This is a genomic window from Rhizobium ecuadorense (assembly GCF_001187535.1).
Classification (GTDB): Bacteria; Pseudomonadota; Alphaproteobacteria; order Rhizobiales; family Rhizobiaceae; genus Rhizobium; species Rhizobium ecuadorense.
In genome coordinates, this window is the sequence record NZ_LFIO01000270.1 from 1 (window position 1) to 56,405 (window position 56,405).

Consider the following 56,405-nt stretch of genomic DNA (forward strand, 5'->3'; position numbering starts at 1 on the left):
ACAAGGGCTTCGACATGATGCACAAGGGTGAAAGCATCCGCGGCGTGGTGGTCTATTGAGACCAATCGTCGGACTGCGACGAGAGGTTTTCATTGGTTCGGCCTCGGTCGGACCGAAACCAAGCGTCGCGTGGGATCAGTGACTTTCAACATTTAAGGGAGGGATACGTGCTGATAGGGTCGCCTCGAGAGAGGCTGGAAGGAGAGGCGCGCGTCGCGATGACGCCTGACAGCGCCACACAGCTTCAGAAACTTGGATATCAATGTGCCATCGAAACTGGCGCCGGCAAACTTGCGGGCTTCCCTGACGATGCGTACCGGGCCGCCGGGGTGACGGTGGTCGACAGCGCCGAAACACTCTTTGCAAACGCCGACGTGATCGCCAAGGTGCGCCCGCCGGAGTCAAGTGAAGTGGCGAGGCTCTCGAGCGGCAAGACGCTGATCTCGTTCTTCTATCCGGCACAGAACAAGGATCTCCTCGACCAGGCGAAAGCAACTGGCGCCAACGTGATCGCCATGGATATGGTGCCGCGCATCTCGCGCGCCCAGAAGATGGACGCGCTCTCCTCCATGGCCAATATTGCCGGCTACCGCGCCGTGATCGAGGCCGGAAATAATTTCGGTCGATTTTTTACGGGCCAGATGACGGCTGCCGGAAAGATCCCGCCAGCCAAGGTCCTGGTCATCGGCGCAGGCGTCGCCGGCCTTGCGGCGGTCGGCACCAGCGTTTCGCTCGGCGCCATCACCTATGCTTTCGACGTGCGCCCGGAAGTTGCCGAGCAGATCGAATCCATGGGCGCTGAATTCGTCTTTCTCGACTTCGAGGAACAGCAGCAGGACGGAGCTGCGACGGGTGGTTATGCGGCCCCCTCCTCGCCCGAATTCCGCGAAGCGCAGCTGAAGAAGTTCCGCGAAATCGCGCCTGACATCGACATTGTCATTACGACGGCGTTGATCCCCGGTCGCGACGCGCCAAAGCTCTGGCTTGCCGACATGGTGGCCACGATGAAGCCCGGCTCGGTCATCGTCGATCTTGCCGCCGAGCGCGGCGGCAATTGCGACCTGACCGTTCCGGACCAGAAGATTGTCTCCGACAACGGCGTCACTGTCATCGGCTACACCGACTTCCCGAGCCGCATGGCCACCCAGGCGTCAACGCTCTATTCGACCAACATCCGCCACATAATGACCGATCTGACCCCAAAGAAGGATGGCGTCATCGTCCACAACATGGAAGACGACGTAATCCGGGGCGCGACTATCGCCTACCAGGGCGAAATCACCTATCCGCCGCCGCCGCCGAAGATCCGGGCGATTGCCGCGCAGAAGCCAAAGGAAAAGGCCAGGGAGCTGACGCCTGAGGAAAAGCGCGCCGCAGAGGCCGCCGCCTTCAAATCTGCGACACGCAACCAGGTCGGCCTTCTCATCGTTGGCGGTCTGCTCATGCTCCTCATCGGTGCTTTTGCACCCCCGGTATTCATGGGCCATTTCATCGTTTTCGCACTCGCCTGCTTCGTCGGCTTCCAGGTGATCTGGGGCGTTTCGCACTCGCTGCATACGCCGCTCATGGCCGTCACCAACGCCATCTCGGGCATCATCATTATCGGCGCACTCCTGCAGATCACCGCGGGCGGCTGGCTGGTGACCGGGCTCGCAGCCATTTCCGTGGCAATCGCGACGATCAACATCGTCGGCGGCTTCATGGTGACGCGCCGCATGCTGAACATGTTCCAGAAGTCCTGATCGGGTTGCGGGGGATTTAACAATGTCTATCGGTATCCAGACCGCCGCCTATATCGCGGCTTCGGTTCTCTTTATCCTCGCGCTTGGCGGGCTTTCGGGCCAGGAAAGCGCCAAGCGCGCCGTATGGTACGGCATCATCGGCATGGCGATCGCCGCCATTGCGACGGTCTTCGGGCCGGGTGTCGGCCTTTCGGCGGTGCTCATCGGCATGATCGTCTTCGGTGCGGTCGTCGGAGCGGGCATGGCGCGGCGTGTCGAAATGACCGGCATGCCGCAGCTCGTGGCGGCCCTTCACTCCCTGGTCGGCCTGGCCGCCGTCCTTATCGGCCTCAACTCCGATATGACGGCGCATGAATTCGCCAGCCATGCCGAGCAGATCATCCACGAGGTGGAAATCTTCCTCGGAGTCTCCATCGGTGCCGTGACCTTCACCGGTTCGATCATCGCCTATGGGAAGCTTTCAGGCCGCATCGGCGGGAAGGCGCTGATCCTGCCTGGCCGCCACGCCTTCAACCTCGCGATGGTCGCCGGTGCCTTCGTCCTCATGCTGCTCTACATGAACGGCGCGGGCTCATGGACGCTCTACCTCATGACGCTGGTGGCATTCGTCATCGGCGCGCATCTCGTCATGGCGATCGGCGGGGCCGACATGCCGGTGGTCGTTTCCATGCTGAACTCTTATTCGGGTTGGGCGGCTGCAGCGACCGGCTTCCTGCTTGGAAACGACCTTCTGATCGTCACCGGCGCTTTGGTCGGCTCCTCCGGCGCAATCCTCTCCTACATCATGTGCAAGGCAATGAACCGGCAGTTCCTGTCCGTGATCCTCGGCGGTTTCGGCAATGCCTCGGGACCGGCGATGGCCGTCGAGGGTGAACAGGTCGCGATCGACGCCGAAGGCGCCGCTGCTGCACTCAACGATGCGGACTCGGTCATTATCGTGCCCGGCTACGGCATGGCGGTTGCTCAGGCGCAGAGTGCCGTCTCCGAGCTCACCCGCAAGCTGCGTGCAACCGGCAAGGACGTGCGCTTCGCCATTCATCCCGTTGCCGGCCGCCTACCCGGTCACATGAACGTGCTACTGGCCGAGGCAAAAGTGCCCTACGACATCGTCCTGGAGATGGACGAAATCAACGACGATTTTGCGAATACGGACGTCGTCATCGTCATCGGTTCCAACGACATCGTTAATCCGGCCGCACAGGAAGATCCAAACTCGCCGATATCAGGCATGCCGGTCCTGGAGGTTTGGAAGGCCAAGCAGGTCTTTGTTTCCAAGCGCGGCCAGGGCACCGGTTACTCGGGCATCGAGAACCCGCTGTTTTACAAAGAAAATACCCGAATGTATTACGGCGACGCCAAGGACTCGATCAACAAGCTGCTGCCAATTCTCAACTGAGCCCCATTTTGGCTCTGTTGAGGACGCGATGGCTCACCTATCTGGCGACTTCCTTCTCGAAGCACTGCGCGGGGATGGCGGTCGCCGCCCTCGCGGCAACTATCAGGTTGTCGAGGTTTTTGCACCGTATCGGGAATAGCTCCTCCTCCGGGCAAAATCCGGAGACATCCGGCGCGCGGTCGTTACAACCTCCCCGCGCAAGCGCTGAGGCTGCCCAAAACGTCACCGCCCTGCTCGACCGGTTCGATTATCATCTTGAGACGGAGTTGAACGCGGTAAGTCAGACCCGGTCCGCTCCCGGGTTGCGAGATCTCGGAATCGATCCTGTTGATGCCGCAGCATTTAAGGACCCGCCCACAGGACGAGCAGCGGCTGTTGGTGCTGACGTTCCGACGATTGGAACTCGCATCTTCGGACGAGAGTGCAGCGCCGTATTGCGGCGCTATCAAAACTGCCGGCGATTTTCCTGACGCGGGCTACGGCGGCGGCTGCAAGAGCGATGTAAATAGCGCCCATCGCATTGCTTTCGAGTCGATCCGCTCACCTAACGCGGCAACACGGGATCGGCGCTCTTCTACGCAAGCACCGCAGAGCACGATAAAAGGCGGCCCTTTCAACATGCGGAGATTGTCGGAGTATAGGGCTCAGTACATTTGAGCCGACCGAAACGAGGCATGATGGGTCGTTAGGTTTGCCCGGGCGCGGATGTTTCGCCCGGGAATATTTAGAGAGACGTCTCGTGTCCGCAAATCGTCCAAAAGGATTTCATTCTAGTCTTCGGGAGCAATTCCGATCACGATGCCGCTGAGTGTCTCATCGAACGGTATCTGACAGGAAAGCCGGGAGTTCACCTGGCGGTAGTCGGATCCCTCGAGCAGCTCGGTCTCGTCGATTGAGGAAACCGGCAGATTGGCGCTCGCCGGAAGCTCCTCGACATAGACGTGGCAGGTGGCGCAGGACAGACAGCCGCCGCACATCGCCAAGAGTTCATCAAACCCAGCGTTCCGGATATTCTCCATCAGCGAGGCGCCTATCCGTCCGTCGAAGCTATGGAGCTCTCCGTCCCGGGTCCGTACTGAAATGATAGCCATTTTTCCTCCACTTTTTCTGCGCCTTGGTCGCCTCACGACGTGACAAGCTCGATTTCCTTGAGTTGTTTCGATGTGTCGGCCAAAGCTTCGCGATCGATCCTGACCGCGCTGTCGACAAGTTTCCGCCCCTGCACGTAATCGCGAGGCGAGTTGATGCAATCGAGAGCTAAAACCGCTCCGTTCCTCAGATAGATGACACTGAAGCTTCGGGAGGCGGGATTTCCTCTCGTGACGACACTGTCGAAACCGTAATTGAGGCCGACCGTCTGCATTTTCAGGTCGTACTGATTGGACCAGAACCATGGCGTTGCATCATATGCCTTGAACTCACCGCAGATCGCTTTGGCAGCGGTGGTCGCCTGATCGGTCGCGTTCTGCACAGATTCAATGCGGATGCCGGGACCATTTTCCAGGCGGGCGCCGTCGCCGACGCAATAGATGTCGGGCAAGGACGTACGGCAAAAATCATCGACATCGATACCGTTTGTGCCCTTGGCACCGGCGGCGATCAGGGGACCGACCGACGGGACAATGCCAATACCGACGACGACGATGTCGGCTGCAATCGCCTCGCCGGTTTCAAGAACGACACTCGATACGCGACCGTTCGTCCCCTTCAAAGAGGCGACACTGCTGTTGAGACGGATGTCCACACCGCGCGCCCGATGCTCGTTTTCGTAAAAGCGTGATATCGGTTCCCCCGCCACGCGTGCCAGGACACGGTCGAGAGCCTCGACCAAGGTCACGTGCTTGCCGATCTCCCGGAACACTGCGGCGGCTTCCAGGCCGACGTACCCGCCGCCGATGATCGCGATCCTTTGCGCATCCGGAAGAACATCGATCAGTGCGTCGCAATCCGCCTTGCTGCGGATGTAGAAAACTCCTGCCAGGTCGCCGCCGGGACAGGAAAGCTTCCGGGGATCGCCGCCGGCGGCCCAAACCAGCTGGCCGTAGGAAAACTGTTCGCCATGATCGGTCATCACGGTGCGAGCGCTGGCATCGACCCCGATCACATGCCGGCCAAGCAATAATTCCACCTCACGCGATCCCCAGAAATCCTGAGACCGCAGATGCATCCTGTCGAACGTCTTCTTGCCCGCCAGATAGTCCTTCGAGAGCGAAGGGCGGTCGTAGGGAATTTCCGGTTCAGCGCCGATCAGCGCGATACTTCCCGTAAAGCCAGACTGCCTGAGTGCGGCCGCTGTCTGCGAACCGCCGTGTCCGCCGCCGACGATCACGCAGTCGAAAGATTGGCTGACGTTGCCCGGCTTCATCTCACGATCCTCTTTCGGCGCCGATGAGGACGAAGCACAACGTGGCAGGCTTGTCGCCCTTGTTGCGCCAGGCATGGCGCGTACCGCACTGGACCACGACGTCGCCCTGCTTCAGCAAGGTTTCAGCGCCGTCGTCGAGCTCGAGCCAGATCTCGCCGTCGAGCACAATGTCGTAGTCGACCGTATCGGTGGTGTGCATGCCCGGCGCGTCAGGCTCGAATGCCTGGATCAGGCCGGGAATGTGGATGGCCTGCTCCTCGAACGCCGCCTGGTGGTCTATGGCGGCGAATACCGAATCCGGCGGGAAGACGACGATCATGAGTTTCGTCGCTCCCGGTTCAGGCGTGATCATTATTTGCGGCGGCGCCTGCTCCGCATGATCCTGCGGAAGGACGGGTTTGGCGGCGGTGGCGTAAACAACCGACGTCAAATGCCCCGGCACAGACGCGTAGACATGAGCGTTCGCTGTTGGGCCATCACTGACGAATACAGACTTGCCGTCCTTGATGCCGGTGACGACGCGCCGGGGGATGCGAACTTCAGTCGCCCTATTCATAGATCAGGCCTTTCGCTTCGAGCTGCGGACGCATGTTGTTGATGTCGAGGCTGAGCTTGCCGGCTTCGTAGAGGCCGCGCTTTTCGTCTTCCATCTGCTGCCGCTTGAGGGCCTTTTCGAGCACCCGAGCTGCCTCATCGCGCTTGACCACGCAGACCCCGTCGTCATCGGCGATGATGACGTCACCCGGTTCGATATAGGCGCCGGCACAGACCACTGGCACCTGCACGTTCGCCAGCGTTTCCTTGACGGTGCCCTGCGCTGATATGGCCTTCGCCCATACCGGGAACTTCATCGCGCGCAGGTCGGCCACATCTCGGACGCCGGCGTCGGTCACCAGACCTAGAATTCCTCGTGCCTTGCAAGACGTGGCGAGCAGGTCGCCGAAATAGCCGTCGGTGCATGGTGAGGTCGGTGCGACAACCAGGATGTCCCCCGGTTGGGCCATCTCGAGCGCTACATGGATCATCCAGTTGTCGCCGGGCGGAACCTCGCAGGTCAGGGCCGTGCCACCGATGCGCGCGCCGTCGATGACCGGACGCAGATGCGGCGCCAGCAACCCTTTCCGTCCCTGAGCTTCATGGACCGTGGCGACGCCGAGCTTACCCAGCGCTTCGCATATTTCGCGGTCCGTCCGCGGGGTTTTTGTCATTACTTTCATCGAAAATCTCCTGGCGTAACGCGCCTCAGTGGTCGTTCAGCGGAATGCAGCTTCGAGCAGGCCGCGATCGAACACGCCGCCCGCCACAGGTCTGGCGGCTTCGTCAAGCAAGTTCGCGCCGATCATAAGGTCGATGGTGGTGTCCATCGCTGCCTGCGGAATGGATAGGTCGGCCGGCCACATACCCATGTTGCGTATGTAGCGAAGGCCACGTGACGCGAGATCGGCGTCGTCTTTCGTTGTGATCCGCTGGAAAATTGGAAGCGTGATATCTTCCCGACTGGGGTCGTTGGTGATCGCATAGGCATCGATGAGCGCCCGCAGGAAGCGGACAGCCATTTCGTGATTGCCGTCCAGCCAGCTCTTGCGGCCGATGACGGCGGCGAAGACGATTTCAGGGATGACGTCGTTGATCTCGCCGATCAGGTTGAAGCCGTCCCGCTCGGCGAGGAAATTCCAGGGGGCCGGCTGCGGCGCGCAGTCGATCTCGCCTGACTGGAGCGCTTCCCAGCGCTTGGTGTGGATGCCGGCGACTTCGAATTCATAGTCGCCCGGATAATGCAGCCCATCCTTGGAGAGCAGCATCTGGGTATAAATCGCGGTGCCTTCGGTGAGGGACGACGTGCCGACCTTCTTGCCCTTCAAGTCCCGGGTCGATTTGATCGAAGGCTGGGCGACGAGCGACATCGGCAGACGGTTCGAGTTCGAAGCGATCACACGCAATTCGCCGCCCTTGACGAAGTTGGAGACCGCGCCTTCCGGCGGCGTGATGGCCAGGTCCGCTTCACCTTCGAGTACGGCGCTGGTCGCTTTGTCGACAGTACCCATCTTTTTGTATTCGATGGACAGCCCATGCCTGGCGAAGATGCCGAGTTCTTCGGCCACGAAGACCGGTAGCCAGTTGAACCCTTGCGCCCCGCCTGCGAGGCTCAGATGTTGGCTCGAAGCCATTTGATTTCTCCCTGGTAGTTGCGAGCCTTTAAAGGCCGCGCTCGCGTAGTCTCTTGTCCAACAGCGGGTAGACCCGCCGGGCGTTTCCTTCGAAGACTGCATGTCTCTGGTTGTCGCCGAGCGGGAGGCGATCGATGTATCTCTTGGTATCGTCGAAGGGATGGCCCGTCTCGGGATCGATCGCCTTGACCGCGCCGAGCAACTCCGAGCCGAAGAGGATGTTCTTGACGTCGACCACCTTGAACAGCGTGTCGATGCCTGCCTGATGGTAGACGCAGGTGTCGAAGAACAGGTTGTTCATCAGGTGCGTGTCGAGGCTCGGCTTTTCGAGCATGATCGACAGGCCGCGGTAACGCCCCCAATGGTAAGGGGCGGCCCCGCCGCCATGCGGTATGATCAGCTTGAGTTCCGGGTGACGCTCGAACAGATCTCCCTGGATGAGCTGCATGAATACCGCGGTGTCGGCGTTGATGTAGTGCGCTCCCGTCATGTGAAGGCAGCGTTCGCAGGAGCTTGACACGTGGATCATCGCGGGAACCTGGAGGGCGACCATGGCCTCCCACATCGGGTCCCACCACGGATCGTAGATCGGCGGGGCGCTCCACCGTCCGCCCGAGGGATCGGGATTGAGATTACAACCGACGAAGCCGTTCCCAACGCAGCGCTCCAACTCGTCGACGACCGCAGAAAGGTCGCCGTCGACGGTCTGCGGAAGCTGGCAGACGGCAGCAAAGTTGTCGGGGAACATATCGACGATGCGGCCGACATTGTCGTTCGACAGACGCGACCACTCCTTGGCCACTGCCAGGCCTGGAACGTGGTGGCCCATGCCGGAGGCACGCGGGCTTAGGAGCGTCACATGCGAACCGCGCTCGCGCTGTATCTTCAGTTGGTTTTCTTCGATGATGTCATGGAGCTGCTTGTCCGGAATGCCGGGATAAATGGGCTGCTCGGCCGCCTTGCCTTCCGCATAGGCGACCTGTGCCGTCCGGAAGGCGTGGTGCTCCGGTGGTTCCGTTGTGAAGTGGCCGTGGCAGTCGATGATGAGCGACATCAGGCGTTCCACTTCGCGGGCAGATCGGAGATGCCGCGGAACCGCCATCCCTTGCCCTTCATCTCGCGCGTGGGGTCGAGCCGGAGTTCAGGCAATTGCCGGAATACCTCCGCGAGCGCAATCTCGCCCATTGCCCTCGAAAGGAAGTGGCCGGAACAGAAGTGCGGGCGGAAGCCGAACGACAGGTGCTGCTTCTTCTTGCGGAACATGTCGAATGTATCGGCATTTTCGAAGCGGGATTCGTCGCGGTTGGCGGAGCCCATGACGATCGCCACAGAGGCTCCTTGCGGAATGACAGTTCCCGCTATCTCGAAATCCTCCCGGGCGACGCGCGGCGTCACACCGATCGGCGCGATCCAGCGGAGGCCCTCGTCGAAGGCGCGCATGGCATTTTCCTGCGGCTGCTCTGCCATGAGCTTTGCCTGGTCGGCATTTGTAAGAAGACCCGCGCAGGCGTTCGCTGCCGCGTGGCCTGGCTCCTGCAGGCCACCAAGGATGATGACTCGCATCGTCGGCGAAATTTCTTCCCAGCTGCGGACCTCGCCCTTTTGCATTCCGCCATACATGACGTGGCTCAGAAGCGAGTTGTTGGGCTTGGAAAGGCAGGTCTGATAAAGATCGCCCATCTGCCTGTCGATGTCGGCAAGCGCATCATCGAGCCGCTTCCAGACTGCCGCGTCGTTGCTGACATTCTGCAGGCCGAGCGCCATCGCGTGGAACCACTCGACGAGCGTCTCATTGGGGGTTTCCGTCAGGCCGATAACGTCGCCGATACAACGCACCGAGATCGGCTCGAAGAGTTCGGTCGTAAGGTTCGCTTCTCCCTTCTTCTTGACGGAGTCGATATAGCGCTGCACGACCGGGCGCGTCAGACCCTCGACAAACGAGCGTACGCGCTCCTGCGTAAGGTTCTGATCAATGCCCTCACGAAGGCATTGGTGGTCCTCGCCGGACATGGTCAGGACGTTTGGCATGCCCATCACACGGGCCTCGGGGCGGTCGGCCGATCCGGATGGTCCGAAGATCTTGTCGTTGCCCCCGATGGTCCGGCAATCATCGAACCGGGTGATGAAATATTCCTTCGTTCCTTCGAAGAAAGCCACGGGCTGCTCTGAGCGCAAGCGCGCGTAAACGGGATACGGATCCCGGTAGAGGTTTTCGCCCGTCAGTTCGGTGTGTGATCCCGTCATCGATTTCCTCCCAGAACTCCCGCTTGGGGAGTTGTCGCCAATCTAGCCGCCGGTCTCCAGCCGGGGCACGCATCTCTGGACGTTTCGGGGAAGCAATCGAATGAGATTGAGACTTGACATACCGAAACGTCTTCAGATACGAATTGGTATCCAAAGCGGGATTGGCTGTCAACAACAGAAATTGACGGACAGAGGAGAAGCCGCTTCAGGAGGGAGGAATAAAGTGAACGACAGCAGCATCGAAGAGGTGCGCCCGGTGCTCGAGGCGCGGGGTGTTTCCGTGCAGTTTGGCGGTGTAAGAGCGCTGACAGACGTGTCGCTTTACGTCAGGCGAGGTGAAATCTGTGGCCTCATCGGGCCGAACGGCGCCGGAAAATCAACCTTTCTCAACGCGGCGACCCGTCTCGTGAATTACGCAAGCGGATCGATCATGCTCGACGGCCAGCCGCTCGAAGGCGTGGAAACGCGCGACATGATTGGAATGGGCGTCGCGCGGACGTTTCAGAATCTGGGCATTTATGCATCGATGACGGTTCTCGAGAACGTCATGCTGGGTGCCCATCACCGGCTTGGCGGAAGATTCGGAAAAGCGATCTTCGCCCCATTCCAGGCGAAAGTCTTAGAGCGGTCCACGCGCGAAAAAGCGATGGCGGTGCTCGAGGAGGTCGGCATGGCGGATCTGGTCTCCCGCGCGGCCGGCTCGCTCCCCTATCCCTTGCAGAAACGGATGGAAATCGCCCGGGCGCTCGCCGCGGAGCCGAAGATCCTCCTGCTCGACGAACCTGCCGGCGGGCTGACCCACGGCGAGGTCCACGAATTCGGCGCGCTCGTCGACGGGATAAGGCGCAGACACAATCTCTCCATCCTCCTTATCGAGCATCACATGGGTTTGGTGATGAGCCTTTGCGACCGGATCGTCGTCTTTCACCTGGGCCGCAACCTGGCCGAGGGAACTCCTGCCGAAATCAAGTCAAACGATGCGGTGATCGCCGCTTACCTCGGGAAAGCGGCATGACCCTTTTGGATATCAAAGAACTGTCCGTTTTCTACGGCAAGACGCAGGCACTGTTCGACTGTTCGTTCTCAGTTGATGAAGGCGAGTTCGTCGCCCTGCTCGGCGCAAACGGCGCCGGCAAGACGACGCTGCTGCGCGCAATCTCGGGCCTCCTGTCCTTCAAGGGTTCGGTTTCCTATGCCGGCAAAGCGCTCGACAAGATCTCTGCCCAGACGCGCCTTGCCCTTGGTGTTGCGCACATCCCGCAAGGTCGCGGCACATTCACAGAGTTTACGGTGGAAGAAAATTTGTCGCTCGGCGCCACGATCGTGGCCAGCCGCTCCCAAGTGAGACAAGACAAGGAACGCTGGTACGAAACGTTTCCGAGATTGCGGGAACGGCGCAACCAACTCGCCGGAAACTTGAGCGGCGGCGAACAGCAGATGCTCGCCGTGGCTCGCGCGCTGATGTCCAGGCCGAAGCTGCTCATGTGCGATGAACCATCTCTCGGACTGGCGCCGTCGATCACGCAGGAAATCCTGGCGATCTTCAAGTCCCTGAACAAAGAGGCCGGCATGACTTTGCTCGTGGTCGAACAGAACGTCGACATCACCCTTCAATACGCCGACAAGGCCTTTGTCATCGAAGCTGGCCAGATCGTCGCGAGCGGCGCGGCAAGCGAGCTGATCGGCAACGAAGACATCAAGAAATCATATCTGGGAGTCGCCTGATGAGTTTTTTCTTCCAGCTCGTCGTCAGCGGCTTGACCACGGGCGCCATCTACGCGGCGCTGGCGCTGGCGCTCGTCCTGATTTTCAGGGCGACGAATGTCGTCAATTTCGGCCAAGGCGAAATGGCGACATTCTCGGCCTATGGCGCCTGGCAACTGATGCAGTGGGGCGTGCCGCTCTGGCTCGCCGTCCTCGCGAGCCTCGTAGCGGCATTCGCCATCGGGATCGTGACATTCCGCCTGATCATCCGACCGATGATGGACGCTCCCGTGGAAGCGACCGTCGTCATCACGCTAGGCATCCTCGTGCTATTCCAGGCCGCCTGCATGTGGATTTGGGGGGCGGAACAGCTCTCCTTCTCAAGCCTTTTTCCGGGTGGCGGTTTTAGTATCGGCGACATCCGCGTGCTCGCCTCTGCCGTCGGGACACTGGCAATCCTCCTGGCGATTGCCTTGGCGATGGGTTTTGTCTTCCGCTTCACCAAGCTCGGCCTGTCGATGCGCGCAGCTGCCTTCGATCGTACACGCAGCGTTCTCGTTGGTGTCGATGTCGAACGAATGCTGATGCTCGGCTGGGGCTTCGCTGCCGTCATCGGGGCACTCGCCGCGATCCTGATTGCGCCCCGCCTGTTCCTTAGCCCGACGATGATGACACCGATCCTGTTCTATGCCCTGGCGGCTGCAACGCTCGGTGGCTGGGATAGTCCGCTTGGCGCCATTGTCGGCGGTCTCGCGGTCGGTGTCGCCGAAAGCCTGGGGGCAAGCTACCTCCCGTTCATCGGAGCCGACATGCGTATCGCGGTCCCGATCGCGCTGACATTGACCATCCTGCTCGTGAAGCCCGTCGGCCTGTTCGGCTCCTACAAGGTTACAAAGCTATGAGAGATCTTTCCCTCTCAACCACCATCAAACTTGGGGTCTTCGCGATTGTCGCGGTATCGATCCCGGTCTTCGCCCCGGCCTATGCACTCCAGCAAGTGGCCATAGCGATCGCCTATGCCATTGCGATTCTCGGTCTGAATCTGCTGATGGGATATGCCGGGCAGATTTGCCTTGCCCAAGGGACGCTGTTCGGTGTTGGCGCCTATGTCACCGCGATCCTGAACGCGACCTACGGCATTTCGCCCTTGGCCACACTTCCGGTCGCGGCTGCGGTCGCCGCCGCAGTCGGCCTGGTGATCGGCCTTCCGGCGCTCAGGCTTCAAGGTCTGCAGTTGGCCATCGTCACTTTCGGTATCGCGGCGGCATTCCCGCAGTTGCTCCTGAAGATGGGAAGCGTGACCGGTGGCGTATCCGGGCTTCCCGTCGACGCTCCCGAAACGCCTGGCTTCATGGCGGATGTTCCGGAGCTTTGGCTTTACCTGATCTCGCTCACCTGTGCCGGCGTCGGTGCATTGTTCGTCTCCCGAATGCTGGTCGGCGACGCCGGTCGCGCTCTGAGGGCACAGCGCGACAACCCTCAGATTGCCCAGGCACTCGGTGTGAACCTGACGCGTGCTCGACTGTGGGCATTCGCGGTCAGCTCGGCGCTCGCGGGACTGGGCGGTGGAGCATTTGCCATCGTTAGCGGCTTCATCAGCCCGGAATCCTTCCTGGCAATCCTGTCCATCAACATCGTGATCGGAAGCATCGTCGGAGGCGTGACCAGCATCGTCGGCGCCTTCGTCGGCGGCCTGTTCATGGTGTTTGTGCCGAGCTGGGCATCTGACATCAACCTGAGCCTCGGCAACTTGATTTACGGCCTCGCACTGATCCTCATCATGATGGTCGCGCGCAATGGGGTCACTGGCTTCATCGAAAAATGGCTTTCGATGATGTTTCGGAGGTCGGCTGGCTGAGATGCCCGCCATCAAACTGGGAGGAACTAAAATGAGACTGATCTCTATAATGAAGGGATGCACGATGCAGCTGGCCGCGGCCGCGCTGCTCGCCGCCTCCCACGCCAGCGCCGCGGAACCGTCGCCGGGCATCACCGACAATACGATTAAGATCGGTGTGACGGGACCTTTGACCGGTCCGGTCGCTGTCGTTGGCGGCGTCGCAGAGGGCATCAGGGCACGTATCGAGCAGGCCAACGCCGAAGGTGGCGTCAAGATGGGCGACGGCAAGACCCGTAAGATCGAACTCGTTATCGAGGACGACGGTCTTGACCCGCAACGCACCCTGGCGAATGTCCGGAAAATGGTCGAGAAGGACGAAATCTTCGCGTTGGTTGGCACCGCCGCCACGCCGAACAACCTCGCGATCGGACGCTACATCACCCAGAAGAAGGTTCCGAACGTCTTCATGTATTCCGGGGTTATCTCCCTGAATGCACCAAAGTGGGAAGTCGGCTTCGTTCCGTCCTTCTCAACCGAAGCCGATGCCTTCGCAGCATATCTCAACTCGACCAAGCCTGAGGCCAAGGTAGCCTTTCTATATCTGAACACGGAAACCGGCCAAACCTTCATGAAGGCGTTCGACCGCGCCATCGAGGGCTCCTCGATCAAAGTGATCGAACGCCAGCCCGTGACATCCCAGGACCCCACGGTCGAGACGCAGCTAAACACGCTGAAGGCATCCGGCGCCGACACCCTGGTCATCATTGCCGCTCCGCGGCAGGGTGGCGAGGCGATCCGCTTCCAATCCGAAAGCGGCTGGAAACCGTTGACCTTGGTCACAAACTTGTCGTCGGCTTACCCTGTCCTTCAGTCCGTCGGCCTGGAAAATGCCAAGGGCATCATCACCTCGGACTTTCTAAAGCCGATCATCAGCGACCAGAAGTCGGGTGACGAAGGCGTCGACCGCTATCTCGATGCTATCAAGGCGGCGAAAGTCAACTTTGTCTTCGCCAATACTATCGGCCAGACCGGATACGCCATCGGCGACGCCCTCGTTCAGTCTCTTGAAAAGCTCAAGGAGCCGACCCGCGAGGACCTGATGAAGGTCGTCCATAACATGGACGGCTGGAAGAACCCCCTGCTCCCCGACGACATCAAGATAACGACCAAGGGGGACACCGACATCTACCCTGTCGAAGCGCTCCAGCTCTATCAGTTTGATGGTCAGGCGTACGTTCCTATTGGTGGTGTTCTGGACTTTGAAGGAGCGACACACGAGTAGCCTGCGATCTTCGCCAAGGGTGCTGTTTAACCTCGGCGCCCTTTCCCTCTGAGTTGCTGAAGCTTCTCCATTGTGGTCGCCGTTGGTCCTAGTAGAAGCTCGACTGGCGTATCCGCAAATTGCCTCGCCTTGATGGGACGAAAAACTGAGACCTCGTCAATTCTCCATCGGATGCAGTTGAAAGGATTGAACTAACGGCTGGTCTTAATCCGCTAAAATAGCCGCCATCCTGACTAAATCAGCAACCGACGATGCGCGCATTTTGCGCATCATGTGACCGCGGTGAAGCTTTACGGTGGCTTCCGCCAGTTGGACCTCAGCCGCAATCTGCTTGTTCAGTTTGCCGGCGACAACAAGGGCCATGATCTGCCGCTCACGCGCGGTGAGTTTGGAATATCTTTGGCGCAATGCAGCCGTTTGATCGGCCTCTTCGCGTCGAGCATTATCACTCGCTAAGGCACGGTTGACCGCTTCGAGCAAATCCTGCTCCCGCACCGGCTTGGTAAGAACATCGATCGCACCTGCTTTCATCGCGCGGACAGCCATCGCGACGTCGACATGGGCGCTGATCAGCACCACCGACCTTGGATGCCTGCTTTTCGCCAGCGCCTCCTGAAATTCCAGGCCGCTCTGGCCCGGCAGACGGATATCGAGAACAATACAACCTGCCTGATGCGGATCATCCCCAGCAAGGAACTCCGACACCGAGCCATGCGTTGCGGTGGCCAGACCAACGGATTCGAACAATCCCTTCAAAGCTTCGCGGACGCTTTCGTCGTCATCGATGATGATGACGGTCGGCGGGCCTCTTTTTCGATCATCGGTCATCTGCGGCTGTAACCTCCGCAATCGGCAGCGTAAAAGTGAACACTGCACCAACCTGACTGTCTGCCGCCGAAGCCCAGATCCGGCCGCCATGGGCTTCGACAATGGAACGGCATATTGAAAGCCCCATCCCGATGCCATCTTCCTTCGTGCTGTAGAATGTTTCGAAAACCCGATCCAACGCGTCGGAAGAAATGCCGCGCCCCGTATCCGAGACACTGACTTTCACGAATTGGTGCTCGTCCTCGGCGCATCTGATGGCGATACGCCGGTCTCCTGAAGACGCGGCCATCGCTTCGGCGCTGTTCATGACCAGATTCAGCACGACTTGCTGCAACTGGGTTCGGTCCGCAATGACCTCAAGAGACCGTTGCGGAAGATCGAGATCGAGTTCGATATCTCGGTGACGAAGTTCCCCTCTCAAAAGATCCAGCACGTGATGCAAAGCGCCCTTCAAATCCGTTTGCTCCATCCGGGCCGGTGACTTCTGAGCCATTGCCCGGATGCTCGCGATGATGTCGCCGGCGCGATGACCATCCTTGACGATCCTCTCGGCCGCGAGCCGGGCCTGGTCGATATCGGTGTGTCCCGGCTGCAGCCAGCGCAGGCACGTGCCGGCATTGGTGACGATTGCCATGAGTGGCTGGTTGACCTCATGGGCGATCGAAACGGCAAGCTCACCCGTGGCTGTCATCCGCGTCACATGCGCCAGGTTGCTCTGGCTTTGTCTCAAGGACTCTTCCGCCCGCTTGCGATCCTCGATATCGACGACGACGCCGTACCACCGCACGACATTCCCATCCTTGTCCAGAAGCGGGCTTTGCCGGAGGTTGAACCATCGATATTCGCCATCCGCTCGTCTGATGCGCGCGTCCACCGGGCGACTTTTTTTCGTGACGACGATATCGTCCCAGGCGGCCCGCATCGGCTCGACATCATCGGGGTGAAACATGCGATAAAAGCCGAACCCGACGATTTCCTCGACGGGCAAGCCGACATAATCGATCAGGTTTCGATTAAAGTATTCTAGCCGTCCATCTGGAGTGCAGGACCAGGCCATCGCCGGTATTGTGTTGATGATGAGACTGAGCTTGTGTTCGCTCTCCCTGAGCGCGGTTTCGCTTTCTCTCAGCGCATTCTCTGCAGCTTGCAGATCTTCGATATCGATATTGCAGCCGAACCAACGCACGACGCCGTTGGCATCGATCAGCTTGCGGCCCGAGAAATAGAACCAGCGGTAGTTGCCGTCCGCTCCGCGAATACGACCCTTCAGAACGGTATGGTCGGAATGTTCGAGATCTCGCTTCCAGATGGCGACCATGCCTGGAATATCATCCGGGTGGTAAAGGTCGAGGAAGCCCCATTCGAGGATCTGGTCGGCGGGACGGCCTGCATAATCCAACCAGCTTTGATTGACGAAATCGGCGCTGCCATCCGGTCGCGCCGACCATACGAGTACAGGCAACGAATTGATGATGAGGCTTAGATTCTCTTCGCTGGCGGCAAGCGCCGTTTTCGTCTCTTTCAGCGCATTTTCGGCCTGCTTGCGGTCTTCGATATCAAGCACCACGCCATACCATCTGGCGACATTTCCGTCGGGATCGAACCGAGGCTTTTGACGAAGCGTGCACCAGCGATAGTGGCCGTCCGCGCGCCTGAGCCTTCCCTCGACCTCCCTCGCATTTTTGGAAGCCATGATTTCATGCCATTCGGAAGCGAGACGCGACGTATCGTCGGGATGGAATATTCCATAGAATCTCTCTCCGGAGATTTGCTCGAGCGGCGCCCCGATAAAGTCGAGAAAGTGCTGGTTGGCGAAATCCAGCATGCCATCCGATGTCGCCGACCACACCATGGCGGGGATCAGATCGATGATGGGATCGGTTTCCGGCTCTCTATCCACAACACTCTCCGTGCAGAGTTTGAGACGGCGCCCACAGGCCGAGCCTCATTATCGTCCGCGGAAAATAGTTACGGGATTTCTGTGGGTTGCGTAAGCACAAATCGATATACCAACGTCTACGTCGGCAATGCCATCGTCTAGGCGCGCGGGACCTAGATCGCAATTGAGGGAGAGCGCGAACCCGCTTACTCCTAACCATCGAAGTCCCTGATGAAACGCGACGTCGGCTCTTCCAACGTCGCGTCCAAACTGGGCATTTACGCGCAGCGAAATTGCATTTGCCGCAACCCCGGCCTGGGTGACGGGCCGGACACCGCCTATCGCGTCAACTGATGTGCGGCCTGATTGGCCGGATCAGCCGCCACTCGGCGCCAAATCTTATTCATCTCGATCATTGGGAGACCATCATGCGTCGTTTGATCATATGTCTGATGTTGGCTGCCGCCAGCATGACTGCCACGACAATCGCAAGCGCGGTTCCCGCGCACGCCACGGCCGAAGATCGCCAAGCTCCGGCTCCCGTCCACTACCGCACCGCAAAAATCGACGGCCTCGACATCTTCTACCGGGAAGCCGGTCCGGCCGACGCACCCGTCGTGCTGTTGCTCCACGGCTTTCCGACGTCCTCCCATATGTTCCGAAATCTGATCCCGCTTCTTGCGGACCGGTACCATGTCATCGCACCCGATTATCCGGGATACGGGCAGAGCGCCGCTCCCGAGCGCGGCACCTACGCCTATACGTTTGCCGGGGCTGCCGACATCGTCGATAAGCTGATGCTTCATCTGGAGGCCAAGAGCTACGCGATGTACGTCATGGATTACGGCGCGCCTGTCGGCTATCGCCTGGCGCTGAAACATCCGGAACGGGTCAGCGGCCTGATCATCCAGAACGGCAACGCCTATGAAGAAGGGCTGAAGGAGTTCTGGGATCCGATCAAGACCTACTGGTCCGACGGATCAGACAAGAGCCGCGCGGCGCTGTCCGGCCTCGTCACCCTTGAAACGACCAAATTCCAGTATACCGACGGCATGGAAGACGTGTCGCGCATCAGTCCCGACAACTGGGTTCATGACCAGGCTCTCCTGGACCGCCCGGGCAACAAGGACATACAGCTCGACATGTTGTATGACTACCGCACCAATGTGCCGCTCTACCCTGACTTTCAAAGCTTCTTTCGCGAGCACAAACCGCCCACGCTGATCGTCTGGGGCAAGAACGACTATATCTTTCCTGAGGCCGGCGCTCATCCTTATCTCAAGGATCTTCCGAATGCAGAGATTCACATCCTGAACTCGGGTCACTTCCTTCTCGAGGAAAAGCTCGACGTCGCTGCTCCGCTCATCGATGATTTTCTTGATCGCAACGTCGCAAAGAAGTGACCATCATCATGGTTGCCGGCGGTGCGACCGAGGTTCCGCCAAGCCGAGGTCGCACCGCAGTAGAGCGAGACCACTGTTCCGATTTTTGGAGATCACCATGCCCTACCACTTTCTGGACGTTGCAATCACCCCGAATGTACGGCTGGCACAGGCGGAAATGGGTGCAGATCAGATCTGGTTGGGTGCTCACCATCGCGAGTCGGATAGTTTCACCGAGAGCGAGCTTGCCTTCATTGCCGCAAGGGACAGTTTCTACATTGCCTCTGTGTCGGAAACCGGTTGGCCTTATGTGCAGCACCGCGGTGGGCCTGCAGGCTTTTTAAAAGCCGTCGACCGGAAAACCCTGGTGTTCGCCGATTACAGGGGGAACCGTCAGTACATCAGCACCGGAAACTTTGCCGCAAACGACCGGGCCTGCCTCTTCCTGGTCGATTATCCCCGCAGAGCGCGTCTCAAGATCTACATGCATGTCGAGAAGCTGACACTCGATGCCGATCCCTCGCTGACAGATCTTGTTTTCGACGCCGGCTACCGCGCAAAGGCGGAGCGGATTTTCCGGCTGAGGCTGGAGGCGTTCGACTGGAATTGTCCTCAGCACATCACGCCTCGCTACACCGAACAGGAAGTTGAGACGGCGGTAACGCCGTTGCGAGAGCGCTTGGCCAAACTGGAAGCAGAGAATGCAGAACTGCGAGCTCGGCTGAAGGCACTCGGAAAGTGATTATGGACATCATGCAGTTTCCAAGTTCGTTCGCCTTGAAGGGAATCGAACCAAAGTCCACCGCCTCCGATACACTAATCTAATTTGCTGTATCTTTTATGCTCAGCGTGAAAAGATTCGTTCGCGACACATAGGTTCCATTATCGCTTTACGGCAACACATTTCACTTCAGCGAGGAGTCCTGGGTGTGCGAGCTCAGAGACACCTATCCGAGTCCAAGCGTAGGTTCCCTTCGAAAACACCTCGTTTTTAACCGTCCGAAACACGTCCATGTGCTTGGACATTTTCACGTGATAGCTTGTCATTTCCACGATGTCATCGAACGTGCAATGAGCGGCTTCGAGGACGATTCGTAGGTTGTCCCACATAGCCCTGAATTGCTCTGACGGATCGTGAATAACCTTGAGATCCTTTGTCCGTCCAACTTGGCCAACGACGTAAATTGTGTCTCCGACTTTAACCGCGGGAGCATAGCCTGCGCGGCTGACGATCTCCTGCATCTCGTCGGGTATGATGATCTCTCGATCCATAGTGGTCCTCGTAATCTCTGGTCTGCTTGCTAGCGGCGCTGGAACATGCGTCGCGAGAAAATCTCAAGAGCCCGCTGGGTAAGTCAGTACGAATGGCCAGCGATGTCAGATAATCTTTCACTTCGCCCGCCGGGATGACATTTGCATATTTGCAGTTGAAGTCGAAGAGGTTCATCACGCGGCTCAAAACGGTGACGAACCTCACAAGGTGTCAGGCCAACTTGGCCGATGACGCTCTTCTTCGTTAAGCCAGAGACGGCTGCGTTTTGGAAGGCTCTTCCCAAGCTCCAGGTACATGTCTCAAAATCGCTGAGTCACGTTCCCAGACGGGACGCCGCTAGCAAGTTTATCGAGACAAGCGCCTTATGCAGAATGCTATGCCGCAGCTACTTAGCAGCTTTGGCTGCTTCCTCGATAACCTTTGCGACTGTAGCGGCCTGCGAGATGTAGATAGCGTGGCTGCCCTCGATCTCGGTGACGGTTGAACCAGAGCGCTTGTACATCCAGCGCTCGAGGTCCGGATTGATCGTCTTGTCGTTCTTGGCGACTATTCCGAAGCTGGGTTTGTCGTGCCAAGCGGCAACAGAAACCTGCGCACTGGTGGCAGCAACGGCGACGGGCATCTGAGACCGGGCCATGAACTCGGCTTGTTCCTTGGGCAGATCCGCGCCGAAGTCAGCCGCGAACTTTGCCGGGTCGATAAGCAGGGAGCCATCTTTGGTCGGCTTGATATCATTGGTCGGTGAGGGCATCGACTGGAGCAGTTGTGCGGTGCTTTCTCCCTGTTCCGGTTGAAGCGCTGCGACATAGACAAGTGCCTTGACCTTGGGATCAGCACCTGCTGCCGTGATGATCGTGCCACCATAGCTGTGACCCACGATAACGACGTTGCCGTCCTGCTGATCAAGCACGCTTTTCGTGGCTGCGACGTCCTGATCCAGGCTTGTCAGTGGCTGCTGGACAATGCTGACATTGTAGCCGTCGCGGGTCAGAACGTCATAAACACCCCGCCAGCCCGCACCATCCACGAGCGCACCATGGACCAGCACGATATTGCGCGCGTCGGCTAAGGCTGGCGCTGTCACGGTGGCAGACGATAAGAACACGGCCGTAAGGCCAACAGCTGCTTTATCTAAAATGGACATGGTCAATTCTTCCTTGAGTTTTCTGTTTCGGATGTGTCAGGTCTGATCTCGCCTGATAGACTTATCGCGACCCTGAGAGGGAGAGGCGAAGGTGATGCTCACTGTTTGACGACGATCGGCGCCTTAATCGGCACGCGCTCGTAGAGGTCGATAATGTCCTGGTTCATCAGGCGCACGCAGCCGGCCGAACGGCCTTGCCGATCGAGCGCCATTCCGGATTACCGTGCAAACGGTAGAGCGTGTCTTGGCCGCCTGAGAAGATGTAGAGTGCACGGGCGCCGAGTGGGTTCTTCAGGCCCGGCTCCATGCCGCCATTCTCGATTGAATACTTCGCCAGTTCCGGCTGACGCGCTACCATCTCGTTCGGCGGCTTCCAGCGCGGCCACTTCTGACGCGATTGAATGACGCCGTCGCCCTGCCAGGCAAAGCCCTCGCGGCCGATGCCTACACCATAGCGCATCGCGGTTCCGCCTGGCTGGACGAGATAGAGGAAGCGCGAAGGGGTGTCGACGACAATGGTGCCCGGCGCCTCGCCAGTCGGGTCGAGGACCTGCTGGCGATAGTAGCGTGGATCGATCTGCTTGTAGGGAACCGCCGGGATCAGAAAGCCGCCATCCTGGATCGGGCCATACATGACGGCCAGTTCGGCGTCTGTCGGCGCAGGTGCGATGTGGACAGGGCCGATCGGATCCGGGAGCGGCGTCGACTGTTGCCCCACCATCCAGCCGGTGCCAGCGGTGGAGGCGCACCCTGCCAGGGCGGAGGCCGCAGCCATCGCCGAAAGCGACAGGAGGCTGCGGTGGGATAACGTGGTGTGAAAGCTCACGCTCATTCCTCGTCCTGCCACCTGCGCAGATCCGTTTGGTCGTGATAGGCCATGCGGTCGGGCGTTGTGATAAACTCAATCATCGTGCCCCACGGCGTGCGGCAATAGCAGACCTTGTTTCCATTCCCTTTTTCGGTTGCATAGGGAATATCGCGTGGCGCCGTAAGGGCTGTTCCGCCGGCCTTCTCAAAGCGCTCAACCGAAGCGTAAATGTCGTCGGTGTAGACACCGAAGTGCGTAATGCCGAAGTCGCTCGGTGTAACCGGCTGCGCTTGTTTAGGGCCATGCATTTCGAAAAGCTCGACGTCGGGTCCGGTTCCGATCTTGACCATCGCCTGGGCACGCACGACCGTTCCCGGGAAAGCGCCAGTGGCCAGCTCGAACTCGGGTCCCTGCCGAGGCGGATCCTGCGGCCCGAACGATTGGTAGATCACCTGGCCGCCGAATGCTTCCACCAGGAACGATTTTGCTGCCTCGATGTCGGGCACCGTGATGCCGATATGGTTGACGCCGCGAATGGCAGGTGCAGTCATGACAGTTTTTCCTTTCGTGTTGAATCGATGAGCGCAAACGGGCGCAATTCACCCGGATCGCAGAGTTTCACTTGGGCTTGAGGAAATCGATGAGAGCAGCGGCCACTTCATCCGGGCGCTCGTCCGCCACATAGTGACTGCAGCGGGCAATCGAGCCGCCGGTTACATTTATGGCGAATTCTTGAAGCATCGGAACCATATGCGCGCCAAAGCGCTGCTCCCCGCCGAGACCTAGAACGGGTATCTCGAGCGGTTGTTTTTTGTACTCGAGTGCGGCCGCATGGTCAGCGGTCAAGATGCGATACCATTCCATGCCACCACGAGTGCGCCCGGGAAGTGCCATTGCCTTCGCGTAGATCTCAATGTCTTCAGGATCGAAGGTGCTGTGATCGTAGAACCGTTCAGCCATGAAGGCCGAGATATAGTCATACTCACGGCCATGGATCAGGCGCTCCGGCAGGTCGCGGTTCATGTGGAAGGCGAAGTGCCAGATCTTGGCGGTTGTCGCCTCCCACTGGCTCCATCCGGGAAGCGGGACATCGAGGACGGCTAGGTGAGTAACCACGTCCCGATAGATGGCCGCCTGCGGCAATGCCACCATGCCGCCAATGTCATGGCCGCATACGGCGTAGCGTTGATGTCCGAGGGCAAGCATGACCTCGTGCGCGTCTCCCGCCATCGTCGCCTTGTCGTAGCCGTCAAGCGGGCAGTCGGAGAAACCCGCACCGCGTAGATCAATCGCCACCACGCTGAATTGCTCGGCCAGCAGCGGCATCACATGGTGCCATTCCCACCAGGTTTCCGGCCAGCCGTGAAGCAGAAGGATCGGTGGGCCAGAGCCGCCCGTAACGGCGTTGATCCTGATGCCATTCACCGGCACCATTTGTTGGGTAAAACCTTTCAACTTCGCGATCATAATGACCTTTCCAGTCGATGTTGCGTTCAAACAGAGCTGACGGCCAGCGCTTAGGGCTGGTCGAAATCGGTGGCGATCGAGATGTCGCGCCAGGTATCGATATCGCTGCGGAAGGAAGCCAGCTTTCGCTCAGCGATCGAATGCGCGACCGGACCGAGCGGCAGATGAAGCGGGGCTTCATCGGCGTCAACCGCCTGCAGGATCACAGCAACCGCCTTGTCGGGATCACCCGCTTGATTGCCGTTGTTGGTTTCGCGATAGTGCCTGCGCGAGGTCGCGGCATACTCCGGCATCTCGTTGGCTGCCATCGTGATCGAACGGCCAAGGAAATCGGTGCGAAACGGCCCAGGCTCGACGATCAGCACGCGGATGCCGAACGGCTTCAGCTCGCCGCAGAGCGCTTCGGAAACCCCTTCAACTGCAAACTTGGCTGCATTGTAATATGCTGCGCCGCCGCTCCCCGCGATCCCTGCGCCAGACGACATGTTGACGATCACTCCGCCCGAACTTCGCAGGGCAGGCAAGGCTGCCCTGGTGGTTTCGATAAGACCAAAAACGTTCACCTCGAACATCGGTCGATATTCTTCGGGCGTGCCTTCCTCGAGCGAGCCAAACAGTCCGTAGCCGGCATTGTTCACCAGCACGTCAAAACCTCCAAATGTCTCGACCGCCTTTGCGACCGCGGCATTGGCCGCCGCCGCATCCGTCACGTCGAGCGGCAACGTGATCATGCGCCCCTCGAATGGCTGAGCCATTTCTTCGATCGTTTTGACATTGCGGGCCGTTGCGATGACCCGATCGCCGCGCTGTGCTGCAGCGATCGCGAGCCGTTGTCCGAAGCCGCTCGAGCAGCCTGTGATGAACCATGTTTTCATGACGTTTCTCAGCTTGTTTTCAGATGATCACTTGAATCTAGACGTTTATATTTGTACTTGAAGTGACAGAATTGTAATTTCGATGTTCATTTTTGTAAGGGTGGGGCCGTGGAATGGAGTGACGTGAAAATCTTCCTTGCTATTGCGCGATCTGGTACGCTCGGCGGCGCTGCGCGCTCTCTTCAGACGAGCCATCCGACCGTCGGCAGACGGCTGCGTGCCCTTGAGGAGGCGATCGGCCACACACTCTTCCAGCGGACCGCGGACGGTCTTGTCCTGACCGAAGAGGGCCATGGAATCATCGCGTTGGCAGAGCAGATGGAAGAAGGCGCGCTGGCCATGGAGCGCAGGCTTGCGGGGCAGGAGCAAAACCTCAAAGGCAATCTGCGCATCTCATCAGCCGACTGGTTCGGGGCCTATGTCCTGCCGCCCATCCTTGCAGATTTTTCGAGCGCGTACCCCAATGTCGACGTCGAGATCCTGACCGGTACACGTCAGTTCAACTTGGCCCAGCGTGAGGCCGACATCGCGTTTCGTATCGTTCCCTTCAACACTGCGGATGTGGTTCAGCGGCGGCTTTTCAAGCTCGAATACGGCGTCTACATCGCCGAGGAGTCGCCTGATCCGAAATATGGCGACGGGACTGGTTTCCGGCTGATCACCCACGATACATCGACCGGGCAGTTCCCCGATATCGCCTGGCTCATCGAGAGTTTCCCCAACGCGAGGCCCGTCCTGCGATCAAACAACCGCAACGTCCAGGGGCGCATGTGTCGGCAAGGCGTCGGGATCGCCGTCCTTCCCCGCGTGGTCGGCAGTCAGATCGCGGGTATCCGCAGGCTGGAACTGCCGACGCCGCCGCCGGCCCGAGACATCTGGATGGGATATCACCGGGACCTAAGACGTCTTCAGCGTCTTCGTGCGTTCATCTCGACCGTATCTGACCATGTCGCGAATGCCCCCGCATAGTAAGCCGCCCGAGAATATTTAATTTTCCCTGCCGGGCGACTGCATTCAAAAGCTGCGGTAGGAGACAGGCTCGGCATACACTTCACTTCTTGGCCGCAATTTCCCTGTGCCGCTCCACCACAGCACCCACGATCATTTTCATCAGCCCCTCGACAAAGTGCTGACTGAGGCCAACATCAATGGCGATGTTCCTCAGTCGATCCAATTGGCGTCGCTCCCGCTCATTGTCGATCGCCGGCATCGCCTGCTCGGCTTTCAAGCGGCCGACTTGCTCGGTACAGCGAAAGCGCTCAGCCAGTATACAGAGGAGAGCTGAATCCAGATTGTCGATGGTCCTCCGATAGGAAGCGAGTTGCTCTGCTGTATCATGTGTCGTCATTTGAATATCTTCCAAGCGGTTTCGTTGGCGCGAGGCGGAGCTTACGAGATGGGATGCATACTGCGACGCAACAGTGCGATCGTCAGCCATATTGCCGAAACCAGGAAATAGAATGCCCCGACGCCAGCGTACCCCGCGACCGTGGAGATAGAAGGCTCCTGCGGCATCTGCGCTTGAAAGATGAAGAGCGCGCCGGCCACAGCAGATTGGCCACCGCTCAAAATCATCGCCCACTGACCGCCACTCGTTGTCCAACGCCGCACAGCAGTCCCAAGCTGCAACAGCCCTGAAAAGATTGCCCACAGGCCGAAAGCGCCGAGAACACAGTTCATGTTCATTGTCAGCGCCATGATCACGGCGATCGTCATGACCGAGCTCGCGGCGACGTTGATCGCCTGGCTCCGGTTGGCCGCAAGGCCACCGCTCCTGGCCGCATCGACAACGTTTGCGAGTGCATCCCAAGCCGGATAGACGATCAGCTGGGTGGCAGCAACGGCAAACGAATGCCGTCCGGCGGTCAATGCAGCCGCGACCCACAACACTGAGAAGGCCGCTCTTGTAAAGTAATACTGCTTGAGCCATTGGTCGTTGGTGCTCGCGGCACGGGAGATCTGGTTGTTCGACATTGTTTTCTTCCACTTCCTTGATTGATGAAATTGCTCACGCGGATTCTGTCACAAGAAGCCGACATGCTTGCCAAAGGGGGTATTCTCGTCCCACTCATGTCGGCCGATCCGATCGCTTTCGCCGGAGAGTTTCCCGACCGGCTCGTCGGAAATCTCGATGTCTTGTGAGCTATCGCGAGACGGAACCTTGGATCCCCCGGCCTCATTGCTCTCCAAGCGCATGCGTTTCTCGAACGCCTCGTTGATCGCCCCTTGCCGCCTCGCGACCCGTCGGCCGTCAGGATCCGAGAGGATCGAATTTGTTTGGCTGATCTCGACCTGTCGGGAAGACGCGGTCGCTGAAATCGGCATGACTTTCTGGATTTTGCGTCTGCGCATGAACTGTCATCCCATGGTTCACCATTTGATGGCCTTAGATGCCGGCGTACCATTCGTACCCGCGGTCTTCCCAATAACCGCCGTTCCCGCCCCACAGGCCGGCGAAGCTGTCGACCAATTCAATGCGCATGATGTACTTTGCCTGCTTGTAGCCGAGCTGCCGCTCGACCCTGAGACGCAAGGGAGCGCCATGGCCGACGCTGAGGTCCTGGCCGTCCATCTGGTAGGCAAGGATGGTTTGGGGATGAACCGCATCAACGAGATCGATGCTCTCATAATAACGGCCACTCCCATCGAGTGTCTTTTCGAGCTCGTCGGCGCAATGCAGCACGACAAAACGCGCTGTCGGCTTGAGCCCAGTCAGACGCAGCAGGCTGGCGAGCGGTACGCCCGTCCATTTGCCGATGGCGCTCCAGCCTTCGACGCAGTCATGGCGGGTGATCTGGGTGCGGGAAGGAAGCGCCTTCAGATCGGCGAGCGAAAGCTCTCTAGGCCGATCGACAAGACCGTCGATTTTCAATCGCCAGTTCTCGAACTTGCCTTCCAACAGCTCAGCATATTCCTCGCTGTCGGGCGCACTCGTTCCATTGACGCGGAAGGAGGGAGAAATGTCCTTTTCGCCAAACTCACGCGCCAAGGCATCGCGACCTTGAAGTAGTCTCTGGGCCTTCATGGTCAGGTGCTCGGCTGAGCGCAGGACATTGGCGACGTTTGCGTTCTGATCCAGCAGATCGCAGCCCGACAGGGTCAGGGCGCTGGCGCCAAGGGTACCGCCGATCAGAAAGCTGCGTCGGGTGAGAAGCTTGCTCATGATTGTGGGCCTTTTTCCTGGATCGCGTAGCGTCCGGTGATCATCGAGCGCATGTTGTTCCAGGTCCCAGACAGGACCACCATTGCCACATGGACGATGACGAAGATGATAAGCGCCGACGCGGTAATGAAATGGATGGTCCGCGCGGATTGGCGTCCGCCGAAGATGTCGACGAGGGCGGGGAAAGCGGCGTCAACCCCGGGTGACATCGTCAGGCCTGTCAGAACCATCATAGGCAGCAGAATGACAATGACCGCCAGATAGGTGAGCTTTTGAAGTGCATTGTAATGTTTGGCCTCCTTCCCTTCCGGAAAGCGTAACCGAGCGTGGTCGAGGATTTCACGGCCGAGGTGGCCCGGCGAAAGCTCATGGTGCTTTGGTGCCAAGTCTTTGCGGAAATGTCCGCTAAGCAGGCTGAAGCCAAGGTAGAAAATGCCATTGATCACAAAGAGCCAGGCGAAGAAGAAATGCCAGCGACGTCCAGCCGCAAGATCCTGAAACGATGGGATGGTTGCCCAGGACGGGAAAGCTCGCGCGGTCGGTTCCCCATCAACATTGGAAACCCCGAAGACGCCGGTCGTTGGTACCTGCAGCCCCGCGAAATGCACGAAGCCACTTGGCTTGCCGCCTTCGTCCTTAGAGCCGACCGTGAGCACCACAGGATCGCCGTCCGCGCCATAATTGCCCCAGTAGAGCTCGGGGTGGGCATTGAATATCTGCAATCCGCTCAAGAGAAGGAAGCTCAGGCAGAGCACGTTCAGCCAGTGCGTCAGCCGGGTCACGACGGAGTGGCGGCGGATGAAGATCGTGCGAGGATATTGAACATTGTGATTGGAGGCGTTTTCGCTCATCTCAGCGTCTCTGGTCTGTGACATCTCACGGCTGCAGATCAAGCAGCATCGATCTTGATTTGCTGGCCGAAGCAGTGGGGCGGCTGCTCCGACCAGTGACGACGTGGCTTACATGGGCGGAACCACGCCATTCTGGCCGACGACGACCTGATGGGCGATGGGGCCCGTCGCCGCCTTTTCGGCAGTGATGAAGACAACAGCACCGGGAACGAGATCGTCCTTGGTTGCACCAGCGATGGTCACGACGGGTGTCCCATCCGGAATGGCGATCTTCTTTTCCTTGCCATGATAGGTCACGGTTACGGTCCGGCCATCGACGCCCTTGACCGCATCTGCGACCGTCGCATTGGTCATGCTGCTGTCGGGCTTCAGATCCCAGCCGTAGCTGCCTTCGCCGAGGCCCTTCATCGCCGGCGGGAAGATCAAGACTTCGAGCGCGCCATCGCCACCCCCGGCGTTCGGCAAGGATGCAATGCCGACGAAATCACCCGGCTTGATGTCGGTTACCTTGGCATCTGCGACGCTTGCGACCTTCCAGTCATCGGCAAGTGCGACATCCACCGTCTCGCCCTCGCGAGTCTTCACCTTGAGCGTGGATCCGGCATAGGTGACGATGCTGCCGCGGACGTGGATTGGCGCTGCTTTCTTTTCTTCGGCACGGGCGGGCGCCGCAACGGTTGATACGGAAAGGATAGTCGTCAGGCCAAAAGCCAGGACAGGGAAAAAGCTCTTCATTTTCGTCTTCCTACTAGTTGGTAGTTTCGCTGAATGAAATTTACCTGAGTAGCCTAGCCACCGCAGGATTAGTGAGAGGCGATCGGAGTCAGTCGGTCAAGAGCTGGTGCCAGTATCGTCCCAAACACCTCCGGTTTCCCGTAGGCTCTCGCCGATAGCATTGCTCCATACACCGTCGCCAGAAATGCTTCGGCTTCAACATGAGGATCGCTGGAAAGGTTCAGAGCGCCTTGCCTGGAGCCACGCTCCATCACCCTCGTAAGCCACGACGAAATGAAGCGAAAGAATGCCGTCACCTCCTTTGCGACTTCCGGCGGCAGAGACGGCAACTCGCTCGCAAGCATAGCGCACACGCAATACGGTCTGCTCGCATCCTCGATGCATTTGGCCCAGTGGTTTGCATAGACCCTGAGGATGTCCAGCGCATCTGGAACGCTCTGTTCAAGGGCCGCTATACTCGCCTGGCCGTCTTCGCGATAGCGTTTGACCAGTTCACGCACCAGATCGATCTTGCTGGGGAAATGGTGGTGGATGCTGGCTTTGCGGATTCCGACCACTTCCGAGATGTCGGCATAGCTGAAGCCGTTATAGCCTCCACAGATGATCAGGTTTCGGGCGGAGGCCAGGATTTCGTCGGAGGTGGTTGAAAGATTGCTCATGAAGCCTGTCTACCTTCTAGTAGGCAGAACGTCAATAGCAAAATTTCTTGAATTCTCCCTCGTCGAAATTGTGATGGCTTTTCGCGGCTTGCTTTCCCTGCAGAAGGTCGCTCCGACCGCGCATGCCGACTGTATCCTCCTGCCGTGCTTGTCGGATCGAATTGAAGAGAGCATCGCCGTCGGCAATCGCGCTTTCGGTCCTTACCATCGAGCGGCCGGCCCAACGACGCGAAACAAGCCACGTGAATAGCGCCGCGGTGGCGTAAACGCCGGGCTGCGCCAGGTTTGACCATAGCTCCGGCGCGTTCTCGTAAGCCGATCGCACAGTCAGGATGGGCAGCGAGTCATTGCAAAGCGGCTTGAAGGGCGGCTTTGCAATGAACCAGGGTCGTATCGAAGACTTGAACGCCCACATTATCCTGGTTCAGCAGCATGCCCACCTCCGTACAACCAAGGATAAGGCAGTCGCAGCCTCTATCGATCAGTCGCCGCGCAATCAGTTCATAGGTCAAGCGACTTTCCTCGCGAACAACATCGCGACACAGTTCGTCATAGATGATGCGATGGGTTTCCGCTCGATGGGGTCAGAACAAGAGCAGTCCGAAATCGTACGCGGCCTTTATCAACCAAAGACAGCAAAGTCCTTGTAGTATAGCATCTTCCGTGCGATTCTCCGGTCCGCTCCGGAGGTGACGATTATGTCTGAAATGATAGTGGCAACGCTTTCCAATATTCGAACAGTTGAAGACATGATTGCCGCATTCCGAGACGAAGAGCATTGCCGTCGTTTGCTGGAGAGCATGGTGTGGCCGAATGGTAGGATCTGCCCGGCCTGTGGTTACAAACACTCGATCGCGATAGCTGGTCGAGACGTAGGCAAGCGCCGTGCGCGTCCGGGTCTCTATCAATGCTCCAGCAGTGATTGCCGTTTCCAGTTCACGGTGACAACGCACACCCCTCTGCATGCCACGAAACTCCCCTTGCGCACATGGCTCAAGGCGATTTGGCTGTTGCTGCAATCGGACAAAGGCTTGTCCTCGATCCGTCTCGCCGAGACACTCGGGGTGAGCCAACCGACCGCCTGGCGGATCGGTCACGCGCTGCGCCTCATGGTAGCGCGCGAGCACATGCTCGATGGCACGGTGGAAGTTGACCATTTCTATCTTGGTGGAAGGCCAAGAAAGCAGCCTGATGGGTCGCCACCGGGGCGAGGCCGCAAGGGGCAGACAAAAACGGAAAAGACGCCAGTCGTGGGGATCGTGCAGCGGCCGGCAGACGTCACTCCCGGGTCGAAAGCGGGTGATGCCCGCGCCGCTGTCGTGACCGGCCTTTCATTGCGTGCTGCCGTGAACGCAATGACAACACAAGTTGAGCTGCATGCGCACTTGATGAGTGACGAGGCTAAGGCGTTCGTGGCTATAGGCGAAAGCTTTGCCGCACACGAGACGGTCAATCACTCCAGTCGCGAATATGTCGGGGATTCCCTCCACGTCAATTCAGTTGAAGGGTTCAACGCTCGAGTTCGGCGAACCATCGCAGGTGTTTTTCATCACATCAGCCCAGAACTTGCCGACCTCTATTTCCATGAAATCGGCTTCCGTTGGTCCCAGCGTATTGTCACCGGCCAAGCCGTGCGAAAGAGCAGAAGCGGCAAGGAAAGCATGAGAACCCTTTGGTCACGCGTGCCGCCCGCACTGCAGTTACTCCAGGTGTTCCGTGCTGCTACTGGCCGTCAAATGCGCCGAAGCCCCGACGGCGGCATCACTATCAAATCTGCCGTGGCTGTCTTTGGTTGATAAAGGCCGCGTACGATTTCGGACTGCTCTTGTTCTGGCCCCTGATTGTACGTGTGCTGAGGCATTTTCCAGTGGTCGCAGCTCGCCTTGAACGGAATCGAATCGGCGATCCTTCAATTTCACTCTATTTGAAATCCCGCGTCTTCACCCTGATCTCGTCGAGATGAAGATAAGGATCGACTATATCGCGCGGCCGCGGCCCCTTCGGCAGCCCACGCGGATCGGGCCGCGGCGCCCCATGATGAAATTCGTCGCCGCGTCCATGCGGCAGCGGAAACGTACCATCGCGCTCACCGACGCTCGCCAATTCGCCCGAGAGATCGGCCAGGCGATGGGCGACCAGATGAACCACATCACCCTCGCGCTGGATGCGGCCATAGACGCCGAGCATGCCCGCGCCGAGCACGACACGGCGGTACTTCTCGAAGACTTTTGCCCAGACCACGAGATTGGCGATCCCGGTTTCGTCCTCGATGGTCACGAAGAGCACTCCCTTGGCCGAACCCGGACGCTGGCGCACGAGCACGAGGCCGGCCGCTTCGAGCCATTTGCCATCGCGCGCCTGCATAGCGTCCATGCAAGTGACGATGCGGCGGCGGGCGAGATCCGTCCGCAGAAACGACAGCGGATGATCGCGCAGTGTCAGCCCGACATGGCTATAGTCGGCAACCACTTCACCGCCTGACGTCATCGGTCTGAGCGTCACGACCGGCTCGTCGATTTCAGCGACGGTGGCCTCTTCCCGCGCCGATGCAGCGGCAAACAGTGGAAGCGGCTCTCTTCGCTCGTCGGGGCTGAAAGCACCTGCAATGCTCACAGTGAAAAACGCCTGCCCGGCCTTTCTCGCCGTAGGTGCAGTGAAGCTGGTCGCCGTGACACCCTTGTCACCCTGGGATGACCCGATGAGGCGCCTGATTGCAGCGTCCGCAGTCAGCGGTCCTAAGGGCTCAAGTCCCAAGCTATAAACGAGGTCCCCGTTATTATTGACGAGGGAGATTCCATCATATCCGTGTTCATTGCTGAATTGCCTTAGCCACTGATCGAGCTTTGCGTAATTGGTCAGAAAGTATTTTGCCTTGTCCGGCGCGCCGTCTGAAATGCTCTGGCCCGCCTCTTTTCTTTTAGAGAGGCCGGACACGATTTCCGCAGGCAGCATCCTCAGGCCGTTGTTGGTGTCGTCGAAGAGTTGGACCAACCCGGGATTGGCAGCCAGTGCTTCGATCTCAAGATTCATATTGCTCAACTTCGATGCGACTGCTTCGCGTTTCGTGGTGGCTATGTATTCGAGATGCTTTCCAATGAGATCTCTAGCCGCGGAGAAGGAGGTGACACCGGCAAAGGTTGCAACAACACTGCAAGACAAGACCGCTATGCCGACCATCAGCGTTGGAATCTTCCTGCTAATGGTCCAATGGAACCTTGTATTGAATACGTGCCGCATTCGACCTTCTCCCCAAAATCTACGACTTGGCCTAAAGCGCGTCCCTTAGAAGCAGCATACTAAGTCAACGAGATCACGATCAGCGTGCGCCCCCAAATGGAAAAGCCTTCTGCCGCATCTGACCGTGAGGCATTGCCTCTTGTCGCGGTTGCCCAACCGCACGCGGGAAGCACCACTTACGTCTCAGCGCTGCCCTCCTCCGAGGCCAACTCGGTAAGAATCTACCCGCCACTTTTTCTTCAAGTCGGCCAAACTTCGAGCGACTTGGGTAAAATTGCGCAAGGGCTGCAGGATGGATAGACAGACTGCCGAAGGGTGCCCGATCCCGGCCATCTTGCATCACCGGCCCGCATTGCGCGTCCATAAATGCGTCGCAATATTTCCAGCCAAGCGATGAGAGGCGTTCTCGTGTTGCCCACTCTTGAAAAACTCAAACGCCCCGCCCCGAAATCAGGCCCCGCGGGCGGAATTTGACGAAGATAATGGCCAGGACGAACACAAGGACGTCGGCAATCACGGGTGTCATCACCCAGGGCAGTGCGGCACTGAGAGTACCAATCACGCCGGCACCAGCAACGGGACCTGCAAATGACCCGACGCCGCCAACCATGACGGCAACGAACCCTTGGATCAGGAATCGAATACCGAGGTCGGCGAAGAGTGAAAAAACCGGTACAATCAACGCACCAGCGAGACCAGCCAAGGCAGCTCCAAAGGCGAAGGTTATGCTGTATATCGCACCACTAGATATTCCGGACGCCCGGGCCAGCGACGGGTTTTCGAGAGAAGCTCTGATGCGTAGCCCAAACGATGTGTAGGCTAATAGTGCGTAACTGCCGGCCATGACTACCAGTGTTAGAATGACAATAACGCAGCGCCAGACTGCAAAATGCAGAGGCCCAATGGTGAAGGAGCCTCCAATCGGCTCAGGGACTGATAGATAGAGGCCGCCAATTAGTCCTCGCACCACTTCGCGGATAATCAACCCAAGAGCATACGTGCCAAGCATCGCGACGATCGGAGCAGCGTAGAATCTGCGGACCACCAATTTCTCCAGGACAAACCCCAAAGCGCCGACCACGAACGGGGCGGCTACCATGCCCAGTGTGACTGGAAGGCCCATGCTATATGCCAGATAGGTCACATAGGCACCGAGAAGGACAAACTCTCCTTGTGCAAAATTGAACACGCCCATCATGCTGGCGATGATCCCGAGGCCGAGCACGACCAGAACCACGATGGCGCCGAAGCTTAGAATTTCAAAGAGTGCGACAATCAATGTGTCCATGTTACTTTCCCGGTAATTTCGAAACGTGTGAGATGCCCTGGTATGATTGTCGAGACGATGGGCGGGTGCGACATGGCGGAATAGGACTTGCAGCACTCAAGACCCCATCAATAAGTCACGCCTATTCATCGAATGCCGTTCTTCGACTGAGATACGCTGCCGGCTTCGCAACAGCATGCATCACATCAATCAAGTCAGTCCGAAGAACCGCTTTGCATTTTCGCCGAGTATTTGTACTGCCAAACGCTCGGCGTTTCCCGATCGGAAGTACCTGCTCGCCGCCTTTTCCTGCAAAACGTCACCGATGAGCTGACGCGCAAACGTTATTGCGGCGTAAGACTCTTCGACATGCTGACAATCGCCACCGATCATCATCCGCGAGTTGTCTGGCAACACTTCGATAGCTTCATGCAAGGCGAGTTTGAAATGGGAGGGGCTCAATAAGAAGGACCAGCACAAATCCAGCCAGACATTCCTATAAACAAACGCCATTCCGAGGAGGTCACGGCTCCATGGATATGCAAGATGCATGAGCAAGAAGCGCGTCTTGGGATGACGCTCGATCAGCCCGGCGATACGAAGCGGGTGTGAACCTCTCAAGATGGCGGTTCCGAGATGAGTTTGAACCGGGAGGTCGAACTCGGCTGCAAGCCTGCAAAACAGGTCTACAACGTAGTCCCCGAATGCTTTGCGAGCCGCATTGGATGGAAAAGCCTGTCCCCATGCTTCCCGAGCCAGGCTCTCATTCGGCTCGTCAAAATTCAGATCTCGGTCATACGCGAGGGCGTTCTTGAGAGCCACTTGATTGCGACCGCGGCAGCCTTTGACAAGTTCGCGGATGGCGCCGCAATAATCATCAAAGGTCTTCGGCTCCATGCCGAGCCGCTTTAGCAGCGCGTGACCCGAATTCCCGTTGTGGTCTCGTGATTCAGGATGCCAGCCGAAGGCAAAAGCGTTGATTCGGAGCACGGCGTCGTAGTTTTCTCCGAAAGCCGCGCGCGGCTCGAATATCGGATCAAGGTACGAGTCAGTTATGACTCTACTGATTCCGGCGCGTTTCAGCACCTCTTTCGGCCACGTCTCTTCGTTGTGACGCGATCGGACGGACGCATCAACGGCCTCCCAATTTCCGCGCGTGATCCCAACCTCGCTGAAGCCGTGCAGGTCGCTTATTCCGCGAACGAGATTTGTAACGAAGGCGTTTGAACTGCTGTTTTCCAGAAACGGAGCCAGGGCTTCCCAGGTGGTCGCCATGGTCGGGGCCGATAGTACATCGTGGGTAGCCTTGGGCTCCGATGGCAGTACGTTGCTGGTCCAAGCGGCATAGCTCTGTTGAAATAGCTTCAACAGGTTAACGTCACGTCTCAGGGTGATCTGAGGTATGTGATGTTCATGCACATCCGTAACTTCGGCCAAATTAACGACTTGCTTGATGGCTTCAGACATCGCCTGGGTCTCCTGAGTTGTTCAAAAGTGATAATTCGCGAGCGACGGCTGCTACGCGCTAGGGTGCGAGATATTTCAAGAGTCGTGGATCATCGCGCACTTCCGAAGAAGGTCCGGCCAGCGCGACCCCTCCACGATCAAGCACATAGGCCTGGCTCGCCACTCTCAACGCAAGGTCCAGATGTTGCTCGACAACGACCACGGCGATATCCTTCGCCAGATCAATGAGCCGCTCGGTTATCTCCTCGACAACCCCAATCCACACACCCTCTGTCGGCTCATCAAGCAAGAGCAGCCGGGGCTTTGGAAGCATCGCACGTGCTATCGCTAGCATTTTACGCTCACCGCCTGAGAGCGTTCCAGCAGCCTGACCAAAGCGTTGGCCAAGTTTGGGAAAGATCGTAAGAACGCGATCGAGGGCATCCCGTTCACGCGAGGCAATCATACCGATAGCAAGGTTTTCGCGCACCGAAAGGCGCGCAAACACCGAATGCTCCTGCGGCACATAGCCGATACCTCGCCTTATCCTCTGTTCGGTAGGCAAACTGCCAATATCGCCGTCATCCAGGTTGATGGAGCCGCCGCCCAAAGGAAGTTCCCCGACGATGGCTTTTAGGAGCGTTGTCTTGCCGGCACCGTTACGCCCCAGCACGGCCACGCCGCCTTGCTGTGGCACATGCATGTTGACACCGAACAACACCTGGCTACGTCCATAGCCCGCGCTGAGATCCTTCACGTCAAGTAATTTGTTGTTAAGCACGGCGGAGATAAACCTCCTTGACCCTGGAGTTTTCCTGAATCTCGGGCACAGTGCCGGAGCATATGACAGTGCCCTGATCGAGCACGGTGAGCCGATCGCAAATGTCCCGAATGAAATCGAGATCATGCTCCACGATGATCAAGGAGCACTTAGCCTTTATCGGCCGCAGCAACTCACCCGTGACGCGTCGCTCCTCATAACTCATGCCACCGGTAGGTTCGTCGAGGAGCAAGAGCTTCGGCTCGCCTGCCAGCGCCATGGCAATTTCGAGCCACTGCTGCTGGCCATGCGAGAGAGCCGCTGCAGGAAGGTACGCACGATCTGCCAGACGAAACTGTTCCAGAGTATTCATGACGCGGTCATGCAATGCGCGTCGGCTGCGAGAGAACACTAAACTCACCAGCGAAAGCTTGGCTTGCAGCGCAAGTAAGACATTGTCGTAAAGCGTCAGCGCCGGCAGGACATTCGTGATCTGGAACTTGAGGCTCATTCCCTCGCGGGCGCGCTCGGCAGGTGAAAAACGGGTAATATCGACACCTGCGAATACCACTCTGCCCCTGGTCGGACTTTCCGCGCCAGCCACGCACTTCATGAGGGTACTCTTGCCGGAGCCGTTTGGACCAATAAGGCCGTGAAACTCGTTCTCTTGTACAGCGAACGCTGCATCATTGAGCGCAGTAAGCTTCCCGAACGTCTTGTTAATGCCAGTTACTTCAAGCAGCGTCATTTTTTCCTCGCTTCCCCGGGCGGCCAAATGCCCCTACCCGTTCGCGCTCGCTTAGGAGCAAACTGACAAGGCCCGCGGGGCGAAACATGATGACAAGCAGCAACAGCACGCCAAGGATGATTGGCCAAAAATCCTGAAAGGAATTGGAAAGCCAGAAGCTCAGGGCTTCGATGACTACTGTCCCAACGATTGCACCGACAAGTGTACCGGAGCCTCCGAAAAGTACATAAAGCACAACCTGCGTCGACATTACTACGCCTAGAACGTTGGTTCCGACGAAGCCTTCGTGAAACGCGTAAAGGCTACCGGCCATGCCCGCAATCGCGCCGCTGATCGAGAAGATCACTGCTTTCAAGTGCTGAGCTTTATAGCCAAAGAAGCCAATTCTGTATTCGTTCTCCCGCAACCCCGCCAGAGCAAGACCAAACTGCGAGCGAAGAAGATAACGAGACAGCAGATAGACGATTATCAGAATTCCGAGAGCCAGATAGTAGAACGTCGAACCCTCGTTCAGCTCATATGATCCAATGGTCATAAGCTGAATAGACGGAATCCCATTCTGACCGCCGAGATACGATGACCCCCCCGCAAGTCGGTCAGCGGCGTAAGCACCGGTCATCGTCCCGAGAGAAACAAAAACGATGCTCGATGGATGACGGCCCAGCAGGAGGAAGCCGGCAATCAACAGGGCCACGACGAAACCGATCAGGGCGCCGACGGGTAGCACAACGAAAATCGAAGCAATATTGAAGTCCCGCGAAAGAAGAGCGACGCCGTAGCCCGCCATCCCGAAAAAAAGCGACTGACCTAAGCTAAGGATTCCGGCGTATCCCCACACCAAGTCAAACGATAACGCGAATAGGCACAGGATCAGAACGCGAGTTGCGAAAATGGTTGCATAGTCTTGAAGCACGAACGGCACAAGCATCGCGACCATGAGCAGCGAGACCTCGAGCGCCGGAAGAATCCTCCGGCGCTCGGTTGATTTATGTGGAGTTTCCGTCCGCCTCGATGGAAGCTTTACCACCTGCGAGCCTAACGTGGCCGGAGCTTTGTCGGAGGACCCACCTGGCATTTAGCACTCCTTCGGGTCGACAAGACCCGCGCTGCGTGCGACGATCTCGTATTTGCCCCCTTTGGCCACGCCAATGTACATATTCATTTTGCAATGATGCTTGCCCGGCACCATTTCAGCCGGGCCGCCGGGGCCTTCGGCGATTTTGGCATGATCCAGCGCTGCGGCCACAGCATCGCGATCAACCGTTCCAGCCTCCTTCACGGCTGCTTCCCACAGCTTTAGTCCGCGATACGTGCCAGTGGCAGCGCTACCGGCTGAGAAGCGAAACTGGCTCGGGAACTGTTTTTCGTATTCTCCCTGGATCTTAGCGCTTACTGGGTCCTCGTCCATCAAGGCTCGGTAGTAGTCCAGGCTACTCGCAAGACCGTCGATCTCGTGCGTCTGGTTCATCTCCAGAAAGTTCTCATCGAAATACGTGCAGCCTATACGTCCGCCATTTTTGGAGAAGCCGGCTTCATAAAGTTGTTTGAAGAACGGGCTGACACCAGGTGGCACAATTGTGTTGAAGACGACATCCACGCGGTTGGAGATGATGCGATTGACGGTCGAGGAGAAGTCGATCTGGTCCGTCGGGTAGTACTCTTCGAAAACGACCTCCCCGCCATTGCTTTCGATCACTTTTCTCGCATAAGCGCTTATCGTCTGCGGCCAGACATAGTTCGAGCCCGGCAAAGCAAACCGTTTTCCGCCATTCTGGATCAGCCAGGGAATGAACTGATCACAGTTTTGCGCAGGCACGGGACCGGTGCAAAACAGATTGGGCATGCACTCCTTACCCTCATAACCCTCAGGGTAGATGTAGAGAGTTTTACCTCTGGATACGATCGTATCCTTGATGGCATTGCGCATTGAACTGGAAATTCCACCGAGCACCAGGTCGACCTTGTCGCGCTGGATAAGCTTTCGGACGTTGCCAACGGCAACGGACTCATTTGTAGCCGTATCCTCGATGTATAGCTCGATGGGTCGCCCCAGCAGGCCGCCGGCGTCGTTGATCTCCTTCACGACCATACGAGCGACATTGGCGTCGGTATTTCCAGCAAAGCCGAGTGCACCAGTAAGGTCTGTAGCAATGCCAAGCTTGATTGGCTCCTCGGCCGCGTTCGCCCAGCTCGGACGGATAACCCAGCTGCCGGGCCCCACAGCAATAGCTGCAGACGCGAATGCGAAATTATGAAGAAAGCGGCGTCGGCTGAACTTCATACCACCGTTTATCATATATAGCTCTCCCACTGGCTAGTTTGCCTTAGATGCGCCCCCCTCCGGGCCGCAGCAGCAAGAAGCTATCCGTCATTTTTCAGTCACATACGGTCTTTCGAAGCGGAAGTTGGGTAAAATTGCGTAAATCGTTCGAAGAAAGAGAAGAGCGGACTGCAAAAGAGTTCGTCCCGCGGTCGCCGCGTGCAGCCAAGAGACCTTCAATATACGCGATCCGCTGTTTTGGAGACCGAATGTTTCATCGGAGATAACAGTCCGAGTTCTTCAATAGATCTGGTGAGGATTGAACACGCGTGATGAGGCGGTTTCGTTGCTCTCGCAAGGATCACACTTGTCGCCAGTGCCTGCATTGCGTTTCGGCCGCCGAGCAACACGTGGACGTTTCGTTTTCGACGGGCATTCAACTGCCAAGGATCATTTGACTTGGAGATCCTCGATCGGCACGGCGACGGCGCGATTATTGACACTTTCGCAACCGCTACGGAATGAATCCATATTGTAGATTTCGCGGCGGTTTTTGATCGGCCGACCGCTTAAGTCATCATGTTCGGAACCACGATCGTCATTGCTTTTACGTCCTTGAAATTTTTGCTGGCCCAAGACCTATTAACGCCGTGTACTCTATTCCAGGCCGCGCCTTCAAACTCCCGATAAGCAACTCCCAACTATTAAAAAAGCAGGCAAGTTGTACTTGCCTGCGAAAAACCGCATAATCTTTCCTTCAGCGGACCCAAGTTCCCGAAAGTAATTTTGGCCGGGCTCGTCCTCCTTTAAGTTCTCCCCTTGTTGACTTCCGATTCCCGGAGAATCAAAGTTGCTGCAGCTTTTTCAACTGAGGTATGACATTCAGCATTCCTTTGGATCAACAAGGCCAGCACTGCGTGAGACGATCTCAAAGTGCTCTCCTTTGGCCACGCCGATGTACATATTCATCTTGCAATGGTGTTTGCCCGGCACCATCTCCGCCGGTCCGCCAGGACCTTCGGTGATTTTGGCATGATCGAGGACTGCGGCCACGGCGTCGCGGTCGACGGTGCCAGCCTCCTTCACTGCAGCTTCCCAGAGCTTCAGTCCTCGGTAAGTCCCGGTAGCGGCGCTCCCTGCGGAAAACCGAAATGGACCAGGGAATTCTTTCTCGTAGGTTTCTTGGATCTTGGCACTTACCGGATCCTCCGCAGTGAGGGCCTTGTAATAATCAAGACTGCTTGCAAGACCTTCAACCTCGTGAGGCTGATTCATTGGAAGCGCATTCTCGTCGTAGTAGACGCACCCCAGCCGTCCGCCGTTCTTTGAGAAGCCCGCTTCGTAGAGCTGCTTGAAGAACGGGCCGACTCCCGGGGGGATGACGGTGTTGAATACGACATCGACGCGGTTCGAAATGACCCGGTTGACGGTGGAGGAAAAATCAATCTGGTCGACGGGATAGTATTCTTCGAAAACCACCTCGCCGCCGTGGCTTTCGATCACTTTGCGTGCATAGGCGTTGATCGTCTGTGGCCACACATAGTTCGAGCCTGGCAACGCGAAACGTTTGCCACCATTCTTGATCAGCCACGGAATAAACTCATCACAGTTCTGTGCCGGCACCGGTCCGGTGCAGAACAAATACGGCGTGCACTCTTGGCCCTCATAGGCTTGCGGATAGATGTACAGCGTCTTTCCGCGAGAGATGATCGTATCCTTGATGGCATTGCGCATGGCACTGGAGATTCCTCCAACCACCAGCTCGACCTTGTCGCGCTGAACCAACTTTCGAACATTGCCAACGGCAATGGATTCGTTGGAGGCGGTATCTTGGATGTGAAGCTCGATGGGACGCCCCAGAAGACCGCCCGCATCATTGATCTCCTTAACCACCATACGAGCAACATTGGCGTCAGTATTGCCGGGAAACCCGAGCGATCCTGTCAGATCAGTGGCCATTCCGACTTTAATCGGCCCCTCCGCCGCGTTCGCCCAAGTCGGGCGAATCAACCAACTGCCCGGTCCAACCGCAATAGCGGCCGATGCGAACGCGAAATTATGGAGGAAGCAGCGCCGGCTAAAATTTATGCTGTCATTCATCATGGATAGTCTCCCACTGGCTCTTTGGCCTTAACTGCGTCCCCTCCGGGCCGCAGCAGCAAGAAGCTATCTGCACTCTCCAGTCACATACGATCTTTCGGGACAAGATTTGGGTAAAGTTGCGTACATCTCCAATAATAGAAAGAGGACCTGGCGATCTCGCGCTTGACGCGCCGTTGGAACGCATTGACGGGGTGAGGCCGGGTGCGAAAAAAACTTCCGGCTGCTTTCAAACGCGCAAAACCCCAAACGACGGTTGTTCGATTAATGCGATAGTTCTGGCCCCGCATTTCACTGCGGGGCCAGGGTGCTCTGCACGCCGCTTGGGAGGTCTCTGATCATTCGTGTGCAGAGTCTGACTTTGACAACAAAATCTGTCTTTTCCCAGCCAGCTGAAAAGGCGCACGTCCGGCTTGGACAAGCGGGCAGTGGAAATGCGCGATATCGCTATATCCACCAGGATTCGGGCGGGCTAATTCTTACTCGATGTGCCTCTGATCGCATTGGCCGCCCTGTAAGCGAATACAATTCCTGGCCCGATTGTGATGCCGGCCCCCGGATAGAGCCCGCGCATCAGCGACGTTGCGTCGTTGCCACAAGCATAGAGTCCCTCGATCGGAGAGCCGTCGGCTCTCAGGACCCTACCGGACGTGTCCGTCGCAAGCCCGGTTGCGGTTCCAAGAGTTGCGGGCACGATCTGGAGCGCTACGAACGGACCTACACTTATCGGGCCAAGATTAGGATTGGGTTTTCCAACCGACGGGTCTCCAAGCATCCGATTGAAAGCGGACTTGCCGCGGTGAAAATAGGGATCAACACCGCTCTTCGAATGGATGTTGTGCTCTGCCACGGTCTTTTCCAGCTCTGACGGATCAATCCCGATCTTCCGCGCAAGGTCGGCAATCGTTGCTGCGACCTGGATATAATTTACGCGTTCATATGATTTCGTTCCGAGCGTCCAAGGCCACGGAAGAAGGTGGCCCATGCCTCGCTTCTTCAGGAACTCGTGATCACAAATAAAATAGAACCGTTTGTCCGCCGGGTATCCGTTCTGGAACATCGCAAGGCAGATGTCGTGATAGGAATTGGACTCATTTACGAAACGCCGGGCATTCGGTCCGATCGCAATGACGCCAGGCCGTCCGCGGTCGAGCCACCCATACGGAACGGTCTGCGTTTCTCCCTTTTTCCCGTGCAGCAACGAAACCGGTGTCCAGAAGCCTGCGCTGGCGACATTATTGTCGATGGCACCTCCCAGTTCCGTGGCAAGCTTAATCCCGTCACCGGTCGAATCCGGGTGTGCAAGAGTATCATCGTGCTGGTGCGCCCCGCTTAACGCCGCTCGCAGCTTAGCGTCTCGTGCAAATCCGCCTGATGCCAGGACGACCCCGCGTTCAGCTTTTATACGAACGTCGCGACCATCGCGCCTGATAACAACGCCAATTACACGGTCGTTTTCCATGACGAGGCGAACCAAGGGCGCTTCCGTCCAGATGTCGACCTTGCGCTTGCGAAGGCTGGTTATGAAACGGGCTATAAGCGCATTGCCGCCGCTCAGCTCAGTGCCGCGCCGATAGCTCAGGCGGTCCTTTGCATAACGACCAACACGGCGCAGCACGTGCCGCATTGAGTCCACCGACTTGAGTGGATTGAGGAATTTCATGACCTCTCCGGAGGAAATCATCATGCCACCGAGAACCACTCGGATCGGGTCGCCTACCAGATCGAAATCCTTGCCAAGCAAGCGGCCGTCATAGGGAGCCGGGCTCAATGCTCTTCCTGAATCAACACCGCCCACCTGGCTTGAGTGGTAGTCAGGTGCAGAGGCGAGCGTGAACTTCACATCTGTCCCCTTCTCGATTTCCGTAAGCGCCTTTGGCCCATCCGTCAGATAGGCGTCAACGAAATCCTCTCGATAATAGTTTCCGAGTTCGTTCTTGAGATAGGTTCGGGCGTTTTCAATGCTGTCCTTGACTTTCGCGGCCACGGCTTGAGGCGAACACGGAACCCAGATCATGCCGTTAGAGAGTGCCGTGGTTCCGCCCAGTTTCGGCGACTTTTCGCAGACAAGGACCTTCAAACCGGCCTGAGCGGCAAACAGAGCAGCGGACAGGCCAGCAGCACCACTTCCGACGGAAATGACGTCGTAGACCGCGTCCCATTCGGGGCTGACCGATTGTGCAGAGGATACAGGAGTGGCGACGATGGACATCTTTAATCTCGGAATACGATTTGATTGGGGTGAAGATCACGAACGGGGCATCGACACGGCCTTGAAGGCCTTCGCAACCGCCTGTACCGCTCTTTCGATAGGTATCCGCTCGATGGAAGAGGCGCCGACGAAGCCCACGCAATCCGTTGACCGATAAACCTCGGCCGTATCCTCGGGCTCGGCGATTGCTCCCCCATGCGCAAGCAGGATGACATCCTGCCGAACCGCCTTGGCCGCATCATTAATCCTGTTGATCTTCAATATCGCTTCCTGGATGGCTTGGCCCTCCTCGTGACCAGCAAGTCCGCCACGCGTTGCTCCGACATGAGGTACGATGCAGTCCGCACCTGCCTCAGCCATCGCCGCGGCGTCATCCGCAGAGGCGACATAGGCCAAGGAGAAGATGTTCTTCTTGCGTGCGAGCGCAATCATCTCGACCTCACGGTCAAAGCCCAGACCGACGCGACCGCGACGGTCGCGCCATTTGTCTCCCATGGTCGAAATCGTCGGATAGTTGATGACGCCGGAGTACCCTGCCGCCCAGAACCGATCCAGAAGCCCGTCGAGGTCGAGGCGCATCGGATCCCATGCCTCGATGCCGCCGATCACCGGGACGGTCGAGACGACATTGCGTATCTCCGCGGCCATCTCGATCGTGCGCGCGTTGGAATCGCCGATCCGGCTCGTAGGAAGTCCCATCAGTCGCGACAAGCCGGTACTGTAGACAACCAGCATGTCGGCTCCGCCAAGAGCGGCGCACTTGGCAACGAGACCGCAGCTGCTGCCGGCGGCAAGAATTGGATTTCCTTTTGAGGTCTGTTGGCTGATGGCAGCCAGAATTTCCGAGCGCTCAAACATTTTCATGGGGTACAGCCTCTTCTCGAATATTTTGCAGAATCCAGCCGACTGCGGCTTGCGCGAACGCTGGATCGTTGATGTGACAGGGAATTTCCTGGACGATGACCGAAGGAGGCAACGTGCTCCTCAGCCCCGATAACCAGGCTGCATTTGCCTCGGGATCGTAAAAGACCGCACCCTCTCGATCATAGTCGGAGACCCCTTCGGAGGGCCAAAGAACATGGGAAGCGCCTTTTGCGGCAGCAAGTTTCAGCCCGATGCGCCGACCTATTTCGAAGGCCTCCTCCGGCGTTGTCCGCATCAGCGTCGTGTAAGGCGTATGCGAGTAGAATTTCCGGCCCGAGAACCGTTCCGGTACACTCGAGGGCACTCCAAAGTTCACCATATCGACGGCGCCGGGTGCGACCAGTTGCGGAATGCCCTTGCGGCCAGCTGCCGCTAGACGATCCGGGCCAGCGCTTGCCGACCCTCCGGCGAGATCATCAGCGAGCTCCGTCGTCGTCAGATCGAGAACCGCGTCGAATTCACCTGCATCGATCAAGGCTTCCATCTTCCGGCCGCCAGAGCCGTTCGCTGGGAAGACGATCGCCTCAAGGCCCTTTTCCGACAGAAGACGCACACACTCGTTCACCGCCGGCGTCGTCACGCCAAATGCCGTGATCGCCACGATTTTTCGACGCGATGGGTCTTGCGGCTGGTAGTGCATGGCTGCGATCGCCTGTGCGGCATTGGTCAGGATCCTTCCGGTGAAGCCATTGACACCGAAGAGATCGACAAGAGTTGGATATAGCAGGATGTCATTTCTGGCAGCGAGTTCGGCAAGCAGCGCCGGCCGTGCGCTTGAAACAAGAAGCTTGGGGAAGCCGAAGGGAAGGTCGGCGACCACTTCACCGAATACTCCGCTTCCCTTTCCGCCGGCAATGCCGATGATCGCCGATATGCGACCCTCTGAAAGCAGTGCGTTAACCGACATGCGAGCACGTCGGCCGATGTCAGCAAGCAGTGCCGCCGGGTCCGCTGACCTAGTGGCAGCGACGCCAGATGTACCGACATCGACCAACACGGCGCCCCTGCCGCTGGCGCGTATGATGTCCGCCACGTAAGATGCTTCTGCCTGCTTGGTATCCATCGTCGCGACGATCGCCACCGCGTCATTTTCGAGCGTCGCCTCGCTCACGACGTTTTTCCCTTTGGGCGTCTCATCTGCCCGATCCGGCACACGCGTTTCATCTCGACCTCCCTTGTGCACGCTCATGCTTTGAGCGATTTTGAATTAGTTTTAGAGGAGAGGATCGTGCTGCCAAATCGCGCGCGGGAGAGGAGTTGGGTAAAAATGGGTACGTGGGCGATCATTGATCAAATCGAGCCGCATGCGACGACAGATTCGAGCGGGAGCGACGATGAGGTCGTCATCTTTGCGCCGTCTCTCCGAGCGCTGTCCCCTGGCGATCCGATTGTGATGGCAACACTGCCAATACTCGACTGGAATGCGGAACTCTTCCAAGCGATAGACAATGTGACGTCGGTCGGAAATCGCTGCTACGCCGCAGTCCTGATGATCGATCCATTCACGCTGTGGGAAGATCTTGCGGACCTGCTCAAGGAAAAGGGTTTCGCCGGCGTCGTGAACTTTCCCCCGGCGTCGCTGGTGGAAGGGGTTCAATCCGCCGTCGACGCCGGCAATACGCTCGAAATCGATCGCATGAAGTGGTTCCACGACACTGGCTTGGGGATCATCCATACTGGATCGTCAAGGATGGAGATGACCGATGTCAGCAATCGCTTGGCAGACCTCCTCGACGGAATGATCTATTTCCCTCCAAATGCTCTCGTGCGGCCAGTCTCCAAATGGATGGACCTGGAGCTTATCTCTGACGCCGGTTTCTTCCCGGCTTCTGTTTGGTCACTGACGTCTGCGGGATCCCCAGTAATAGGGGCAGTTTGATACAGCACCGCAGCTAGTTCAGGATCTTGAGCTTCCGGATCTTGTTGTACAGGGTTTTGCGTGAAAGGCCGAGTGCGAGCGCCGTTTTGCCGCGATGAAGCTTGTTGCGTCGAAGGGCTTCTATGATCCACTCGCGTTCGGAAAGGCCCGCCGTTTCCTTCGGAACCGCTTTGGTACCGATGATCGGCTGCAGACGATCCGCGGTGATTTGAACGCTCGTTGGCAATGTCGCCAACTGCTCGACGACATGCCTTAGCTCTCGAACATTTCCTGGCCAGGAATGGCTGGCGAGCGCGAGGAAAGCCGAGTTCTCGATAGCCAAAGCGACCGTTCCAGCATCTCCCCTCGTCTCGACTGTGAAGTGATGGATGAGCGCCGGAAGGTCTTCGAGTCGGTCCCGCAGAGGCGGCAGATGGATTTCCAAGCCAGCGAAGGCCGCCCGCAGCTTCGGGCTGATCGGATGCATGTCATCGGCGATCCCCGCGGAGACGGCGCAGGTGGCAATAACCTTGGCCTCGGAACGATTCGATGCGGCGCCGTTGACCGCGGTGAACATTCCGGTCTCCAGGAAATCGGCCAGTTGCTGCTGCCCCTCCTCCGTAAGGTCGTTGACGTGGAGGATGATGAGTGACGTATCCGTCGCGGTTTCCAATACCGATATCCGACGTCGAGTATCCTTATCCGCCTCCAATCCGAATAGGGCAACCGCATTCTGGTTTCCGGGAGATGGCCGGCAGGGAAATACGACAGGCTTGCGATGTTTATGCGCTCCCAATGAATGGACAAGCGAGGCAACGCGCCGCTTGCCTGTCCCCGGCTCCCCGACAATGAGGACGGGGTTGGTGCCGGTCGCCAGGCGCTTGGCCGCGTCGAGCGCATTGTTCATGGACGCTGATCGCGCGACGATGCCGTGCCGGTACCCGTTAAGCTGCAATTGCCGCTCGAGGAGGTCGACCTTTTCCCGGAGCACATTGATCGTCTTGAAACCGGAGGTCATCTCGAGGACCGACATCTCCAGGGGAACGCGGTCCAGCGATGACCCACCTATGAACCCTTGCGTGCCTGTTTCCCGGCAGACGTCCATCAATTCCTCGGGCTTCGTGATCGGTCCGCCTCCAAGCAGACAAACGACGTTGCGATCGATCGCGTGAACTGTACGCGCGATGTCGCGCGTGCGCGCAGCCAGCTCTGCAAGCCCGATTGATGAAGACGAAAGGCCCGTTTCGGCTGGGTTGAGGTTGAAATTCATGCTGATCGCTTCGACACCCGCCTCGACCATGCGCCGCGCTTCGGCCTGTGTCCGGGTATAGGCGATCGTCATCAAGCCGCGTCGCGCCGCTTTGACGAGTAGCTCAACTTCACGCGCATATCCGAGCCCGCAGCTTTCCAGTACGGCCCGACGATGCTCATCGAGATGAATGACGGAAGGGAAATTTGTGACCCCTGCAAAACCCCACCGTTTGAGCTTGTCCAGGAAATCGTCAAGATCAAGCCGTGGATCGAAGGTGCAGGCACCGAAGAAGACCGGCAGCCGGGTGCTGCGCAGAATTTCAGATCGGCCGAAGCTTGCGACGAAGGCGTTGGTGTCACGTATGGGGAGAACGGACGCCGGCGACGAACCGCCCATCGCACGGAAACGACCGGCATTCAGCGCAAGCACGAAATCGGCACCGGCACGCTCGGCCGCTCGCGCTGTCATGCCGGAGCCAATCGCGGCACCGAGCATGAACGAGCGGGAACTACCCAGAAACTGTCGAACACCGGATATGGTCGTCATGCCTCATGCATATGAACTCACACCAAGATCATGCATCCGGATGCGATAATCAACTCCAGCTTTTCGGAGCATCCAGCCGCGGCAGAGCCTTTCCTTGCTGGGTGAAGACGTGACAGTCGGAAGCCGCCACCGAGAGCGAAACGCGCCCTCCCCGTCCAGAGTGAAAGTGATCATTAGGCGAGCGGGCAACGATGTGCTCGCCCAATGCAGTCCCATACAGGTAGGTCGCGCTGCCCAGATGCTCCACGAAATCGACGTCGATCTCCACGATCAGTTCGCCGGGTCGGTCAGATGGGGCCACGAAATCGTCCGGCCTAATCCCCAAGGTCAATGTCGCCCCCGGTTCGACCGGCCCTGCCTGGATTGGGAGCCACCCGGACAATCCGCTTTTGAGCGCGATCTCGGTGCGTTCGTCGTCCTTGGTCTTCAGTTTGCAGGGCAGGAAATTCATTCTCGGCGACCCGATGAATCCCGCGACAAACTGAGTTGCCGGCCGATGGTAAAGATCGTGAGGGCTGCCGACCTGCTCGATGTGTCCGTCCTTCAAAACCACGATCTTATCGGCCATGGTCATCGCCTCGACCTGGTCGTGGGTGACATAGATCATGGTATTGCCGAGCTGACGGTGGAGCTTGGCGATCTGGACGCGCATCTGAACCCGCAGCTCGGTGTCGAGGTTGGAAAGTGGCTCATCGAACAGGAACACCTTGGGTTGACGGACGATTGCTCGACCGATCGCGACGCGCTGTCGCTGGCCGCCGGAAAGCTGCTTCGGCTTGCGGTCAAGGAGGTGTTCGATCTGCAACAATGCAGCCGCCTCGCGCACTTTAGCGGTAATCTGCTCCTTGCCAAGGTTCGCCATCCGAAGCGGGAATGCGAGATTGTCACGAACGGTCAGGTGCGGATAAAGCGCGTAGCTCTGAAACACCATCCCGAGATTGCGGTCAGCGGCATCGACCGAGTTGACGACCTTGTTGTCGATCTTCAGCGTGCCGCCAGAGATCTTTTCCAAGCCTCCAATCATACGCAGCAGCGTTGATTTCCCGGAACCAGACGGCCCCACGAAGACCACGAACTCGCCATGGGCGATGTCGAGATCAATGTCGTGCAGAATACCCAGGGCCCCATAAGCCTTCCGGATTCCCTCGAGACGGACTTCAGCCATTTCTTCCTCCCATTGTCAGTTACGCGCCATTCAGCGCGTCGACGGTATTTGCTTCAGACTGGATATGACGAAATCGGGCGGCTGCAGCGTGGGATCATCGACCGGCGGCACTCCCGTAGTCACGAGAATGGAACATAGTCCGGCCCGTTTCCCTGCCTGAATATCGGTGGGTATCTGGTCGCCGATCATCAGTGTCGACGCCCTGTCGGTTCCGAGCCGCATCAGCGCGGCTTCGATCATATGAACCTCGGGCTTGCCAACAATGATGGGCTTGACCCGCGCAGCGGTCGCAACCGCGGTGAGGATCGCCCCCGCACCAGGCTCGAAGCCGGTCGGCGTGGGGAGCAGCAGATCCGGGTTGGTACCCATCAACACGGCTCCCTTTAGGATAGCGTCAACAGCGACGCGCAGCTTTTCATGGGTGATTTCACGATCAAGACCCATGATCACGACGGCCGGCTTTTCGTCGGTGATTTCGAGTTCCGCATCCGAGATCGCTTGTTTGAGCGATGGCGCACCGATCACGTAAATGCGCGTTCCGGCAGGATGACTCTTGCGGATCAACTGAGCCGCCGTCACCGCCGAGGTGACGACGTTGTTTTCGGTGACATCCAGGCCGAAGCCATTCAACTTGGCAACGACATCCCCGGCCGAATGAGTCGAGTTGTTGGTGACGAAGCAGTAAGGAATCCCAGCCGCGCGCCAGACCTGGAAGGTCTCGACCGCATCTTGAATGGCTGTCTTGCCGCGGTAGACCACGCCGTCGAGGTCGGAAACGACTCCCTCCACAAGCGGCCAGTCAAGAGCATGCGCGATCTCAACCATTCATCAACATCCCGCCGTTTACGTGCACGATCTGCCCCGTGATGTAGGCAGACGCTGGACTCGCGAGGAAGACTGCAATGCCGGCGATGTCTTCAGGGGAGCCGACACGGCCGAGAGGAATGCGACCCGCATGGCGTGCTTCCGTCTCTTCGCGCGGACGACCGTGCATCGGGGTATCGATGATGCCCGGCGCGACCCCATTCACGTTGATGCCGAAAGGAGCGCACTCGTAGGCGAGCAGCTTAGTCAGATCATGGACGACTGCCTTGGAAAAGCAGTAGTCCGCGCCGCCTGCCTGATAGTTGAACACGGCGCCTTGCGAAGACAGCGAGGACCCGATGTTAACAATGCGGCCGCCACTTTCCTTCATGAAGCGGTGTACGACAAGCTTCGAGCAAAGGAGGACCGCCCCGGAATTGATTTCCATGGTACGATCGATCTTGGCCTTGTCGCCCGACAGCAGGGATTCCGCCGATTTGATACCGGCATTGTTCACGAGTGCGTCGAGGTGGCCGAAGCGCTCAGCGACGGCATCCATCACACGCTCGATGTCCTTTTCGCTGGTGACATCCATCGACATGGTGACGGCTTTCTCACCGCCTTCCACCTTGGCAAGTGCACGCCCGAGCGCGTCCTCGTTTGCATCGGTGGCGATCACGTTTGCGCCGTTTGACAGGAACGCAGCCACGATCGCTGCGCCAATTCCGCCGCCCGCCCCAGTCACGAGAACGGTATTGCCTGGCATTGAGAAAAGAGGGGACGTCATCGGATCTCCAATAAAGTTTTGTGATTGAGGAATTCATCGACCTCCGCCGCGGTCGGCATCGACGGCTGGGCACCGCGTCGAGTGACGCAAAGTGCCGCGACGGCCATGGCCTGGCGAACGGCTTCGCGAACAGGAACATCGCTTGCGAGCGCGGCAGCAAAGCCACCGTTGAAGGCGTCGCCGGCCGCCGTAGTGTCGACAACGACAACCGGAAAGGCTGGGACAAGAAAAGTCTGCTGCCCATCGTCGTAAAAGGCGCCGCGCTCTCCAAGCGTGATGAGAGCTGCCTTCGGTCCAAGCGCAAGCAAGGCTTGGGCGGCCTTAGCAGCGGCCTCCACGCTGTCGATTTCGATTCCCGTGAGTTCGTAAGCTTCCGACTCATTCGGGGTAACGAAGTCGACCGCCGACCACGCAGCACGCGACAACCCTGGTCTCACAGGGGCAGGATTGAATATGAGCCGGAACCCGAGCTGGGCTTTCAGTGAGAAGAGCCGCTCTAAGGCCTCGATCGGCAGCCCCATCTCGGCCACGACGATCGAGTTTGGTTCGATTTGCGCAGCCGCCTTGTCGATCAGTTCAGGCGTGACATTTGCGTTAGCGCCCGGGTCGATGACGATCATGTTGCCGCCATCATCGCCCACCATGACCAGTGCCGCGCCGGACACCTCTGCCTGTGCGATCTGAACAACGCTTGTATCGACACCCGCATTTACGAGCGACAGCATTAGATGACCACCGGCCTCGTCATCGCCGAGACGGGAGAAGAGCTTTGGCTTCAACCCCAGCCGAGCCGCCGCGACTGCCTGGTTCGCGCCCTTTCCGCCTGGATGCCGGACAAGCGACCCGATAAGGCTCTCGCCCGGCGTGGGCAGCCGCTCGACGTTGAAGCACAGATCGAGATTCGTCGTGCCAAAGAAGATTAGAGGTGCCGATCTCATTTGACCGCTCCGAAAGTAAGGCCACGTTCGAGATGCCGTTGGCCGACGATAATCAGGATGACAGGAACGATCATCGTGACGACCAGACCGGCCGCCATGACGGGGTAGAACTGAACGCCCGGATTGAGCAGCTTCAAAAGCGCGACAGTTACCGGCGCCTTGGTCGAACTCAGCATCAGGCCGAGTGCAAAATTGTGCCAGGCAAGCAGGAAGACGAGCAGAGAGGCGCCGATAAGGCCCGTTTTCAGGAGCGGCAGGACGATGTGAAGGACGACACGTACCGGCTTTGCGCCGTCGATCGCGGCCGCCTCCTCGATGTCCTTCGGAATATCCTCGACATAGGAGCGGGTAAGCCAGACGATCATGGGCAACGTGATCACCTGGTACACCCAGATCATGCCGAGGTAGGTGTCGTAGAGGCCCAGCGACTGAAACAGACTGAAGAGTGGGATGACCACCAGCAGGACGGGGGCGAAGCGGAAGCCTAAGATGAAGAAGGCAATGTCTTCCTTGAAGGGGATATCCCGCCGCGCAAGAACGTATCCCGCCGGGACGCCTGCGATCAATGAAACCACGACAGCCCCGAGCGCCACGACGACGCTGTTGATGATCGGGCTCAAGAAGTCGACCTTGATGGTCCCGTAGCTGGTCGCACCCGCCTGGGCGACATCGAAGAGAACCCGGAAGTTCTCCAGGGTCGGAGTGAAGGTGAATGTGGGCGGCCAAGCCATGACTTCGCTCTGGGTCTTGAGCGACATCATCAGGATCCAGACGAGCGGGAACGCAAGAATGAGGGCGCAGAGCAGGACGAGTGCGTTGAGAACGACCGTTGTGATTGGCGAGCGTGTAAATTCCATTGTTGCCTCCCCCTAGTTCACGCGGCGGCGGACAGCCTGCCAGGCCTTGACCGTCAGGAACGCGCCGATCAAAACGATGAGCCAGTTGACGACCATCAAGGCTGCACCTCGGCCAAACGTCATGTTCTGAAATGCGGTGATATAGCCCTGGACCGAAAGAGCGGACGTCGAGTTACCCGGGCCGCCTTGCGTCGTACCGAAAATGATGTCGAACTGATTGAACGACTCGATCAGACGAAAGACGGCGGCAATCAGAATGTAGGGGGCAACAAGCGGCAGTTCGATCCGCCAGAATGTTGCCCAGCCTTTCGCCCCGTTGATGCGGGCGGCCTCTCGGATGTCGTCCGTAATGCCCTGCAGCCCTGCGAAGATGATGAGCGCGAAGAATGGTGTGTAGGTCCAGACGTCGATCAGGATCACCGATATCAATGCAGTCGCCGGGTCTGAAATCCATGCAAACGGGCCAAGGCCGGCAAGGGAGAGCAGATAGTTCAGGATACCGCTTTGCGGATTCATCATCGTTGTCCACATGAGGGCAACGCTCATCGGCGGAAGCACAAGCGGCAGCAGGATGATTGGTCTCAGCCAGCGTGCGAGGGAGACACCAGATGCAAAAAGCTTTGCTATAGCTAGGCCGAGGAGGGCCTGCAGCAATACGGCAGAGAGAGCATAGGTCACCGTGACCCGGACGTTGTTCCAGAAGTCGGCGGAATTCACCAGCGCGGCATAGTTCGCAAGGCCGATGAAACGTACGATCGGCCGGCCAAGACGGAGATCTGTCAGCGACTGATAGACGCCGTAGAAGAACAGAAGCAGGAAGCCAAGCAAGATCAATACGGCTGGAGCAATCACGACCAGACTGAACCAGTCGACCTGCTGGACGGTCAGTGTTTCCGTTTTCCCGGCCAGTTGCGCTTTTGCGGGTGCGCTGGTTCGGACAACCATTGCCGTCTCCGAAACATGAGGTGTCATTGAGGTCTCCATCCAGGTAAGGGAAGGCGGCAGCCATGAGCTGCCGCCTTCTTGGCTTAGAGGCCGGCGCGGATTTCTTCAGCCAATGCCTTCAGCGTGGTTTCCACGTCGTCACCGTTGACCATTTTCTGCATGGCGACCGCCCAGGCATTCATCGCCTCGCCGAAGCCCACACGCGCGGTAAAGGCCAGCGCAGCGCGATCCTGTGTCGTCTTGAAGCTCTCGACAAAATTGTTGAATTCGGGTTTGGACGCGTAATCGAGCCACGCTTTGTCATTCCAGGTCGAAGTCCGCGGCGGGTTAACGAGCTTGCCCGAGACGGCACCTGCAAGCACGATGTCCTTCGATGTCGCCCACTGGATGAACAGCCAGGCGGCACCTTTCTTCTGCGATGCAGAATTCATCGCCAATGACCAGATCCAGATGTTGGATTCAAAGTTCTTGGCATTCGGCGCATGCAGCGGTGGAGCAAAGGCGATCTTTCCCGAGGCCGGCTGGCCGGCAACATCGTTCCAGAAGCCGAACATGTTGGAGTCGATCGCCATGGCGGTGCGGCCAGACGAAATGCCATCGACGACCTGATACCAGTTGTCGTTGGCGAAGGAGGGCGCGGCGCACTTCTTGATCATATCCACGTAATCTTTGTGGAAGGCGATCGACTCAGGTGAGTCCAAGCCAGTGTCCAGCTTGCCATCCTTGATGACGAAGTCCTTCACGCCGTAAGAACTTGCAATTGAAATCGCCGCGGTGTGAATGCTGCTCCAGAAGCGGACGCCTCGAACGCCAAGCGGTGTGACCGAGGGATCGGCGGCTTTCAGCTTTTCGCAAGCAGCAGCCATCTCCGGTGGAGTTGTCGGCACGGTGATCTTGTATTTGTCCAGAATGTCCTTGCGGTAAAACAGCTGGATGTTTTCGAACGCATGTGGGATTGCCCAGACGCTGCCGCCTTCACCGGGGGCGATCTGGCCGTCTTCCATCTTCCACGTCAGTGCTTTTCGCAGAGACGGGAAAAAGTCATTGTAGTCGTAGCTGGCATCGGTCAGCTTCGGATCGTTCAGATACTTGTCGAGCGGTTCGAGCGAACCACCAGGAGCGAAGTCCCAGGCTGGCTGAATGCCGGTTCCAACGACATCCCACGCCGGAGACTTCGTCGTCAGCTGAAGTGTCAACTTGTTCCAGTAGGAATCGTCGGGGTAGAGTTCCGGTACGACCTTGATACCAGTCAGTTTTTCGAACTCGGGCAGTTTCGCAGCCAGGGCGTCGGCATAGGGATGAATATCATAGGCCCAGGTGATCGTCGTTCCTTCAAACTGGCGCCAGTTGACTTTGTCTGCCGCAATGGCGGACGAGGCGACACCGGCCGTTGCCATCAATGCGGACGCAAACACAATGCCTTTTGCAGTGCGAACCGCACTGCGACGAACGACGTTCGATAAATAACTCATTCTCTCCTCCCTCGGCACTCAGCCTGATTGACCTTGGCGCGACCCTCTCCAATCCTGGGTTCGCCACCTCAATGAATAGCGAGGGAGACGGGGTGCACACAGGAAAGTCGTCAGAGATTTTGAGTAAAATTGGGTAATTCGTCGAACCGCGCCGACCAGCTTTGTAGTTTTGCCGGTCAGCCGTAGCGGAACTCTCATAAACGCCGTCTATTGCGCCACCAAGTATACAGCCTGAAAATTCGATACTGAGGAGAGTCGTTGTGTCGCTTCACGCCAAAATGGTAATGGATGCTGTGAAGAATAGCGCCCGGCACGCCATCTTCGGCGGCGAACTGTTTCCAGGAATTGGAAGGGGCTGCGCCGAGCTATTCGGCTGTCCAGCCCCCGTCAACCAAGAGAGATGTACCTGTGACCATGGCGGAAGCATCTGACGACAGATAGATAACAGCAGCCATAATGTCCTCGACCTCGCCGACCCGTCCCAGCTTGATCTTCTCGCTGATCCATTTCACGCGCTCGGGATTAGAAAAGGTCTGCTCCGTGAGCGGCGTACGGATGAATGTCGGGCATACCGTGTTTACACGTATGCCCTTCTGACCCCACTCGATCGCCATGGATTTCGTGAATCCTTCAACTGCATGTTTCGTGGCGCTGTAGACGGCCCGATCAACGCCGCCGACGCGCGCCATCTGCGAAGAGACTGTAATCAAGGAGCCAGATCTGCCAGCGGCTATCAGCCCCCTGGCAACTGCCTGAGCCACGAAATAGGCCCCCCTGACATTGATTGAAAAAACGGTATCGAAGTCAGTCGCCTTCGTTTCCAGTGCAGGGCCATGAATTGCCAGACCAGCACTGTTGACCAGGACATCGAATGGTCCCGCTTCGGCAATTGCCTGCGACGAATCCTCTACGTTCATGATGTCGAGGGAAAGTGCGTCCGCGACAAACCCGGCCGCAATGATCGATTCAACCGCCTCGTCTAACCTTGGCGACTGGCGGGCCGCCAGGGAAACGGCCGCGCC

54 protein-coding genes and 2 pseudogenes (1 of these 56 running past the window's edge) are annotated in these 56,405 nt (G+C 58.2%); 14 read left to right on the plus strand and 42 right to left on the minus strand.

Annotation, left to right across the window (positions count from 1 at the left end):
- Positions 1-167 precede the first annotated feature (167 nt).
- Both AF337_RS05875 and AF337_RS05880 read left to right on the plus strand, forming a co-directional pair.
- Complete coding sequence (locus tag AF337_RS05875) at positions 168-1,742, plus strand: Re/Si-specific NAD(P)(+) transhydrogenase subunit alpha (RefSeq protein ID WP_049731378.1); 1,575 nt, start codon at positions 168-170, stop codon at positions 1,740-1,742.
- Between the two features lie 22 nt (positions 1,743-1,764).
- On the plus strand, positions 1,765-3,138 hold the full coding sequence (locus tag AF337_RS05880) for an NAD(P)(+) transhydrogenase (Re/Si-specific) subunit beta (RefSeq protein ID WP_049731379.1): 1,374 nt from the start codon (positions 1,765-1,767) through the stop codon (positions 3,136-3,138).
- Positions 3,139-3,908: 770 nt separating this feature from the next.
- Here the strand turns inward: AF337_RS05880 and AF337_RS05885 are convergent.
- From AF337_RS05885 to AF337_RS05915, 7 genes are read right to left on the minus strand one after another with little or no spacing between them, the layout of a single operon-like run.
- Positions 3,909-4,229 (minus strand): 2Fe-2S iron-sulfur cluster-binding protein, encoded by a 321-nt coding sequence (locus AF337_RS05885; protein ID WP_049731380.1) that lies wholly within the window; start codon positions 4,227-4,229, stop codon positions 3,909-3,911.
- 32 nt (positions 4,230-4,261) lie between these two features.
- Complete coding sequence (locus AF337_RS05890) at positions 4,262-5,503, minus strand: NAD(P)/FAD-dependent oxidoreductase (RefSeq protein WP_049731381.1); 1,242 nt, start codon at positions 5,501-5,503, stop codon at positions 4,262-4,264.
- 1 nt (position 5,504) lies between these two features.
- Entirely contained in the window at positions 5,505-6,059 is a 555-nt protein-coding gene (locus tag AF337_RS05895) for a cupin domain-containing protein (protein ID WP_049731382.1), read from the minus strand.
- A complete protein-coding gene (locus tag AF337_RS05900) occupies positions 6,052-6,720 on the minus strand; it encodes a 4-carboxy-4-hydroxy-2-oxoadipate aldolase/oxaloacetate decarboxylase (protein WP_049731383.1) in 669 nt (222 codons plus the stop codon). Before AF337_RS05900 ends, AF337_RS05895 begins: the two co-directional genes overlap by 8 nt.
- Before the next feature lie 36 nt (positions 6,721-6,756).
- Positions 6,757-7,671: an ABC transporter substrate-binding protein gene (locus tag AF337_RS05905; RefSeq protein WP_049731384.1), complete on the minus strand. Its 915-nt coding sequence runs from the start codon at positions 7,669-7,671 to the stop codon at positions 6,757-6,759.
- Between the two features lie 28 nt (positions 7,672-7,699).
- Positions 7,700-8,725 (minus strand): amidohydrolase family protein, encoded by a 1,026-nt coding sequence (locus AF337_RS05910; RefSeq protein WP_049731385.1) that lies wholly within the window; start codon positions 8,723-8,725, stop codon positions 7,700-7,702.
- A complete protein-coding gene (locus AF337_RS05915) occupies positions 8,725-9,915 on the minus strand; it encodes a cytochrome P450 (protein ID WP_049731386.1) in 1,191 nt (396 codons plus the stop codon). The genes AF337_RS05910 and AF337_RS05915 overlap by 1 nt, the downstream gene beginning before the upstream one ends.
- 100 nt (positions 9,916-10,015) lie before the next feature.
- Here AF337_RS05915 and AF337_RS05920 point away from each other — a divergent pair, with 100 nt between their 5' ends.
- The 5 genes from AF337_RS05920 to AF337_RS05940 are packed head-to-tail and all read left to right on the plus strand — an operon-like array spanning position 10,016 to position 14,741.
- Positions 10,016-10,930 (plus strand): ABC transporter ATP-binding protein, encoded by a 915-nt coding sequence (locus tag AF337_RS05920; protein WP_244471192.1) that lies wholly within the window; start codon positions 10,016-10,018, stop codon positions 10,928-10,930.
- The gene (locus AF337_RS05925) at positions 10,927-11,640 is read left to right on the plus strand and encodes an ABC transporter ATP-binding protein (protein ID WP_049731388.1); all 714 of its coding nucleotides are present in this window, start codon (positions 10,927-10,929) and stop codon (positions 11,638-11,640) included. Before AF337_RS05920 ends, AF337_RS05925 begins: the two co-directional genes overlap by 4 nt.
- Complete coding sequence (locus AF337_RS05930) at positions 11,640-12,521, plus strand: branched-chain amino acid ABC transporter permease (protein ID WP_049731389.1); 882 nt, start codon at positions 11,640-11,642, stop codon at positions 12,519-12,521. The genes AF337_RS05925 and AF337_RS05930 overlap by 1 nt, the downstream gene beginning before the upstream one ends.
- A complete protein-coding gene (locus AF337_RS05935; protein WP_049731390.1) occupies positions 12,518-13,477 on the plus strand; it encodes a branched-chain amino acid ABC transporter permease in 960 nt (319 codons plus the stop codon). The genes AF337_RS05930 and AF337_RS05935 overlap by 4 nt, the downstream gene beginning before the upstream one ends.
- 31 nt (positions 13,478-13,508) lie before the next feature.
- Entirely contained in the window at positions 13,509-14,741 is a 1,233-nt protein-coding gene (locus AF337_RS05940) for an ABC transporter substrate-binding protein (RefSeq protein WP_049731391.1), read from the plus strand.
- Positions 14,742-14,945: 204 nt separating this feature from the next.
- On the opposite strand, the gene AF337_RS05945 is transcribed toward AF337_RS05940, so the two are convergent.
- Both AF337_RS05945 and AF337_RS05950 read right to left on the minus strand, forming a co-directional pair.
- Positions 14,946-15,569, minus strand: coding sequence for a response regulator transcription factor (locus AF337_RS05945; protein ID WP_049731392.1), 624 nt, complete (start codon positions 15,567-15,569; stop codon positions 14,946-14,948).
- The gene (locus AF337_RS05950; RefSeq protein WP_049731393.1) at positions 15,559-17,469 is read right to left on the minus strand and encodes a PAS domain-containing sensor histidine kinase; all 1,911 of its coding nucleotides are present in this window, start codon (positions 17,467-17,469) and stop codon (positions 15,559-15,561) included. Before AF337_RS05950 ends, AF337_RS05945 begins: the two co-directional genes overlap by 11 nt.
- Before the next feature lie 210 nt (positions 17,470-17,679).
- Here AF337_RS05950 and AF337_RS46035 point away from each other — a divergent pair, with 210 nt between their 5' ends.
- The 3 genes from AF337_RS46035 to AF337_RS05960 all read left to right on the plus strand — a co-directional run bounded on the left by AF337_RS46035 (position 17,680) and on the right by AF337_RS05960 (position 19,572).
- A complete protein-coding gene (locus AF337_RS46035; RefSeq protein ID WP_280138828.1) occupies positions 17,680-17,802 on the plus strand; it encodes a hypothetical protein in 123 nt (40 codons plus the stop codon).
- Positions 17,803-17,876: 74 nt separating this feature from the next.
- Complete coding sequence (locus tag AF337_RS05955; RefSeq protein ID WP_049731484.1) at positions 17,877-18,851, plus strand: alpha/beta fold hydrolase; 975 nt, start codon at positions 17,877-17,879, stop codon at positions 18,849-18,851.
- A 97-nt stretch (positions 18,852-18,948) separates the two neighbouring features.
- The gene (locus AF337_RS05960; RefSeq protein ID WP_049731394.1) at positions 18,949-19,572 is read left to right on the plus strand and encodes a pyridoxamine 5'-phosphate oxidase family protein; all 624 of its coding nucleotides are present in this window, start codon (positions 18,949-18,951) and stop codon (positions 19,570-19,572) included.
- Positions 19,573-19,712: 140 nt separating this feature from the next.
- Here the strand turns inward: AF337_RS05960 and AF337_RS05965 are convergent, their stop codons facing one another.
- The 6 genes and pseudogenes from AF337_RS05965 to AF337_RS05990 all read right to left on the minus strand — a co-directional run bounded on the left by AF337_RS05965 (position 19,713) and on the right by AF337_RS05990 (position 24,397).
- A complete protein-coding gene (locus tag AF337_RS05965; RefSeq protein WP_049731395.1) occupies positions 19,713-20,102 on the minus strand; it encodes a RidA family protein in 390 nt (129 codons plus the stop codon).
- A gap of 386 nt (positions 20,103-20,488) precedes the next feature.
- A complete protein-coding gene (locus tag AF337_RS05970) occupies positions 20,489-21,247 on the minus strand; it encodes an alpha/beta fold hydrolase (protein WP_049731396.1) in 759 nt (252 codons plus the stop codon).
- A 98-nt stretch (positions 21,248-21,345) separates the two neighbouring features.
- Positions 21,346-22,079, minus strand: a pseudogene (locus tag AF337_RS05975) (L,D-transpeptidase).
- Positions 22,076-22,606 carry a VOC family protein gene (locus AF337_RS05980; protein ID WP_049731397.1) on the minus strand — a complete coding sequence of 177 codons (531 nt, stop codon included), beginning with the start codon at positions 22,604-22,606 and terminating at the stop codon, positions 22,076-22,078. The pseudogene AF337_RS05975 and the gene AF337_RS05980 overlap by 4 nt, the downstream one beginning before the upstream one ends.
- Before the next feature lie 67 nt (positions 22,607-22,673).
- The gene (locus AF337_RS05985; protein WP_049731398.1) at positions 22,674-23,522 is read right to left on the minus strand and encodes an alpha/beta fold hydrolase; all 849 of its coding nucleotides are present in this window, start codon (positions 23,520-23,522) and stop codon (positions 22,674-22,676) included.
- A gap of 50 nt (positions 23,523-23,572) precedes the next feature.
- Positions 23,573-24,397: an oxidoreductase gene (locus tag AF337_RS05990; RefSeq protein ID WP_049731399.1), complete on the minus strand. Its 825-nt coding sequence runs from the start codon at positions 24,395-24,397 to the stop codon at positions 23,573-23,575.
- 108 nt (positions 24,398-24,505) lie between these two features.
- Between AF337_RS05990 and AF337_RS05995 the strand changes: the two genes are divergently transcribed.
- Positions 24,506-25,366, plus strand: a complete 861-nt coding sequence (locus tag AF337_RS05995) for a LysR family transcriptional regulator (RefSeq protein WP_049731400.1) — start codon at positions 24,506-24,508, stop codon at positions 25,364-25,366.
- Positions 25,367-25,448: 82 nt separating this feature from the next.
- Here AF337_RS05995 and AF337_RS06000 read toward each other — a convergent pair whose 3' ends face one another.
- The 7 genes from AF337_RS06000 to AF337_RS06030 form a co-directional block, all read right to left on the minus strand.
- On the minus strand, positions 25,449-25,745 hold the full coding sequence (locus tag AF337_RS06000) for a chorismate mutase (protein ID WP_049731401.1): 297 nt from the start codon (positions 25,743-25,745) through the stop codon (positions 25,449-25,451).
- 41 nt (positions 25,746-25,786) lie between these two features.
- Positions 25,787-26,371 (minus strand): hypothetical protein, encoded by a 585-nt coding sequence (locus AF337_RS06005; RefSeq protein ID WP_049731402.1) that lies wholly within the window; start codon positions 26,369-26,371, stop codon positions 25,787-25,789.
- A 48-nt stretch (positions 26,372-26,419) separates the two neighbouring features.
- The gene (locus tag AF337_RS06010; protein WP_049731403.1) at positions 26,420-26,749 is read right to left on the minus strand and encodes a hypothetical protein; all 330 of its coding nucleotides are present in this window, start codon (positions 26,747-26,749) and stop codon (positions 26,420-26,422) included.
- Positions 26,750-26,783: 34 nt separating this feature from the next.
- Positions 26,784-27,560, minus strand: a complete 777-nt coding sequence (locus tag AF337_RS06015; protein WP_049731404.1) for a molybdopterin-binding protein — start codon at positions 27,558-27,560, stop codon at positions 26,784-26,786.
- A complete protein-coding gene (locus AF337_RS06020) occupies positions 27,557-28,411 on the minus strand; it encodes a cytochrome b/b6 domain-containing protein (protein WP_049731405.1) in 855 nt (284 codons plus the stop codon). The genes AF337_RS06015 and AF337_RS06020 overlap by 4 nt, the downstream gene beginning before the upstream one ends.
- A 108-nt stretch (positions 28,412-28,519) precedes the next feature.
- Positions 28,520-29,146 (minus strand): hypothetical protein, encoded by a 627-nt coding sequence (locus AF337_RS06025; RefSeq protein ID WP_049731406.1) that lies wholly within the window; start codon positions 29,144-29,146, stop codon positions 28,520-28,522.
- A 68-nt stretch (positions 29,147-29,214) separates the two neighbouring features.
- Complete coding sequence (locus AF337_RS06030; RefSeq protein WP_049731407.1) at positions 29,215-29,805, minus strand: TetR/AcrR family transcriptional regulator; 591 nt, start codon at positions 29,803-29,805, stop codon at positions 29,215-29,217.
- Between the two features lie 332 nt (positions 29,806-30,137).
- Between AF337_RS06030 and AF337_RS46455 the strand changes: the two genes are divergently transcribed.
- Positions 30,138-30,455 (plus strand): hypothetical protein, encoded by a 318-nt coding sequence (locus AF337_RS46455; protein ID WP_425287881.1) that lies wholly within the window; start codon positions 30,138-30,140, stop codon positions 30,453-30,455.
- 48 nt (positions 30,456-30,503) lie between these two features.
- Positions 30,504-31,601, plus strand: a complete 1,098-nt coding sequence (locus AF337_RS06045) for an IS1595 family transposase (RefSeq protein WP_049731410.1) — start codon at positions 30,504-30,506, stop codon at positions 31,599-31,601.
- A 124-nt stretch (positions 31,602-31,725) separates the two neighbouring features.
- On the opposite strand, the pseudogene AF337_RS06050 reads toward AF337_RS06045, so the two are convergent.
- From AF337_RS06050 to AF337_RS06105, 11 genes and pseudogenes are all read right to left on the minus strand, one after another.
- Positions 31,726-32,385: pseudogene (locus AF337_RS06050) on the minus strand (OB-fold nucleic acid binding domain-containing protein); the annotation flags it as partial.
- Positions 32,386-33,472: 1,087 nt separating this feature from the next.
- On the minus strand, positions 33,473-34,330 hold the full coding sequence (locus AF337_RS06055) for a branched-chain amino acid ABC transporter permease (protein WP_049731411.1): 858 nt from the start codon (positions 34,328-34,330) through the stop codon (positions 33,473-33,475).
- 189 nt (positions 34,331-34,519) lie between these two features.
- Positions 34,520-35,776 carry an amidohydrolase family protein gene (locus AF337_RS06060; protein WP_049731412.1) on the minus strand — a complete coding sequence of 419 codons (1,257 nt, stop codon included), beginning with the start codon at positions 35,774-35,776 and terminating at the stop codon, positions 34,520-34,522.
- Between the two features lie 58 nt (positions 35,777-35,834).
- The gene (locus tag AF337_RS06065) at positions 35,835-36,536 is read right to left on the minus strand and encodes an ABC transporter ATP-binding protein (RefSeq protein WP_049731413.1); all 702 of its coding nucleotides are present in this window, start codon (positions 36,534-36,536) and stop codon (positions 35,835-35,837) included.
- A complete protein-coding gene (locus AF337_RS06070; protein WP_049731414.1) occupies positions 36,529-37,263 on the minus strand; it encodes an ABC transporter ATP-binding protein in 735 nt (244 codons plus the stop codon). The genes AF337_RS06065 and AF337_RS06070 overlap by 8 nt, the downstream gene beginning before the upstream one ends.
- Positions 37,250-38,200, minus strand: a complete 951-nt coding sequence (locus tag AF337_RS06075) for a branched-chain amino acid ABC transporter permease (RefSeq protein WP_244471194.1) — start codon at positions 38,198-38,200, stop codon at positions 37,250-37,252. Before AF337_RS06075 ends, AF337_RS06070 begins: the two co-directional genes overlap by 14 nt.
- 138 nt (positions 38,201-38,338) lie before the next feature.
- On the minus strand, positions 38,339-39,559 hold the full coding sequence (locus AF337_RS06080) for a substrate-binding protein (protein WP_049731415.1): 1,221 nt from the start codon (positions 39,557-39,559) through the stop codon (positions 38,339-38,341).
- An 846-nt stretch (positions 39,560-40,405) separates the two neighbouring features.
- Positions 40,406-41,623, minus strand: coding sequence for a substrate-binding protein (locus AF337_RS06090; protein ID WP_049731487.1), 1,218 nt, complete (start codon positions 41,621-41,623; stop codon positions 40,406-40,408).
- A 472-nt stretch (positions 41,624-42,095) separates the two neighbouring features.
- Positions 42,096-43,835, minus strand: a complete 1,740-nt coding sequence (locus AF337_RS06095; RefSeq protein WP_049731417.1) for an FAD-dependent oxidoreductase — start codon at positions 43,833-43,835, stop codon at positions 42,096-42,098.
- 36 nt (positions 43,836-43,871) lie between these two features.
- Entirely contained in the window at positions 43,872-44,699 is an 828-nt protein-coding gene (locus tag AF337_RS06100; protein WP_049731418.1) for a phosphoenolpyruvate hydrolase family protein, read from the minus strand.
- Positions 44,686-45,948 (minus strand): Tm-1-like ATP-binding domain-containing protein, encoded by a 1,263-nt coding sequence (locus tag AF337_RS06105; RefSeq protein ID WP_082336754.1) that lies wholly within the window; start codon positions 45,946-45,948, stop codon positions 44,686-44,688. Before AF337_RS06105 ends, AF337_RS06100 begins: the two co-directional genes overlap by 14 nt.
- 78 nt (positions 45,949-46,026) lie before the next feature.
- Here AF337_RS06105 and AF337_RS06110 point away from each other — a divergent pair, with 78 nt between their 5' ends.
- The gene (locus AF337_RS06110) at positions 46,027-46,638 is read left to right on the plus strand and encodes a hypothetical protein (protein WP_049731419.1); all 612 of its coding nucleotides are present in this window, start codon (positions 46,027-46,029) and stop codon (positions 46,636-46,638) included.
- Between the two features lie 13 nt (positions 46,639-46,651).
- Here the strand turns inward: AF337_RS06110 and AF337_RS06115 are convergent, their stop codons facing one another.
- From AF337_RS06115 to AF337_RS06155, 9 genes are all read right to left on the minus strand, one after another.
- A complete protein-coding gene (locus AF337_RS06115; RefSeq protein WP_049731420.1) occupies positions 46,652-48,415 on the minus strand; it encodes a sigma-54-dependent Fis family transcriptional regulator in 1,764 nt (587 codons plus the stop codon).
- A gap of 49 nt (positions 48,416-48,464) precedes the next feature.
- Positions 48,465-49,580: an ABC transporter ATP-binding protein gene (locus AF337_RS06120; RefSeq protein ID WP_049731421.1), complete on the minus strand. Its 1,116-nt coding sequence runs from the start codon at positions 49,578-49,580 to the stop codon at positions 48,465-48,467.
- A 30-nt stretch (positions 49,581-49,610) separates the two neighbouring features.
- Positions 49,611-50,405, minus strand: coding sequence for an HAD-IIA family hydrolase (locus AF337_RS06125; protein ID WP_049731422.1), 795 nt, complete (start codon positions 50,403-50,405; stop codon positions 49,611-49,613).
- Entirely contained in the window at positions 50,398-51,171 is a 774-nt protein-coding gene (locus tag AF337_RS06130; protein WP_049731423.1) for an SDR family NAD(P)-dependent oxidoreductase, read from the minus strand. The genes AF337_RS06125 and AF337_RS06130 overlap by 8 nt, the downstream gene beginning before the upstream one ends.
- Positions 51,168-52,109 carry a ribokinase gene (locus tag AF337_RS06135; protein WP_049731424.1) on the minus strand — a complete coding sequence of 314 codons (942 nt, stop codon included), beginning with the start codon at positions 52,107-52,109 and terminating at the stop codon, positions 51,168-51,170. The genes AF337_RS06130 and AF337_RS06135 overlap by 4 nt, the downstream gene beginning before the upstream one ends.
- On the minus strand, positions 52,106-52,966 hold the full coding sequence (locus AF337_RS06140) for a carbohydrate ABC transporter permease (RefSeq protein WP_049731425.1): 861 nt from the start codon (positions 52,964-52,966) through the stop codon (positions 52,106-52,108). The genes AF337_RS06135 and AF337_RS06140 overlap by 4 nt, the downstream gene beginning before the upstream one ends.
- A gap of 12 nt (positions 52,967-52,978) precedes the next feature.
- On the minus strand, positions 52,979-53,938 hold the full coding sequence (locus AF337_RS06145; protein ID WP_049731426.1) for a carbohydrate ABC transporter permease: 960 nt from the start codon (positions 53,936-53,938) through the stop codon (positions 52,979-52,981).
- Positions 53,939-53,994: 56 nt separating this feature from the next.
- The gene (locus AF337_RS06150; RefSeq protein ID WP_152970931.1) at positions 53,995-55,383 is read right to left on the minus strand and encodes an ABC transporter substrate-binding protein; all 1,389 of its coding nucleotides are present in this window, start codon (positions 55,381-55,383) and stop codon (positions 53,995-53,997) included.
- A 365-nt stretch (positions 55,384-55,748) separates the two neighbouring features.
- A protein-coding gene (locus tag AF337_RS06155) for an SDR family NAD(P)-dependent oxidoreductase (RefSeq protein WP_049731428.1) crosses the window boundary here: on the minus strand, positions 55,749-56,405 show its 3' portion. Its footprint extends 114 nt past the window's final position; only the last 657 of its 771 coding nucleotides appear in the window; its start codon lies beyond the right edge, outside the window; its stop codon occupies positions 55,749-55,751.

What these genes read in the sequence shown, in the direction of transcription:
- AF337_RS05880 (WP_049731379.1), top strand. Translation starts at nt 1,765, where the DNA reads ATGTCTATCGGTATCCAGACCGCCGCCTATATCGCGGCTTCGGTTCTC.
- AF337_RS05885 (WP_049731380.1), bottom strand. Translation starts at nt 4,229, where the DNA reads ATGGCTATCATTTCAGTACGGACCCGGGACGGAGAGCTCCATAGCTTC.
- AF337_RS05890 (WP_049731381.1), bottom strand. Translation starts at nt 5,503, where the DNA reads ATGAAGCCGGGCAACGTCAGCCAATCTTTCGACTGCGTGATCGTCGGC.
- AF337_RS05895 (WP_049731382.1), bottom strand. Translation starts at nt 6,059, where the DNA reads ATGAATAGGGCGACTGAAGTTCGCATCCCCCGGCGCGTCGTCACCGGC.
- AF337_RS05900 (WP_049731383.1), bottom strand. Translation starts at nt 6,720, where the DNA reads ATGAAAGTAATGACAAAAACCCCGCGGACGGACCGCGAAATATGCGAA.
- AF337_RS05905 (WP_049731384.1), bottom strand. Translation starts at nt 7,671, where the DNA reads ATGGCTTCGAGCCAACATCTGAGCCTCGCAGGCGGGGCGCAAGGGTTC.
- AF337_RS05910 (WP_049731385.1), bottom strand. Translation starts at nt 8,725, where the DNA reads ATGTCGCTCATCATCGACTGCCACGGCCACTTCACAACGGAACCACCG.
- AF337_RS05915 (WP_049731386.1), bottom strand. Translation starts at nt 9,915, where the DNA reads ATGACGGGATCACACACCGAACTGACGGGCGAAAACCTCTACCGGGAT.
- AF337_RS05920 (WP_244471192.1), top strand. Translation starts at nt 10,016, where the DNA reads ATGAGATTGAGACTTGACATACCGAAACGTCTTCAGATACGAATTGGT.
- AF337_RS05925 (WP_049731388.1), top strand. Translation starts at nt 10,927, where the DNA reads ATGACCCTTTTGGATATCAAAGAACTGTCCGTTTTCTACGGCAAGACG.
- AF337_RS05930 (WP_049731389.1), top strand. Translation starts at nt 11,640, where the DNA reads ATGAGTTTTTTCTTCCAGCTCGTCGTCAGCGGCTTGACCACGGGCGCC.
- AF337_RS05935 (WP_049731390.1), top strand. Translation starts at nt 12,518, where the DNA reads ATGAGAGATCTTTCCCTCTCAACCACCATCAAACTTGGGGTCTTCGCG.
- AF337_RS05940 (WP_049731391.1), top strand. Translation starts at nt 13,509, where the DNA reads ATGAGACTGATCTCTATAATGAAGGGATGCACGATGCAGCTGGCCGCG.
- AF337_RS05945 (WP_049731392.1), bottom strand. Translation starts at nt 15,569, where the DNA reads ATGACCGATGATCGAAAAAGAGGCCCGCCGACCGTCATCATCATCGAT.
- AF337_RS46035 (WP_280138828.1), top strand. Translation starts at nt 17,680, where the DNA reads ATGAAACGCGACGTCGGCTCTTCCAACGTCGCGTCCAAACTGGGCATT.
- AF337_RS05955 (WP_049731484.1), top strand. Translation starts at nt 17,877, where the DNA reads ATGCGTCGTTTGATCATATGTCTGATGTTGGCTGCCGCCAGCATGACT.
- AF337_RS05960 (WP_049731394.1), top strand. Translation starts at nt 18,949, where the DNA reads ATGCCCTACCACTTTCTGGACGTTGCAATCACCCCGAATGTACGGCTG.
- AF337_RS05965 (WP_049731395.1), bottom strand. Translation starts at nt 20,102, where the DNA reads ATGGATCGAGAGATCATCATACCCGACGAGATGCAGGAGATCGTCAGC.
- AF337_RS05970 (WP_049731396.1), bottom strand. Translation starts at nt 21,247, where the DNA reads ATGTCCATTTTAGATAAAGCAGCTGTTGGCCTTACGGCCGTGTTCTTA.
- AF337_RS05980 (WP_049731397.1), bottom strand. Translation starts at nt 22,606, where the DNA reads ATGACTGCACCTGCCATTCGCGGCGTCAACCATATCGGCATCACGGTG.
- AF337_RS05985 (WP_049731398.1), bottom strand. Translation starts at nt 23,522, where the DNA reads ATGATCGCGAAGTTGAAAGGTTTTACCCAACAAATGGTGCCGGTGAAT.
- AF337_RS05990 (WP_049731399.1), bottom strand. Translation starts at nt 24,397, where the DNA reads ATGAAAACATGGTTCATCACAGGCTGCTCGAGCGGCTTCGGACAACGG.
- AF337_RS06000 (WP_049731401.1), bottom strand. Translation starts at nt 25,745, where the DNA reads ATGACGACACATGATACAGCAGAGCAACTCGCTTCCTATCGGAGGACC.
- AF337_RS06005 (WP_049731402.1), bottom strand. Translation starts at nt 26,371, where the DNA reads ATGTCGAACAACCAGATCTCCCGTGCCGCGAGCACCAACGACCAATGG.
- AF337_RS06010 (WP_049731403.1), bottom strand. Translation starts at nt 26,749, where the DNA reads ATGCGCAGACGCAAAATCCAGAAAGTCATGCCGATTTCAGCGACCGCG.
- AF337_RS06015 (WP_049731404.1), bottom strand. Translation starts at nt 27,560, where the DNA reads ATGAGCAAGCTTCTCACCCGACGCAGCTTTCTGATCGGCGGTACCCTT.
- AF337_RS06020 (WP_049731405.1), bottom strand. Translation starts at nt 28,411, where the DNA reads ATGAGCGAAAACGCCTCCAATCACAATGTTCAATATCCTCGCACGATC.
- AF337_RS06025 (WP_049731406.1), bottom strand. Translation starts at nt 29,146, where the DNA reads ATGAAGAGCTTTTTCCCTGTCCTGGCTTTTGGCCTGACGACTATCCTT.
- AF337_RS06030 (WP_049731407.1), bottom strand. Translation starts at nt 29,805, where the DNA reads ATGAGCAATCTTTCAACCACCTCCGACGAAATCCTGGCCTCCGCCCGA.
- AF337_RS46455 (WP_425287881.1), top strand. Translation starts at nt 30,138, where the DNA reads ATGGGCAGCGAGTCATTGCAAAGCGGCTTGAAGGGCGGCTTTGCAATG.
- AF337_RS06045 (WP_049731410.1), top strand. Translation starts at nt 30,504, where the DNA reads ATGTCTGAAATGATAGTGGCAACGCTTTCCAATATTCGAACAGTTGAA.
- AF337_RS06055 (WP_049731411.1), bottom strand. Translation starts at nt 34,330, where the DNA reads ATGGACACATTGATTGTCGCACTCTTTGAAATTCTAAGCTTCGGCGCC.
- AF337_RS06060 (WP_049731412.1), bottom strand. Translation starts at nt 35,776, where the DNA reads ATGTCTGAAGCCATCAAGCAAGTCGTTAATTTGGCCGAAGTTACGGAT.
- AF337_RS06070 (WP_049731414.1), bottom strand. Translation starts at nt 37,263, where the DNA reads ATGACGCTGCTTGAAGTAACTGGCATTAACAAGACGTTCGGGAAGCTT.
- AF337_RS06075 (WP_244471194.1), bottom strand. Translation starts at nt 38,200, where the DNA reads ATGGTCGCGATGCTTGTGCCGTTCGTGCTTCAAGACTATGCAACCATT.
- AF337_RS06080 (WP_049731415.1), bottom strand. Translation starts at nt 39,559, where the DNA reads ATGATAAACGGTGGTATGAAGTTCAGCCGACGCCGCTTTCTTCATAAT.
- AF337_RS06090 (WP_049731487.1), bottom strand. Translation starts at nt 41,623, where the DNA reads ATGAATGACAGCATAAATTTTAGCCGGCGCTGCTTCCTCCATAATTTC.
- AF337_RS06095 (WP_049731417.1), bottom strand. Translation starts at nt 43,835, where the DNA reads ATGTCCATCGTCGCCACTCCTGTATCCTCTGCACAATCGGTCAGCCCC.
- AF337_RS06100 (WP_049731418.1), bottom strand. Translation starts at nt 44,699, where the DNA reads ATGAAAATGTTTGAGCGCTCGGAAATTCTGGCTGCCATCAGCCAACAG.
- AF337_RS06105 (WP_082336754.1), bottom strand. Translation starts at nt 45,948, where the DNA reads ATGAGCGTGCACAAGGGAGGTCGAGATGAAACGCGTGTGCCGGATCGG.
- AF337_RS06110 (WP_049731419.1), top strand. Translation starts at nt 46,027, where the DNA reads ATGGGTACGTGGGCGATCATTGATCAAATCGAGCCGCATGCGACGACA.
- AF337_RS06115 (WP_049731420.1), bottom strand. Translation starts at nt 48,415, where the DNA reads ATGACGACCATATCCGGTGTTCGACAGTTTCTGGGTAGTTCCCGCTCG.
- AF337_RS06120 (WP_049731421.1), bottom strand. Translation starts at nt 49,580, where the DNA reads ATGGCTGAAGTCCGTCTCGAGGGAATCCGGAAGGCTTATGGGGCCCTG.
- AF337_RS06125 (WP_049731422.1), bottom strand. Translation starts at nt 50,405, where the DNA reads ATGGTTGAGATCGCGCATGCTCTTGACTGGCCGCTTGTGGAGGGAGTC.
- AF337_RS06130 (WP_049731423.1), bottom strand. Translation starts at nt 51,171, where the DNA reads ATGACGTCCCCTCTTTTCTCAATGCCAGGCAATACCGTTCTCGTGACT.
- AF337_RS06135 (WP_049731424.1), bottom strand. Translation starts at nt 52,109, where the DNA reads ATGAGATCGGCACCTCTAATCTTCTTTGGCACGACGAATCTCGATCTG.
- AF337_RS06140 (WP_049731425.1), bottom strand. Translation starts at nt 52,966, where the DNA reads ATGGAATTTACACGCTCGCCAATCACAACGGTCGTTCTCAACGCACTC.
- AF337_RS06145 (WP_049731426.1), bottom strand. Translation starts at nt 53,938, where the DNA reads ATGACACCTCATGTTTCGGAGACGGCAATGGTTGTCCGAACCAGCGCA.
- AF337_RS06150 (WP_152970931.1), bottom strand. Translation starts at nt 55,383, where the DNA reads ATGAGTTATTTATCGAACGTCGTTCGTCGCAGTGCGGTTCGCACTGCA.